The sequence below is a fragment of the Bacillus sp. UNC41MFS5 genome, from assembly GCF_000686805.1.
In genome coordinates this window covers 231,320-288,990 of sequence record NZ_JMLP01000005.1, presented here as the reverse complement: position 1 = coordinate 288,990, position 57,671 = coordinate 231,320, and the positions used below count along the sequence as shown (strand labels likewise).

Below are 57,671 nucleotides of genomic sequence, written 5' to 3'. Positions count from 1 at the left end.
TTTCAATGTCTTGATCTTTAATTTGCGTTTCTACACCTACTACTTCATTATCCCTTTCTAGTAAAAAGGATATATCCATATCAATTGACTCCTGCTCATGATTAGGATCATCTACAATTTCCGACAAGTCTTGAGAAGAAATTACCTCAGTTACTGTATCTTTTTCTAATTTAAGATGGGACGAATCAGTTAATGGTAATTCATCGTCAATTTCCACCAAATTAATATCTTTTAAATTTTCAATTTCGTAATCAGAATTGTGGCATTCAAATTCAACATCCATTGGTTCTTCTAATACAGGATTTTTTTGCAATAGTACTGTTCCCAACCGGTTATTCATAAAATAAGCTGCAAAAAAACTGAGCGCCAAAAGCATTAATGCAGTCTCCCACAACGGAATGATTGAAACGGCTGCAAGTCCTCCAAGAGATAAAATAAAACTAATTAATACTAAAAGGAGTTTCCCTTTTAAGGTGTAACCTAATGGCAGCAAGGATATTATTAACGTGAGTATAACCACCGAACTAAAGGCCCATATAATTGATTGCATTCTTTCACTCTCCTTTTAATTAGTCATTTTATACTATTAAACTACATTTTCCTTCAAAGGATTTAATTTTTTTGTAGATTTCTTCAAATATTAGACAAAATTCGCCTAGTAAATATTGTATAATACTTTTAAGTTGTTTAAAAGAAGATGGAAAATATTTTATGGGTAGAAAATCCTAAATATTTTTCAATCTATTTGTACTAATTTTGCTATCATTAAGGAATGATTAGAATGAAATTAATTCGCAATGAAAGAGGAGTCACTTTAATCGAGGTTCTTGTATCCATTGTGCTTCTTTCAATTATCTTTTTATCTGTTATGAGATTTTTCCCACAAATGGGACTTATGAATAATCAAAATCAAGAAAAAGCTAAAGCTATAAACCTTGCTAAAGAAGTTCTTATTAATTGGCAAGAATCAAGTGATGTGAAATGGTTTTTAGTTAAGACTGACCAAGCTACTGGCTTTGCACCAACTGATTCAAAAGTAACATATAATAGGTTCTACTCTGATCCAACCTATTATTATTTCGAAACGACTAAAGATCAATATGACGTGAATATTAAAATTAAGAGATTTCCCGAAACAAGTTCAAGATTATCAAGTATCAATTCGATTGTTGTTCAATTGATAGATAAAAAGAATAGACATGTCATTACTGAAACATTCGGATATGTTAAAAGATAGGAAATGAGATAAATGAAGAGAACTGAAAATGGTTTCACGCTAATTGAAGTACTTGTTACTCTATCCATTCTTTCCTTTGTAGGGATTATTGCCTGGAGTGTTTTTTTTCAAGGCTATAATTTTTCACAAAAGGCAATTTCTAAAAACGCGATGATACAAGAAACCAATCTATTAATTACAAGTTTAAAAAAAGTACATCAAACACTGATCGAATACGAAATTAAAAGTGAAAACTGTGAAATTAAAGTTACGAACCTAAAAACTAATCCCAAGCAAACGCAAATATTTAATCACCCTACGATTTGTTTTAAAATTCTTGAAATAAATGCTGTGCCAGGCTCTGGGCCAAAAGCAGTAAAACCCAATAATAAATTAAATGATGGTTCTTTAAATGACGTTTCTTTAAAAATTAATGCAAGTGATAAGAATAATCCACAAAACAGTATAACTCAAGATACATTTCTTTATCGAATGAAGGGTGCGGATTATCAATGAAGAATTTAATGAAGAATGAACAAGGATATGCCCTTGTAACCTTATTATTGATCATTACAGTTTTTATGGTTGTATTCCTCTCCTTCATGGGGCAGGCATTTAGCAGTGTGAAACAAAATCAGGTGGTTGAGAAAAAATCTCGTTCGGTTGCAGCAGCTGAAGCGGGGATTTCGAATTACCAGGTGGAAATTCAAAAAACATTTGAATCTCAACAACAAACTGTAAGTGATTATATAAGGGATAGACCTTTGCTTCAGGATGAATCTAAATTTAAAAAGGAAGCTGCTAAAAAAATGGCAGAAGTGCTTCAAGGTAAAATCATTACAACTCCTGCTAATGCTCCATATCGTATGAGTAATTATATTGTTACTACAGACCCTGACCCGAGCTCGAGTAAGGTAATTATTAGTTTTAATGTTATCGGAAATGATAACAGCAAAGAAACCACTCTTTTTACAAAAATGACAATAGACTTTGCTTCAATCATTGATCAAAGAACAATTGATACCAGTAACACATACGCACTGCCAAAATTTGATACGGTTAAACCAACATCAACATCAGAATGTACAACTTTAGTTTGTGACAATGTTTATATAAACGGGAATGGTAATTTTACTGGTAATAATAACATTAGAGATAACCAAACAATTTTCACTACAGGTGCACTAACTTTTGATGGAAATGGCAACGAAAATAATATAACAAATGTAAAAATCCACTCTGATGGTGCATTTACAAATAACAAAAACATGAATAGCGCTTCAAATGTAATTATAGAAACAAAAGACGGCGCTAAATTCATGCAGAATGTAAAGATAAGTGGAACATCGAAAATTCTAGTGAATAAAACATTGTATGTTAATCAACATTTAGAACTTGCGGATCATTCTTTTGTTTATGTTGGAGGTGCAGATGCTCCACCAACTGATGTTAACTATAAGAGCGCAACTATTGATAATAATTTAAACATTTTGTCTTCCTCAAAGATGTGTGTAAATGGAAATTTAGCAGCTAAAAAGGTTGATGTCGACTCAACTAGTAAATTATATGTGTTAGGTAAAGTGTGGGAAAATGGTTCAATAAAAACTGAATATACCGTTGATCTTGATACTTTTACTAGGGAATGTGGAAGTCTTATACCGCCTGAATTTAATATTAAATGGGGAGACAATGTAAATACCATCATTAATAGCGTTGATTATAATTAACACTATAAAAAGGTGTGACCGTAGTTGTAAAGACAACTACGGTCGCACCTTTTTTAACATGAAGAATACTCCGCCACCCGATTCCGCCCAGCCCTCTTCGCGCCAACATAAAGTGCCCGATCCGCATGCCGTATCAAAGCCAACGCATCTTCCGCATTCTCAGGTGCTGTCGCTACCCCAATTGATGCGGTAATCATGACTTTTTGCTGTGTTTTTTCAAAATCAAAAGATTGTTTGATGGTAAATGGCCAATTGGAAATCATTTGCCTAATTTGTTCAGCCATTTCGTATGCCTCTTCTTTGGGTGTATCAGGCAGAAGTACAACGAATTCTTCTCCGCCATATCGAGCAACGATTCCTCGCGAGTTCTCTGTGAGCTTTGTTAGTCGGCTGGCAAGCTCAAACAGAATTTCATTGCCGCTTTGGTGACCATACGTATCATTGACTTGTTTAAAATGATCGATATCAAGAATAATTAATGATAGTGTTCGACGTTCAAATCTTGTTATTTTTTCAAATTCTTCAGTTAATAGATTTTCAAAATAACGATAATTATATAGTTTGGTTAATGAGCAGCGTTCACTTTGCATTTTTGTCATTTCATAATGCTTGGCATTTTCAATGGCAACAGCAAAGTGGGAGCAGAGAATATCGATAATCATCAATTGGAATTTTTCAAACGCACGCTTTCGCTTTGAAGCAAGTACTAAAACCCCAAGAACTTTTTTGCTTCGAACGATTGGTACACCTAGAATACTTTCGGCATCATCGGGTAGATGACCGTTCGAATAGTTCCGCCATTCTTTCCTTGCTGTGAATAAAAATGCTTTTCGCTCAGCCCACACCAACCCGCTAATTCCTTCGTTTTTCTTTACAGGAGGAAAATGATTAGACATGCCCTCTTCGATCCCGCGAACGACTTGAAGCTCATCATTCTTGGTAACTTCAAAGATATAGGCATAATCAACGGGCAGCATTTCACTAACCTTTTGAATCAACAAATCTACCACATCATCGACCTTTAAACGCTCGGCCAACTGATGGCCAATCTCTGCTGTCTTTTGTAAATATTCATTGATTTTTTCACTAGAATAATAGAGTTTAAAAATCATAGACAAGCTGACAAATGGAATCCCAACAAATAGTAAAGCTAAACTGCCGACCTGATTATAAAGGATATAGAGCACAAACCCAATAGGGAAGGTGATGAAAGTAGTAATCGTTTCAACAATAAAATCTTTTCCAAAATAAGATTCTTTGCTTTTATAAATAAAATAGAGATTGAACGAGACAATGATTTGATTCATGGCATAACTTACCACGGCATATAAGACCGCCAAGTATAAGTAATTAGTATTTTCAGTAAAATTGGGGCGTGTCTCTCCACCAAGCCAGTGGTAAACCAATCCGCTCATCAAGGAAACAAGAAAAAACATAATCAAATTAAGCGGTAGTCGGAATAACTCACCTTTGCGGAATATCCGTAACTTTAGGAGTAACACAAGGACGGCTATTTGGGCAAAGATGATTTCAACAAATAAACCAAATCTTAAAAAGGTAGCAAGCGCCACCCATTGAATTAAGAAGATAAACATATTATTTATGACAATGGGCATGGTTGCTACCACACAGGTTAACAGCAAAAAGGCAAAGATATCCAGCCAATTCCCGGAAATATGTGGAGGATAAGTCTTATAGGTCAACCATGTTCCGGCGGGTACGACTAAAAACCAGATAAGAAAAATGGGCGGCTTAATGGACGGTTTTACTTCCATGCTTATCCTCCTCTCTTCATTTTATTTAGATAAAATTATTTTACCATCGAAAAAATAAGTTGTCATAAAGAAATTTTCTTATTTTTCAAAAACTGGGATAAAAATGGTTTTACCTCTGAAATAAAATAAAGTGATCCTGTTATGACTAATATGTTATCGCTATCCAGTGTTTTTATTTCCTCTGAAAGATACGATTTCCAGTCATCAACCGCAAGTTTGTTGGCTGACTGGCTGATTTTCAGTAATTCCTCTGCTTTGGCAGCACGTGGAAAATCGAAGCTCACAAAAGTAATTTGTGAAGCAATTTTATCTAGTTTCCCAATCATCTCGTCCAGCTTTTTATCCGTTAACGCAGCAAAGACAATCTGGATATTGCGATTTGGATATCGAGTGGATAGTTCGTGTGTGAGAGCCGTAATCCCTTCCTCATTATGTGCTCCGTCAATGATGACCAATGGACTTTCCGACAGCATTTCAAATCTACCTGGCCAATATGCCTTCTTTAATCCTTCTCTAATCGCTTGTTCGGTTAAGATAAACTCGCCCTTTTGATGTAAAAATTGGGCGGCTATCACAGCAAGGGCGGCATTTTCCGTTTGATGCTGGCCCATCATACTAATTTCCAGCTGGTCGAAGGCTTGAAACTGTGTAACAACGTTAAAAACTTCTCCCTTAACTAAGGATTTATGGCCGGTAATCGAAAATTCCTGATCTAAGCGATAAACTGATGCCTCTTTCTTTTGAGCTTGCTCCTCGATTACCTTGAGCGCGCCAGGGTGTTTAACAGCTGTAAAAAGGGCTGTATTCTTTTTAATGATACCCGCTTTTTCAAAGGCAATTTCCTCGTATGTAGACCCAAGGATATTAGTATGATCTAAACCGATATTTGTAATGATGGAAGCTAGCGGTTGAATGATGTTGGTTGAATCAAAGCGACCGCCTAACCCTACTTCAAAAATAACAATGTCAACCTTGTTCAGGCTTGCAAAATAATGAAACGCCATGGCGGTAATCACTTCAAACTCTGTGGGTCCGCCTAAATCTGTCTCTTCTAATTCGTCTGCCAACGGGCGGATGATATTTGTTAGCTGAAGTAGTTCCTCATCCGAAATTGCTTTGCCATTGACACTAATTCGTTCGTTAAACTGCTCGATATAGGGCGAGGTAAATGTTCCGACCGTATACCCTCCTGCTTCAAGAATTGAACGAAGATAAGTAACTGTAGACCCTTTACCATTGGTACCGCCAATATGAACGGTCTTCATTTTTGTTTCCGGATGGCCGAGTCTTTCCATCATCCATTCCATCCGCTTTAAACCTGGCTTAATCCCTAGTCTTAACCGGGCATGGATCCATTCTAGGGCTTCTTTATATGTAGTAAACATCCGTAACACCCCATCTTCTTTACTTGTAATTTTAAAAGTCACTTTTAAAGAGAGATAATTTGATTCGCTGATAAAAGTGGTATTTCCGCTGATAAAATCAAATTTACGCTGATATACTAGTTACTTTCGCTGATATACGGCCGAAAACCGCTGATAAATTGTAAATTGTAGCAATATGGCAACGCTCAAACATGATTTTGTTTGTTTTTTTAACTCTTAGTAAAAAGGCGAGACGAATTCTCATAGAATTCGCCTCCCCTAACTAATTATTACCCTCTTAATTCTTTAATTCGAGCTTCTACAATCGCTCTCTTCTCACGATAATCACTTTCTTTTGCCCGCTCTTCAGCGACAACACTTTCAGGGGCTTTTTTCATGAAGCCTTCATTACCTAATTTCTTCTGAACTCGTTCCACTTCTTTATTTAAGCGGTCGAATTCTTTTTCTAGACGAGCAATTTCCTCGTCAATGTTAATCAAGCCTGCAAGTGGCAGGATGATTTCAACGCCAGTAATAACGGCTGTCATCGCTTTTTCAGGCGTTTCAAGCTCTACACCCATTTGCAATTCTTCTGGATTACAGAAACGTTCAATATAGCTGCGGTTATTCTCAAGTGATTTAAGAACTGTTTCATCCTTCGCTTTGACTAGCATTTTGATTTTCTTACTCATTGGCGTGTTTACTTCTGCACGAATATTTCGTACGGAACGAATCATTTCCACGAGCAATTTCATTTCTTGAGCTGCTTGGTCATCAGAAAGAGCTGGATTTACTTCAGGCCACTTCGCCGTTGTAATGGACTCTCCTTGGTGTGGAAGGTTCTGCCAAATTTCCTCGGTGATAAATGGCATGAATGGATGTAACAATCGCATCGTTTGATCCAATACATGAGCTAGAATCGAACGAGTGGTTTTCTTAGCTGTTTCATCTTCGCCATATAATGGCAATTTCGCCATTTCAATATACCAATCACAGAAATCATCCCAAATGAAGTTGTATAATGCACGGCCCACTTCCCCAAATTCATAGCGGTCAGAAAGTCGTGTCACATGTTCAATCGTTTCATTTAAGCGTGTTAAAATCCATTTGTCGGCAACTGATTTTTCGCCGCTGAAATCAATTTCATCATAGGTCATACCGTCCATGTTCATTAACGCAAAACGGGAAGCATTCCAAATTTTATTGGCAAAGTTCCAAGTGGACTCTACTTTTTCAAAACTAAAGCGTAAATCCTGACCTGGAGAGCTTCCTGTTGAAAGGAAATATCTTAGAGCATCAGCACCGTATTTTTCAATAACATCCATTGGGTCTACGCCGTTTCCGAGTGATTTACTCATTTTACGACCTTGCTCATCACGAACGAGACCATGGATGAGTACATCTTTAAATGGACGCTCGCCGGTAAACTCGATGCTTTGGAAAATCATTCGAGATACCCAGAAGAAGATAATATCATAGCCAGTCACTAACACATCGGTTGGGAAGTAACGCTTGAAATCGGCTGCTTCTTTATCAGGCCATCCCATCGTTGAGAACGGCCATAATGCCGAACTGAACCAAGTATCTAGAACGTCTTTATCCTGTTCCCAGTTCTCCGCATCTGCAGGTGCTTCTGTTCCTACATATACCTCACCTGTTTGCTTGTGGTACCAAGCCGGGATTCGGTGACCCCACCAAAGCTGTCTTGAAATACACCAGTCGCGGATATTTTCCATCCAGCGCAGATAGGTCTTTTCAAATCGGTCTGGAACAAAGTTTACTTTCGCTTCTTTATCTTGCAAGGCAATCGCTTCATCTGCGAGCGGCTGCATTTTAACAAACCATTGAGTGGAAAGATATGGTTCAACCACAGCACCGCTTCGTTCGGAGTGGCCTACGGAATGTGGATGCTCTTCAATTTTGAAAAGAACACCTTGTTCCTGCAAGTCTTTCACGATTTGCTTGCGGCATTCGAAACGGTCTAAACCTTTATATTTGCCGGCTTTATCGTTCATCGATCCATCTTCGTTCATAACAAGAATACGTTCTAAGTTATGACGATTACCAAGTTCAAAGTCGTTCGGATCATGGGCAGGTGTAATTTTAACCGCACCAGATCCAAATTCCATATCTACATAATCATCAGCAACAATTGGAATTTCGCGGCCAACGATTGGCAGGATGACGGTTTTGCCAATAAGGTGCTTATAACGGTCATCTTCAGGATGAACGGCAACTGCAGTATCACCTAGCATTGTTTCGGGACGGGTTGTCGCTACCTCGATATGTCCAGAACCATCAGCAAGTGGATAGCTCATATGATAAAACGCACCTTGAACATCTTTATAAATAACTTCGATATCTGATAATGCTGTTTTGGTGGACGGATCCCAGTTAATAATATATTCGCCGCGGTAAATGAGGCCTTTTTTATAAAGGGTAACAAACACCTCTTTAACAGCATCAGATAAGCCTTCATCTAGGGTGAAACGCTCACGGCTGTAATCTAAGCCTAAGCCTAGTTTTGACCACTGCTGACGGATATGAGAAGCATACTCTTCCTTCCACTTCCAAGTTTCCTCGACGAATTTTTCTCTGCCTAAATCGTAGCGGCTTTTGCCTTCACTGCGAAGTTTTTCTTCTACCTTCGCTTGGGTAGCAATCCCAGCATGGTCCATTCCTGGCAGCCAAAGAACGTCATACCCCTGCATCCGCTTCATCCGGGTCACGATGTCTTGAAGAGTCGTATCCCAAGCATGGCCTAAATGAAGTTTCCCGGTTACGTTTGGCGGCGGGATTACAACTGTATAAGGCTCCTTGCTCTCATCATCTTTTGCTTCAAAAAACTTACCCTTTAACCACCATTCATAACGACCTTTTTCAATCGTTTGTGGATCGTATTTTGTAGGCATTGTTAGTTCCTTTGTTTCCATTTTTGTTCCTCCTTTGATTCCTTTTCAACATAAAAAACTCCAATCGTCATAAAAGGACGAATGGAGTTTGCTTCGCGGTACCACCTTTTTTCCAATCAAAAAAACTGATTGGCACTTATGTAGATAACGGATTTAGTCCGTCTTCAACTAATAGGATTCTAACAATCCGTTCGCAGAAGAAGCTCGTGGGCGACCTTCCGACCGTCTGCTTAGGAAATCTTCCAGCTCATGATTTCCCTCTCTATAAAGCAGGTTTACATCGTACTCTTCCCTGTCGTTGCTTATTAATTAAATTATATTGTTATACTACCGAAAAAAAGGGTTTGACGTCAATAATGATAACCACTTTTTTTATTTTTTATACTATATGCTTCATTTTTGGAGAATTCTCCGCACTTGTGGAATATACATAAAGAAAATAAAAAAGGGGGGTTTTTGGTGAAGAGAAATTTTAATAAATTTAAATACCAACCCTGGTTTCGGACTTGTCGGAGGGTTGCAGCGCAATTAATTATTCCCTTTGTGGCTTTCCAATTCATTCGAACACTGATTATTCCTACATTCTTTGATATCGTGTTATTAACCTTATTTGTCGCTATTGCTGTGTCGATCTATTTTGAAATCTTTTAAGGAGCCCTTGTAGCACGTTTACTGCTGCTGGGCTCCTTCTTTTGCTGCTGCTTGCGCATCAATCTCGGTCATTCTCATGACAACATACTCGGAGTTTTTCAAATGCCAGTAGCGGTGCTGCAGCTGGCGTACATATTTTAATTCATTTTTGGGACCCTTCTTCCGATAGTAGCTTTCTGCCACTTGAATGATCGGAATCGGGAGCGCCAAATAGCTGTAGAATAATAATTTTTCGTCGGCTCTAAACGGAAAGTATTTAAAGTAATGATAGACCCAATCGATGGCTGTATCGCTTCGCTTTGGATTCGTATTTAAGGCTCTTGATAAATATGGCAGGAGATCATGGATTGGTGAGCCATAGCGAGCATTCTCAAAGTTTATAAAATAACCATACCCTTTATCATCATATAAAAAATGCTCGGGAGACAATTTTCCGTGCGTAATCACCATTCGTGCCTTTTCATTGTCTTTCGTTTTTTCATACCAATCTTCAAATTTGGTTTTCGAGAATTTTAGCGCTTGGCTGATTTCATTGTAATAGAGGCAATATAACAATTCGAACGGTGACATGTAGGTCTTTTTTTCACACTCGTCGATGAAGCCATCGAGGAATTCCTGATGTTTTTCATGCTGTTGAAGAGTCTTTTCATAGTGCTCGGTTCTTTCTTCTTTATCCATGGTAATTTCCTTGGCGGATAGAGTATGAAGTCGAGCTAGTTCACGAAAGAGCTGTTGATTGCTGTGCTCACGGTCTTCCTTTTGTTCATTTGACATCCATGGCATTAAGTAATAGAGGTTATTTTCATGTAAAATTGCATACCTGCCGTCCATGGTAGGATAAATCGGAACGATGCGGTTAAATCCTTTTTGGTAGAGAAGATGGACATGGCGAATGAAATCTGTCCCGGTCGTTGGGTCAATTTTTTTTAATGCAAAGGTTCCTTTATTGGAATAAACCTTAAGGACGCTGCCAAAATCCTCTACAAACTGAGGTTCAACCAGATAATGTTTTAAGATTGGTGCAAGTGTGGCTAGATGATTGGAGTTATTCATGAGAACTCAACTCTCTTTCCATAGGAAAAGCGGAATCGCCGCTTGGTGGACGATAGTACAATCATGAAAAGAAGGTGAGCAGGTCAAAAGAACCCGCTCATCTCTTTTAGTTATTTTTTTGCAAAGCTGCTAGGAATATATAATACTTGACCCTCGTATACATCTTGATTGATTTCAAGATTGTTAACGCGAAGGAGGTTTTGTACTGATACATCATATCGATCTGCTACGCTGCTGACGGTATCTCCCTTTTGGACGATGCAAATCTTAACTCTTGCTTGCTCCGCATCTTCATCCTTCCGAGCAAAGAACTCGGTTAACGTCATACTTTTCTTTTTGGCTGCTTTTTTCTTTTTGATATTCTTTGGTGGTTCTTCCTCTGGAGCGGAAGAGCTCTCTACCTGACTTACTTCCTCTTCAACCTGAGCTGTTGGGTGTGGCTCTGCTTCCAAACTGCCTCCCTGCTCTTGCACTGGCTGGGTGGCCTCACTTCTTGCTTCCTGGAAATACCAAGCTGGCTGGCTCTCTTCACTTTTTACCTCTTCTATATCCCAGGATGAATGGTACCCTTCATTTCTTACTTCTTGTAAATCTACTGCAGGCGGGTCTTCTTGATTTCTAGCCTCTTGTAACTCCCATGATGGTTGGTTCTCTTCATTTCTTGCTTCCGCCAACTCCCATGTAGGTTCGTTTTCCTCTTCTTCAAATTCTTCCTGCGGCTGGTAATTGAAGGTCGGAAATTTAGGTAAAACGTCTACACTCTCTTCTTCATCTTGCTGTTTTCTAGCCTCTGCTTCAAACAAGAAGTTATCTTGGTAGCTGCTCTGAACTGTTTCCAATTCAACTTCTACTTCTTCCACATCTTCATATTCAGGTTCAGCACGATGGACAACCTCAATTTCAGTGGCCTCTTCCTGCGGTTGTTGTTGTTGTTCGGTCGCATATAAGCCGCTAATCGTTAGTTCTGCTGCCAGCTTCAGGCAGCTGCGTTCAGGAATCGAATAGTCAAACGATTCAACGAGAACATCAATATCGTAAATACTCTGAATCCGATTATTTGGGATGGTGATATCGACAGGGAATCGGTGGCAAAATTCACAGGTTCCTTCCTCGCGGTTATCGACCCTTTCCACAAACTTTTGTGATGTTACACCTTCTTCTTCGTTTTCACTGTTAGTTTCGTAACTTTTATATTCGCCTGTGAGTTCGAGCGAACCTCTTATGGTTACGTACTGGTCGTTTTCCTGAATGGTAATGTCCGGGTCTAAAGAGATGGAAATAAGCTCTTCGACTTCCTGTCCTTTTCTAAACCACAAGGACTCCTCCAAGGAAAAGCGTAGGCACGATTGGTTCTCTTGGGACAAAGCGACTCCTCCTTTCGTTTCCTTCACGCAAAATCACTATGTCACTTACACTCTATGACCTAAGGGCTTTTTTTATGATAAAAAAACATACAAAAACACCCACCAATAAAGGTGGGTGCCGAAAACAATGTTATTTAAGCTTAGAAAATGCAATTTCCGCTGCACGGATGGTCTTTTCGATATCCTCATCGGAGTGCTCTGTTGATAAGAACAAGCCTTCAAATTGTGATGGAGGTAAGAAAATCCCTTGAAGTGCCATTTCACGATAATAGGCGGCGAAGAATTCTAAATTGGATGATTTCGCCACATCATAATTAATGACAGCTTCATTCGTAAAGAAGAAACCGATCATTGAACCTGCACGGTTAAATGTGATGGGAACATCATATTTTTCAGCAGCTGCCTTGAAGCCTTTTTCCAGTAGATCACCCTTACGGATAAATTCCGCATAATGCTCAGGAGTTAATTGGCTTAATGTTTCATAACCAGCTGTCATCGCAAGTGGGTTACCAGAAAGAGTACCCGCTTGATAGATTGGACCGCTTGGGGCAATCTGCTTCATGATTTCTGCTTTACCGCCGTACGCTCCAACCGGTAGTCCGCCGCCGATTACTTTACCAAGACAAGTGATATCAGGAGTGATATTGAAATAACCCTGAGCACAGTTATAACCTACACGGAAGCCTGTCATCACTTCATCAAAAATAAGCAATGCGCCGTTCGCTGACGTAATCTCACGGAGACCTTCTAAGAATCCAGGAAGCGGTGGAACCAGCCCCATGTTCCCAGCAACAGGCTCAACAATGATACAGGCAATATCATCACCGTATTGTTCAAACGCATATCTTACGCCCTCAAGGTCATTGTAAGCGACTGTGATGGTATTTGAGGCTACCCCTTCAGGTACACCCGGGCTGTCAGGTAAGCCTAGTGTAGCCACCCCAGAACCAGCCTTAATCAACAGGGAATCCCCGTGACCGTGGTAACAGCCTTCAAATTTCAAAATCTTATTACGGCCTGTATATCCTCTAGCTAAGCGAAGCGCACTCATTGTCGCTTCTGTTCCTGATGAAACCATCCGAATGACTTCGATGGATGGGACACGTTCAATCACAAGATTAGCTAGTTTGTTTTCCATTAATGTCGGTGCACCGAAACTTGTTCCAAGTTCAGCAACCTTTTTCAAACCTTCTACTACACGGTCATTCGTATGACCAAGGATGAGCGGTCCCCATGAAAGTACGTAGTCAATATATTCATTGCCATCAATATCATAAATTTTTGACCCCTTGCCTCGTTCCATAAAAATCGGGTCCATATTTACTGATTTAAACGCACGTACCGGACTATTTACTCCGCCAGGCATAATAGCTTGGGCTTCTTTAAATGCTTCTATCGACTTTGTATACGAACGCATGCCGTTCCCTCTTTTCAAATTATTGGTCTTCTCGTAACCAGCGAACCGCATCTTTTGCAGCATACGTGATGATTAGGTCTGCACCCGCGCGTTTCATACCCATTAACATTTCAAGCACGGTGTTTTTTTCATCAATCCAGCCGTTTTGTGCTGCTGCTTTAACCATGGCATATTCACCGCTTACATTATAAATAACAATCGGTAAATTAAAGGTATTTTTCATATCACGAACGATGTCAAGGTATGGCATACCTGGTTTCACGATAAGGAAGTCTGCCCCTTCAGCGACATCAGATTCTGCTTCTCTAAATGCCTCCATCCGGTTAGCAGGATCCATTTGATAGGTCTTACGATCACCAAATTGCGGTGCACCCTCTGCCGCTTCACGGAAAGGACCGTAGAACGCTGATGCATATTTCACGGCATATGACATAATCGGAATCTCCGTAAAGCCCGCTTCATCCAATCCCGCACGAATAGCGGCGACAAAACCATCCATCATGTTGGATGGAGCAATAATGTCTGCCCCTGCTTCTGCCTGAGCTATAGCCGTTTTTACAAGCAATTCAAGTGATTGATCGTTAAGAATCTTCTCCCCTTCAACCACTCCACAATGCCCGTGGCTTGTATATTCGCAAAGACATGTATCAGCTACGACAATAATTTCAGGGAATTTTTCTTTGATAAAGCGAGTGGCTACCTGCACGATTCCATGGTCGTGATAGGCTTGCTCTCCGCACGCGTCTTTCGTTTTTGGAATGCCGAATAGTAAAACCGACTTAATTCCGTGTGCGACGATATCTTCCATTTCTGCTTCTAGATGGTCCATCGATACTTGGTAAACACCCGGCATGGATGAAACTTCATTGCGGATATTTTCGCCTTCATAAATAAAAAGTGGATAAATGAAGTCCTCTGCTTTCAGATGATTTTCACGAACAAGTGAACGCATGCTTGCACTTGAGCGTAAGCGGCGATGACGTTTAAATTGAAGTTCCATTTATTATTCCTCCGTCTCTAAATAAGCAATCATGCTATTAATCATTTCTTTTACGGTATACTCTTTTGGTGACGCATGGACCGTTAATCCATAGTCATGTAATTTTTTCTCGGTAACTGGACCAATACAGCCAATAAGGCAGTTTCCTAGTTGCTTATCCAATCCGCACTCTTTAACGACAGTCATCAGATGGTCGACCGTTGAAGGGCTTGTAAAGGTAAGGATATCGAGTTTGTGATCCGCTAGCATCTGAGCCAGCTTATCGCGACTTTCATCGGGCAGGTATGTCTCGTAAATGACAACCTCATCCACCTGTGCACCCCGTTCTGTTAAGGACCTGGCGATATACTCCCGTGCAAGATTTCCTTTCGGAAGCAGCACCCGTGCATCCCTATCCAATAATGGGTTAAATTCTTCCACAAACGTTTCTGCCACATAGGCGGACGGAACAAACTCAGGTGAGAATCCCATTGCCTCCAAAACCTCTGCTGTCTTTTTTCCAATCACAGCGATTCTCGGAAACGATCGACCCGCCTCTTTGTTTTGAAAAAAAGAAAAGAAGGTTTCAACTGTGACATTGCTAGTAAAAATAATCCAGTCATATGTATCGAGTGCCATCAAAGCATCGTGAAGACGTTGATTTTTTTCAATCGGACGAAAGGCAATAAGAGGGATTTCGATTGGAATCCCTCCGTACCTTTCAACAAGCTGTGAAAAGGATTTTGCTTGATTTTCTCCTCTTGGAACAAGAACAGTCTTATCAAGCAAAGGTAACGTTTGGGTCATTGACCTTCGAGCTCCCGTTTTACCTTCTCAATCAGGTCTTTACCACCCTTTTGAATTAAAAGGTCAGCTGCCTGAACACCAAGCTCTTCTGGGTTATGTCCTCTCACTTCTTCTTTAATGATTTCATGTCCTTCTGGTGAAGCTACTAACACATTTAGGACGATTTCATCATTGTCCGCAACATAGGCGAAGCCGGCAATTGGTACCTGACACCCACCCTCCATTTTTTGAAGGAAGGCACGCTCGGCACGAACGGCTCTTTCTGTTTTCTTACAAGTGAATTTTTCAAAAAGTTCTAGAAGTTCTTTATCGTCTTCACGGCATTCAATCGATAATGCGCCTTGACCCACAGCTGGAATACAAAGGTCAGCATCCAAAAATTCAGTAACTACGTCTGAAGTCCAGCCAAGGCGTGAAAGGCCTGCAGCTGCTAGAATAATCGCATCGTATTCTTCCGTTTCTAATTTTGCTAATCTTGTATCTACGTTACCACGGATCCATTTAATCTCTAAATCAGGACGCGCCACTAATAACTGAGCACTGCGGCGCAGGCTGCTTGTCCCGATAATCGCACCGGGTTTTAAATCTTTTAACTTTACATGTCCTCTGGAGATGAGCGCATCACGGTGATCCTCACGGAATGGTATACAGCCAATTGTCAGACCTTCTGGTAAAACAGCTGGCATGTCTTTCATACTATGAACGGCCATATCAATCTCTTTATCAAGCATAGCCTGCTCGATTTCTTTTACAAATAATCCTTTACCGCCAACTTTTGATAGGGTAACGTTAAGAATTTGATCCCCTTTTGTGACGATTTCTTTCACTTCAAATTCGAAACGAGAGTCCAACTTTTTCAACTGGTCCATCACCCAATTTGTTTGTGTTAAAGCCAGTTTGCTTCGTCTAGAACCTACAATGATTTTTCTCATGAATGTGCCTCCTGAGGTGGTTATGCACTACGCATACCATAAATGAAAAGATGATAATCGACCAAATAAGAAAAAGTTAATTAAGACAATTAAAAATGCCGCTGTATTCCAAATGGCTAATTTCCGGCCAGATAGATTTTTCATAATATGCAAATATAAAAGGATACTATAGGCTATTAATAACAGAAATGATCCAACGATTTTCATATCGTACCAAGGCATCCCCGGAACCTTAAGAAAGGCCCACTGCAGTCCTAAAATCAAACTCAGCAGCAGCATTGGCACACCGATCACTGCCAATATGTAGGATGATTTTTCGAGTTTATCTAAGTCAGCAATCCGTATGAGCCTAGTGCCCCATTTTTTCCTTTTTAATAAATCATATTGAAGCAAATATAAGGATGAAAAAACAAAGGATAGGGAAAATGCACCATATGAAAGAATAGCCATCGTAATATGAATCAACAGTAGTTCAGAAACCAGCTGCTTCGCCATGATATGCGAACTATATTGCACCGGGGCAAATGTATGAATGGCCATTACCGTAAAGCCAAGGATATTCGTGAAAAAAACGATAAAATCAACGCGTAATAAATGATTGATTACAATGGATAATGTCACTAAAATCCAAGCATAAAAATAGAGTCCCTCAAAAATCGTTAGTACCGGGAATCTGCCTGTTTTATACATATAGATTCCGAGAAAGACGGTTTGCAAAATCCATACAAACGCAAGTAACCAGAAAGCAATACGGTTTGCCTTCCGGTTATGGTGTAGAAAATCGAAAAAATATAACAACACACTAAAGGCGTAGAGAACAACGGTTAATTCGTGAAGCCTTGTCATAAAGACATTAAACATAGAATGTACCCCTTATGACTGAAAGGAAGCCCGCGGTGTTGTAACCGGTATTTGATTGGTTTCGGCTGCTTTCGAATGTTGTTCTTGGACAAGCTCTTCAATATTAAAAATTTTCATGAATAATTCCATTGCCTGATTTGCGTCAGGTCGCGCAGCCAATTCTTTTGCTTGTAAGATAGGATCCTTTAAGAGCTGGTTGATGATACTTTTTGTATGCTTATTTAAAACTTTTAAGTCACGTTCTGATAAATTTGGCAATTTCCTTTCCAAACTTACCATCGTCTCCGATTGAATCACATGGGCTTTTTCTCTTAGTGCTGAGATGACTGGCACCACTCCAAGTGTTCCAAGCCATTGCTTGAAATCCACGATTTCTTTTTCAATCATGAGCATGATTCTTTCTGCTGCTTTCTTGCGCTCTTGCAAGTTGGCCTCAACAATTCCTTCTAAATCGTCGATATCGTATAAAAAGACATTTTCAAGTTCACCAATTCTTGGATCTAAGTCGCGTGGTACAGCAATGTCCACCATAAATAACGGCTTCCCTTTGCGTTTTTTCTCAACGCCGACCATCATTTCTTTTGAAATAACAAAGTCCTTCGCACCAGTCGAACTGATTAGGATATCAGCTTCCACCATTGCTTTCTCTAATTCAGCCAATGTTCTCGCTTTACCGCTGAATCGATTCGCTAAATCAATCGCCTTTTCATAGGTTCGGTTAATTACCGTAACTTTTTTCACGCCATTACCGTGAAGGTTTTGAGCAGCTAATTCTCCCATTTTTCCTGCTCCGAAAATTAACACATGTTTATTAGCAAGTGAACCAAAAATTTTCTTGGCTAATTCGACTGCTGCATAGCTGACAGAAACGGCATTGGCACCAATATCAGTTTCTGAATGAGCACGTTTGGCAAGGGTAATGGCTTGTTTAAACAAGTGGTTAAATACAGTACCAGTTGTTGCTTCTTGCTGCGCCAACATAAAACTCGTACGAACCTGTCCAAGGATTTGTGTTTCTCCTAAAACCATGGAATTAAGTCCGCAAGTCACGTTAAATAAATGATCAATCGCCCCATCATCTTCATACACAAATAAGAACGGAGAAAATTCTTTTTGTTCTATTCCGAACCATTCAGACAGAAATTCTTTAATATAATAGCGGCCTGTATGTAATTGATCTACCACCGCATAAATTTCCGTACGATTACATGTAGATAAGATGATATTTTCTAGGATGCTTTTTTTTGTGTTTAGCTTTTTTATGGCCTCCGCAAGGTCGGCTTCATTAAATGACAACCGCTCGCGAATTTCAACAGGGGCAGTTTTATAGTTTATACCGATCACTAATGTATGCATTTGTAAGGACACCCCCAATAGATATTACAACTTAGCTAGTATGATTATATCATGAGCAATTTCGACTTTTGCTCGTAAAATGTGAACAGAAAACGAAACTATATGGTAATATATTAAAGTAAAGTCGCTGATAACCAATCCACTTGGAACAGTTTAGCAGCCTTTCCTTTAGATTTTCTTAATCATGATAAATGTTTTTTTAAAATACTTCCTTATGTACAGTACCAAAAAAATGGACAAGATTCAAGAGAACCTTACTGGAAGTGTGGTGTTTTTAATGAAGAATCAACGAATTTTTCCTGGGATCATTCTCATCGGCTTTGGTGCTTACTTTCTGTTGCAGCAAACCGGCATAACTATTTTTCAACAATTTTTCACATGGCCGACCCTACTGATTATTGTCGGAATTGCTTTTTTAGGTCAGGGGTATTCTGCAAATGACTATGAGGCAATTCTTCCAGGGGTCATTATGGCTGGCTTTGGACTCCATTTTCATCTGGTCGGCAAGATGTCCTTTTGGCCAAGTAACACGATTGGAATGCTAATATTAATTATTTCTGTAGGGTTTTTCCTGCGCTTTCAAAAGACGAATTCTGGTTTATTCCAAGCATTCCTTTTTCTTATTTTAGCTGTTCTTCTCTTATTTTATGATAAAATTACAGCATATTTTGATTTACTCCAAAACGGAATGAGTTTAGTGTGGAAGTTTTGGCCTGCCCTGCTTATTGTTGTGGGTATTTATTTCTTACTTAAGAAGAAAAAATGACGCCTGGCGCAAATGCCAGGCGTTTCTTTTTTACATATAGCTCTTAAGTGCCGACCATGCTTCATCTTTTCCAAGTCCAGTTTCAGAGGAGAAAAGAATCATTTGGTCATTTTTATCAAGGTCTAATGTCTCTCGGACAACCTTTAAATGCTTTTGCCATTTTCCCTTTGGAATTTTATCCGCCTTTGTTGCGATGATAATACAAGGGATTTCATAATGCTTTAAAAAATCATACATCATCACATCATCCTTCGATGGTGGATGTCTGAGGTCAACAATTTGCACTGCTGCTCTTAGTTGCTCACGTGATGTAAAATAGGTTTCGATCATTTTCCCCCAGGCTGCCCGCTCTGATTTTGACACCTTCGCGTATCCATAACCTGGAACATCCACAAAATGGAGCATTTCATTTATTAAATAGAAATTAAGCGTTTGTGTTTTTCCTGGCTTGGAGGAAATTCTTGCCAAACCTTTTCGATTGAGCATTTTATTGATAAAAGAAGATTTACCAACATTGGAACGACCGGCAAGCGCAAATTCAGGTAACTCTGTTTCTGGATATTGTTCTGGCTTTACGGCACTGATGACTATTTCTGAACTGACTACTTTCATTGTACTTCACCTTTCAAAAGGGCATGCCTCAAGACTTCATCCACATGGGAAACAAGGACAAAATCTAGTTCATTCCTAACACTTTCTGGGATATCATCAATATCCTTTTCATTATCTTTTGGAAGAATAATCTTCGTTAAGCCAGCACGATGGGCGCTAAGCGTCTTTTCTTTCAAACCGCCAATCGGAAGGACTCTTCCTCTTAACGTAATCTCTCCTGTCATCCCAACTTCGCGGCGGATTGGTCTGCCGGACAATGCGGATACCAGTGCTGTTGCCATGGTAATTCCTGCCGATGGTCCATCTTTTGGAACGGCACCTTCAGGAACATGAATATGGATATCATATTTTTCATGGAAGTCTTCTTCAATTCCTAGTTCTTCCGCTTTAGAACGAATATAACTAAACGCAGCTTGCGCGGATTCCTTCATGACGTCGCCAAGCTTCCCGGTTAATACAAGTTTCCCTTTACCAGGGGCTAAAGATACTTCAATCTGGAGTGTGTCTCCACCCACAGTTGTATAGGCTAACCCAGTTGCTACTCCTACCTGATCTTCGCTTTCTGCCATTCCATAATGGAATCTTGTTTTTCCTAAAAACTCTTCGATATTTTTTTCGGTAATGATGACGCGCTTCTTTTCACCGGAAACAATAATTTTTGCGGTTTTACGGCAAAGAGTAGCCATTTGACGTTCTAAACTTCGAACACCAGCTTCCCGTGTGTAATAACGAACGACTTTTAGAATCGCATCATCGCGGACTTGAAGAACTCCTTTGGAAAGACCATTTTCTTTCATTTGTTTTGGAAGCAAATGATCTCTACAAATATGAACCTTTTCAAGCTCAGTGTAGCCGGCAATTGTGATAATTTCCATTCTGTCTAATAACGGTCCAGGAATGGTTGATAGGTTGTTGGCCGTTGCGATAAACATGACCTTAGAGAGATCATAGGTTTCTTCTATATAATGGTCACTAAAATTACTATTTTGTTCTGGGTCTAGAACTTCCAGCATGGCACTTGAAGGATCCCCGCGGAAATCACTGGACATTTTATCAATTTCATCGAGTAAAAAGACAGGGTTAATTGTTCCTGCTTTTTTCATTCCTTGGATGATTCGCCCTGGCATCGCACCCACATAGGTCCTGCGATGTCCGCGAATTTCGGATTCATCACGCACACCGCCAAGTGATACACGAACAAAATGACGGTTGAGTGACGTCGCAATGGAGCGAGCTAGACTTGTTTTACCAACCCCTGGAGGCCCTGCTAGACAAAGGATTGGTCCTTTTAACGAATTGGTCAGCTTTTGAACTGCCAAATATTCGAGGACACGTTCCTTTACCTTTTCAAGACCATAATGGTCCTGATTTAAGATTTTTTCAGAACGGCTAATGTCAATGTCATCCTCCGTTTTATTCGACCAAGGAAGAGAAATAAGCCAATCGATGTAGTTTCGAATCACAGCACTTTCTGCTGAACTAGACGGAACCTTCTCATATCGATCTAGTTCCTTTTGTGCAGCTTTTAGCACATGTTCAGGCATGCCTGCTTGCTCAATTTTTTTGGTAAGCTCGGAAATTTCACCGGTTTTGCCCTCTTTATCGCCTAGTTCCTTTTGTATCGCTTTCATTTGCTCACGTAAATAATACTCTTTTTGTGTCCGTTCCATTGAACGCTTGACACGCTGACCAATCTTTTTCTCTAAATTCAAAACTTCTTTTTCGTTATGAATGATATCAATTACTTTGTTCACTCTTTCTTTGATATCCGTTGTTTCCAGGATTTCCTGCTTTTCCTTCAACTTAATTGGTAAGTGAGAGGAAATGATATCTGCCATTCTGCCAGGCTCTTCAATATCTGCAACAGATGCATAGGTCTCTGCAGAAATCTTCTTCGATAATTTTATGTATTGTTCGAAATAGTCAAGCATGGTTCTCATTAGGGCTTGATCTTCGACATCCTTTGTTTCTGGGTCATCGTAGGTAATGATTGTAACCGCATAGTAGTCTTCTTCATCATGAAATGAAGTGATTTCCCCACGATTTAATCCTTCTACCAATACTCTTATCGTGCCGTTTGGCAGTTTAAGCATTTGTTTTACTTTTGTTAATGTTCCTATCGTGTATAAATCCTCTTCAGAAGGGTCATCAATTGAAACCTCCTTTTGAGTGGTTAAGAAAATTAAATGGTCATCTACCATTGCTTTTTCAAGTGCTTGTACAGATCTTTCACGTCCAACATCTAAATGCAGGACCATGGTCGGATAGACGAGCAATCCTCGAAGCGGCAGGAGGGGGACGATCAATTCGTTCTTTTTCGTCAAATTACTGCACCTCCACATGCAAACAATTTTTCACTACAAAATCAGAATGGTCTTTGTACAATTCTATCCTATTTATTTTTAAGTGTCTATTTTTAGAGAATGCAGGTGATTTCTCTATTCAGCATACGTTTATTTTCCCCAATCATTCCGAATTCTTTCTATAAACATGGTAGAAAACTTTTGATAAAATAGGCAAAAAAACTTCGGTTTGTCTTTGGAGCCACAAACCGAAGTTTTTCATTAGATACTCTCTTTTTTAGATAGCTCAATCGATGCAGGAATAGCATCCATTTTTTGATAATCATTTACTAGCGCAATCTCGAATACTTCATGTAGGTGGGAAACTGGAACAATTTTTATCCCATCAATCTCATTTAAAATAGTTTGCATGTTTTCCTCTGGAATGATCACTGTTTTGGCGCCTGCTTTTTTCGCAGCTTTTACCTTTGGATACACCCCGCCAATCGGTTTGACATTTCCATGGATACTAATTTCTCCCGTCATGGCAACCGTGTTGTCAATTGGAATTTTATAAATAGCTGAATAAATCCCCGTGGCCATAGCAATTCCTGCCGATGGGCCGTCGATTGGCACACCGCCTGGGAAATTCACATGGATATCAAAGTCATTGGCTGGGACACCCATTGATCGTAACACGGTAATAACATTTTCAATGGAACCTCGCGCCATACTTTTCCGGCGAATCGATTTGCCTTGTCCGCCGATACTTTCTTCATCAACAATACCTGTGATATTAATTGTCCCTTTATCTTTAGCAGGGATAACGGTTACTTCAATTTCTAACAGCGCACCTGAGTTCGGCCCATAAACCGCCAAGCCATTAACAAGACCCACATGGGATAAATCATTAATCTTACGTTCCATTCTTGGTGACATCTGGCTCGCATGGATGACCCACTCAATATCTTCATCCTTGATATAATTACGTTCTTCCGTTATCGCAAGTCCTGCCGCAATTTGAATCAAATTCACTGTTTCGCGCCCATTCCTTGCATAGTTCGATAGTGTATTTACGCCTGTTTCGTTGATTTCTAGGTTCACTTTTTGGGCAGCCTTATTCGCAATTTCAACGATTTCTTCTTGGGTTAAATCCCGAAAGAATACCTCCATACAGCGCGACCGAATCGCAGGGGGAATTTCACTTGGTGTCCTTGTCGTAGCCCCAATTAAACGAAAGTCAGCTGGTAGGCCATTTTTAAAAATATCATGGATATGGGTTGGGATTTGGTTATTTTCCTCATGGTAATACGCACTTTCAAGGAAAACCTTCCGATCCTCTAATACCTTTAAGAGCTTATTCATTTGAATCGGATGCAATTCTCCGATTTCATCAATAAAAAGAACCCCGCCATGAGCATTGGTCACCGCCCCTTGCTTTGGCTGCGGAATTCCTGCTTGTCCCATGGCACCTGCTCCTTGATAGATGGGGTCATGTACAGAACCGATTAACGGATCGGCAATTCCTCTTTCATCAAATCGTGCGGTCGTTGCATCTAGTTCGATAAAAACAGATTCAGGTTTAAAAGGTGACTTACGATTTTTTTTCGCTTCTTCTAAAACAAGGCGTGCAGCTGCTGTTTTTCCAATTCCAGGCGGTCCATAAATGATTACATGCTGGGGATTTGGTCCACATAGTGCCGCTTTTAATGATTTGATTCCATCTTCTTGGCCGACAATATCTTGAAAGCTTGAAGGCCGTACTTTTTCAGCTAATGGTTCTGAAAGTGAAATAGATCTCATTTTGCGAAGTTGTTCCATTTCCTTTCGGGATTCCCGATCAATGGATACTTTTTGTGTACGCTGATTCCTAAGCAAATTCCAAAAATACAGTCCAATTATGATTCCGAAGAATAGCTGTATAAATAAGGCAATCCCCGTCCAACTCATACATTTCCCTCCTGCACTTCAACTTTTTACTAAATATATATTAATAAGTATTTCCTGCAGTGGGGTGGAATAAACCACATATTCGTAAGAAACTGTTTCGAGAGATAGGGGGGAAATTGGATTCGCTGATTGAATGGGGAAAATCGCTGATTGAATGCCAAAATTCGCTGATTGGACCGTGAAATTCGCTGATTGATTACGAAAATTCGCTGATTGGCACGATTTTCCCAGGAAAAATCCTCAAGTTTATCCTCAAAAATCAATGATAACTCGAAAAAACACCTGATAATAACTAGAAATTACCCGATATTACTAAAAAGACCCGGCTATAAGCCGAGTCTTAAATAATCTTATGCAGATTTTTCTTCAGCAACGACGGTTCCATCTTCTAATAAGAGTTTTGGAACACCATTGTTAATGACTGTTTCTTTAGTAATGACGCACTTAGTAATGTCATCACGGGAAGGAAGGTCAAACATGACATCAAGCATAATTCCTTCAATGATGGAACGTAAACCACGCGCTCCTGTTTTGCGTTCAATTGCCTTTTTGGCAATTTCAGTCAAAGCACCCTCTTCGAATTGAAGCTCCACGTCGTCGATTTCAAGCATTTTTTGATATTGTTTAACAAGCGCATTTTTTGGCTTTGTTAAAATTTCAATCAATGCTGCTTCATCTAACTGCTCAAGGCTCGCAATCACTGGAAGACGGCCAATAAATTCTGGAATTAATCCAAAGCGAAGTAAGTCTTCTGGTAATACTTTTGATAAAAGTTCCTTCTGTGAAACTTCCTGCTGCTTAATATCTGATCCAAAGCCAATTACTTTTTGACCTAAACGGCGCTTAATAATTGGTTCAATTCCATCAAATGCTCCACCGCAAATAAAGAGGATATTTGTTGTATCGATTTGGATAAATTCTTGATGTGGGTGTTTTCTTCCACCTTGTGGCGGAACACTTGCAACCGTACCTTCAAGAATTTTTAATAAAGCTTGTTGAACGCCTTCACCAGAAACATCTCTTGTAATCGACGGATTTTCTGATTTACGGGCAATTTTATCAATCTCATCAATATAAATAATCCCTTTTTCAGCCTTTTCTACATCGTAATCAGCAGATTGGATTAATTTTAATAAAATATTCTCAACATCTTCCCCAACATATCCAGCTTCGGTAAGTGAAGTCGCATCAGCAATTGCAAATGGTACATTCAAAATACGAGCCAATGTTTGGGCTAGTAATGTTTTACCACTTCCTGTTGGTCCAATCATACAGATGTTACTCTTTGCAAGTTCAACATCATCAATTTTGCTATTGGAATTGATGCGCTTGTAGTGATTGTATACTGCCACTGAAAGTGATTTTTTTGCTTGATCTTGACCGATAACATATTCATCAAGAATTTCACAAATTTCCTTCGGCTTCGGCACATCTTTAAATTCTACTTCTTCTTCTGTTCCAAGTTCTTCCTCAACGATTTCGGTGCAAAGTTCAATACATTCGTCACATATGTAAACTCCAGGCCCGGCAACCAATTTACGAACTTGGTCCTGTGTTTTACCACAGAAGGAACACTTTAATTGACCTTTTTCATCATTAAATTTAAACAAATCCTTTCACCCCTTAAAAACATGTTAGTACCCTATACGAAGCAGCGAATAACACAAACAAAAGTCATGTCTCTCTCTAATTATTGAATAGTATGTATGTTGCATTGTAACACAGAATGCCAATGGACTGGAAATAAAAAGCTTAAGGTAAATAGTTTTCCCTTTGTTTGTGTAATTCATTTTAAATCGCTTATGTATTCTTTAATCTTAACCATTATGGTAAAAATAAATCTTAATGCTGACTGGAAATTATTTTATATTTAATTCGACTTGGTTAAGATGATTTCCTGCCCATTGTTAAAAATCTTCCCACTTCTTATTATAATATGTATTTGTAAAAATGTATAAAACAAGGCACGATTTATATCGTGCCTTGCATGAAACAAGTTAATTACTTCTTGTTTTCAACAAGAAAGTCTACTGCTTTTTTAAGTTTAAGGTCTGATTGGATGCCTTCAAGTCCGCCTAGAGCTTGTTTAATGCTATCAACAGTCATGTTGTACATGCCAGCCATGTTTTCAAGTTCCGCATTAACATCTTCGTCAGTTACTTCAAGGTTTTCAGCCTTAGCAATCGCTTCTAGTGTTAAGTTCACACGTACGCGGTTTACAGCTTCTTCTTTCATTTGCTCACGTAATGCATTTTCATCTTGACCTGAGAATTGGAAGTAAAGTTCAAGATTCATTCCTTGCATTTGTAGGCGTTGTTCGAATTCTTGAAGCATACGGTTAACTTCGGTGGTAACCATAACTTCTGGAATTTCAACTTCTGTATTTGCAGCAGCTTTTTCAACAACAGTATCACGTAAATGATGTTCTGCTTCGTGCTTTTTGCTGTTTTCTAAACGAGTTTTGATTTTCTCTTTAAGAGCATCTAATGTTTCAACTTCATCATCCACATCTTTTGCAAACTCGTCATCTAATACAGGAAGTTCTTTTCCTTTAATTTCGTGAATTGTTACTTTGAATACTGCAGGCTTACCAGCAAGTTCAGCAGCATGGTATTCTTCAGGGAATGTTACTTCCACGTCTTTAGATTCACCAGCAGCTAATCCTACTAATTGCTCTTCAAAACCTGGGATGAATGATCCTGAACCGATTTCAAGTGAATGGTTTTCAGCTTTTCCACCTTCAAAAGCAACGCCATCAACGAATCCTTCGAAATCTAGAACAGCTGTATCGCCGTTTTCTACTGTACCTTCTTCTTTAACAACAAGCTCAGCTTGACGCTCTTGAAGAGTTTTTAATTCGTTAGCAACATCTTCGTCAGTCACGTTTGTTTCAAGTGCTTCTACTTCTAAGCCTTTGTATTCACCTAATGTAACTTCAGGCTTTACTTGAACAGTAGCTTTGAAGATAAGCTCTTTGCCTTTTTCCATTTGCTCGATGTCGATATCTGGACGATCGATTGGCTCGATGCCAGTTTCGTCAATTGCGCTTCCATATGCTTCTGGAAGAAGGATATCTAATGCATCTTGATAAAGAGATTCTACACCAAAACGTTTTTCGAACATTTGACGTGGCATTTTTCCTTTACGGAATCCTGGAACGTTAACTTGCTTAACTACTTTTTGGAATGCCGCGTTTAAACCTTCGTTTACTTTGTCCGCACTTACTTCAACAGTAAGAACGCCACGGTTTCCTTCTAACTTTTCCCATTTTGCTGACATACATTTTCCCTCCAACAATCTATTCTCATATCATTCGTAACGAATTTGAGTAGTTTGGAAATCACTTTCTATTAAGCCAATTTCCTTTTTTTTAAATGTAAAATATAGTTTTTTACACAATGCAACCACTACATTATAACATAGGATTGATTTCTTTCAACAGCGAGCCTATATATTAGGATAAGAAATTTTCTCAATTACCTCAATTTTTGTGATTGCTTCTTCTATTTCCCGCACAGAAACACCGTATTCGCTGGAAAGAAAATCTACTCTCGTATTCATCCCCATATACTCTTGTGACAAGTGATGGAAGGCTGCGGCCCAAGCATGAGTACTCTCAGGCTCTAATTCAAACGGGTAGGTTATAAAAAAATTACGTTCAACCATTCCGCTCGTGTTTTCAAAAAGACCAGGGTTTTCGCTTTCCAGATGAGATTCTACAAGCGCTTTTATCTCTCGCATTCTTGGTTCTTCTCTAACCTCGGGAAGTTGTGTTGGAATAACTTTCTTTTTCATGCCAAATTTCCTGATAAAAAGTTCTCTATCAATTTCCTGCTCTTTTAAAAGTGTTAAGAGAATGGTTTTTAAAAATGGATGACCTGCTTCCGCTTCTAAATAATCAGCAATTTCATGGAGGTACGGGCGAATATTTTTCTTTGCCAGGCTTGAAATGAGGAGCATTTGTTCGTTTAGATTACCATTCGCAAATAGGTTTAACTCTTGGGCCGTTGTTTCCTCTGGTTCGATTTCCTCAAAATCTAGTTGACGATTCTCTGCCATCCTTCGACTGAATTGAAGGATTGTTAGGAAATGATCATGTTTTTCTGGCGGAATCTCTTTTTCTTCTAAAAGTGCTTCGACGGTTGACACGATTTCTTGATATTCATGGAGTTGAATCAGTACGGTCAAATAGAGGTCGACCATCTGGAGGTAGTCACCAATCCCCTTATGGAGCATTTCCTTGGCGAGTGCTTTCGCTTTTTGAAATGAAGAAGCTTCAAAATACGCAAGAACCAGCCCAATCAAAATTTCGTCATTGTCAGGGTCATATTCTCTTGCTTCTTCCAATAAATTTATCGCTTCTTTAAATTTTTTCTTCTCAAGGTTTTCGAGACCTTTATCTGTTAATCTTTTTTCAATTCCGGGAAAAAAGACTATATTATCTATTCGTTTCACAGGTTCCCTTTTTTTCATAAAAAAACCGTCCTTAGGATTGTCATGGGAATTAGTTTAGCATAAATAAATGACAAAAAAAACTCACCGTCAAAAGGTGAGTTTAAATTCAATATGTAGTATTAATGGTAAAATTAGATGGCGTCCCAGGAGAGATTCGAACTCCCGACCCACGCCTTAGAAGGGCGTTGCTCTATCCAGCTGAGCTACTGGGACATATAAGTTGTTTAAGACAAGATTTATTATATTATCATAAGATCAAAAAGTCAACACACTTTCTAATATTTTTTTAAAAGAAAAAAGGGAGAGGAATTCTCCCTCTTTATTATGACAGTACAAACTCACGGGCAAGTTCGGTAACCTCCTGGCCACTTACTTCAAACACCGACATTTTAATTTTTTCATTCTCCAAATCCAGAATGATATAAGTCTTTTCAAAACGTTCCCTTGGCAGACGGATGCTGCCAGGATTTAAAAATAAGATCCCATCAATCACTTCCGCACCAAGGACATGTGAGTGTCCGAAACAGGCGATATTCGCGCTTACTTCCTGTGCTTTGTACTTTAAATTCATCAAGGAGGACTTAACGGAATAACGGTGGCCGTGAGTAATAAAGAACTTTCGCCCCGCCACTTCAGAAATTGTCTCTAGTGGATATCCGCCACCAAAATCACAATTTCCCATTACCGTTAGATAGCCGGAAATCGCTTCGTCATCTGGAGATAATTCTGAATCACCGCAGTGAATCATTAAATCGACCTCACCTAGATGCCTTTCTCTTATTACACGGAGTTCCTTTGTTAATCCATGGCTATCACTAACAATTAGAACCTTACTCATTTCTGCTCCGCACTTTCTAAAATAGCATCCAAGACCACATCTAGCTTTTTCAAGGCATTCGCACGATGGCTGATTTTATTTTTTTCATCAGACGATAGCTCGGCCATTGCTAAGCCCTTCTCAGGCACATAAAAAACCGGATCATAGCCAAACCCATTGGAACCTCTTCTTTCTTTAAGAATAAGTCCTTCACAGGTGCCTGACACCGTTTTTGTTTCTTGACCCGGAACCGCGACTGCTAAGGCACAGTAGAACCTTGCCGTCCGCTTCTCCCCGGGAATATTTGCTAATTCAGACAGTACTTTATCAGTATTGTTCTGGTCATTTTTTTGTTCGCCCGCATAACGTGCTGAATAAATCCCTGGTCTCCCTTCAAGTGCGTCCACGATCAAGCCTGAATCGTCGCCAATGACCATTTTCCCAAGTGCTTCGGAGACAGCCTCCGCTTTCAAAGTCGCATTTTCTTCAAAAGTTGTGCCAGTTTCCTCGACCTCAGGAATATCAGGATAATCCAGCAAGGTGCGAACCTTAATCCCTCTTGACGAAAAAATATGTTCAAATTCCATAGCCTTTCCAGGATTTTTCGTTGCAATAATAACTTCTTTCATATTCGATCGCCTCTTATTTTTGTCTTCGTGACTCTATTTTTCGTGTGATTTCTTCACCCAGTACTGATTTTTGATGTTCATATAGTTCCATTAGTCCTTCTTGAGCAGCACTTAGCAGGCCTTGAAGCTGTTCGTAGGAGAAAGTCGATTCCTCTCCTGTCCCTTGCAGTTCAACAAATTCTCCATTGCCCGTCATGACTACATTCATATCCACCTGGGCCTTAGAATCCTCAGCATAGTTTAAATCAAGGACTGTTTGATTATTTTGCAGAATACCAACACTTGTAGCTGCTAAATAATCAGTAATCGGGAATCTTGCAAAGGACTTTTTCTCGGAATATGCATTTAAAGCGAGGGCCATCGCGACAAAAGCCCCTGTGATTGAGGCTGTTCGGGTTCCACCATCGGCCTGGATGACATCACAATCAATCCAAACTGTTTTCTCACCTAGAGCACTTAAATCGACAATTGCTCTAAGCGCGCGACCGATTAGCCGCTGAATTTCCATCGTTCGGCCGGATACTTTCCCTTTGGAAGATTCGCGAATGTTCCTTGTTTCTGTTGCTCGTGGCAGCATAGAATACTCGGCCGTTATCCAGCCTTTGCCTTCCCCTCTCATAAAGTGAGGCACTCTGTCTTCGATGCTCGCTGCACAAATCACTTTCGTATTCCCTACAGAGATTAAGACAGATCCTTCCGGGTGCATTAAATAATTTGGTTCAATATGTATGGGTCTTAGTTGTAACGGCTCTCTACCATCAACACGCACCATTACTACCTCCTTTTATTTTTGAATTGGTACATTCATTTTCATTAAATACCAAATAAAGAAGAGGCGGCCTCCAAGCCAACCTCTTTCATTGTCACTATATAGTATAACAAATATTTTTTTTTAAAAACTACCTGTATTGACTTTTTCTGGTCGAGTTACAGGCTCAGTTAATTTCTTCCCGCTATCATTTTTAAGGTCTGCCTTCCCCTTAACTTGAATAGCTACTTTATCTACGCCCTCTTGCTCAGTAAGGGAAAGTACTAGTGCATCTAATAAATGCTGTGAAATTTCTTTTTCTTTAAAGCTTCCAAATATATTCTCATTAAAGTTCAAGGTGACTTTTCCATCTTCATATTTTGGCGCCTCAAGGAGCTCAACATCTGACATAAATTCAGAAACTAGAGGTGATTTTTCACTTGGTCCTTTGATCAATTCATTTACAACTGCTACATAGTTATCTTTTTCGCTATTGCTGACCCGGCGTGTGACTGGTACATAATAATAAGAGCCTTCTTCACCGCCAATATAGTAAACCGTAACAGGTTTGGTATTAGTAATATCCGTCACATTCGATGTATCAAGGTTGATACCCGTTGCTCTGGAGAGATTTTCGCTAATTGGTGTTCCGTTGACAGGCATTTCCGTTAAATCATGACCATTCATTTTAAGCTTCACAGTTTTCACATTATCAAACTGTGTCAGTGTCCAAGTGACAGATTGGAGAATTTTCATCTCATCTTCAGCTTGGTAATTTTTAAACTCTTTTGAAAAATTAACCGTTGCAACGCCCTCTTTATCAATATTTACAGAAAGCTCCGTATCCTCTGGGAGAACCGCCCGGAAATCATTTGGGAGTTTATCAGTCACTGGACCATTCGTCACTAAATATTCAAGCGCCTGTTTAGCAACCGAACTTGTTTTCGGCAGATCCAATGTCTGCGGAACGACATAGCCGTCTTTATCTACTAGGTATAGTTCTGTTTTGACGGTGTTTGCCTGTGCCTCCTTACTCGTTTCTTTAGTTGTCGTTTTCTTACTTGTTGTATCATCCTTGATCGTCACACTCTTTGGCGGATCGATTTTCTTTTCAGTTTCTGTCCCGAATAAACCACAACCTGACAGTAGAACTGATGATGTAAGCACAGTCGACACAAGTATCTTTGCTTTATTTTTAGACATAACTATTTCCCCCCTAAGACAGTTTGTACTAACATATATACGAGCCTTATGATAAATTAGACCGACTTATGAAAAAAAATAGAACAAAATAAAAAGGTGTCAGGCACCGCTCGTGGACAAATGTCCACGAGTGGTGCCTGACACCTTCGTTTTATTTATAGTTTTATTTTTTTGACGTCGATAATTGGATATCCCAGCCACTGTGAGGCGATTTTTGAGAATATTCTTCTTGAACCAGTGGTGTAAAATTCATGAACTGGATCTTCCTCGCATGTATCTAATAACCCATTGTACTGAAGGATTGCACTTATTTCATGTGCTGTCTCGTCACCTGAACTAATAACGCTGACAGACTCACCCATGACATGTTTTATCACAGGCTCCAACAGCGGATAATGAGTGCAGCCTAAAATCAGCGTATCCAACTTTTCATTGAGCATCGGCTTGAGGGCTTCGTCGACAATTCTTTCCGCAATCGGACCTCCAAACTCGTTACTCTCAACAAGCGGAACAAATTTAGGACAGGCATGCGCTTTAACAAAAAGCCGACTATTTAACGATTTTAATGCTCTTTCGTATGCCCCACTTTTTACAGTACCCTCAGTGCCAATAATCCCGACACGATAATTTTTTGTCTTCTTAATAGCCGCACGTGCTCCTGGATTAATGACCCCTAAAACCGGGATCGGCAATTCCTTGCGAATCTCGTCTAATGCCGCAGCTGTAGCCGTATTACAGGCAATGACGAGCATTTTAATTTTCTTCTCTAATAAAAAAGAGGTCATTTCCCATGTGAACCTCTTAACTTCCTTTGTTGTTCTCGGACCATATGGACAGCGTGCTGTATCTCCCAAATAAATGATTTTCTCATTTGGGAGCTGACGCATCACCTCTTTGGCAACGGTTAATCCGCCAACGCCGGAATCCATTACACCAATTGCTTGTTTCAAAACGTATCGCCTCTTTTAACGCATTTCCTGATGCAATTTCGTTAAGCTTTTTTGAAGAACATGAATTTCTTCCGGAGTGAAATCCACTAACACTTCTTCTAAGTAAACTTGACGCTTTTTAATTACTTCATCAATAATTCTTTTGCCCTCTTCAAGCAAATGTATTCTCACCACACGACGGTCGTTTGGATTTTTCACCCGTTCTACGAGAAGATTTTTTTCCATCCGGTCAACAAGATCTGTCGTGGTACTGCATGCCAAGTACATTTTAGTAGAAAGTTCTCCGATTGTCATGTCACCTTCTTCAAAGAGCCATTGCAAGGCGATAAATTGTGGAGGTGTAATCGTATAAGTACTTAACATTTCTCGTCCTTTTTGCTTAATGATGCCAGAAATGTAACGTAAATCCTTCTCAATATTTGCAACAATGTCCCCATTTGCTGTTTGTGAATTCTCGAGTTTCATCTCATACACTCCTATAAAAGCTTCTCTACTCCAAAACATTCATCTATTTAAATAGTAATGTTCTCGTTGTCGGACTTTATGTTTCTTCTTATTTTCTACCTTTTTCGCTAAAAATTCAAGTTGAAACTACTAGAAAAATATTAGTTTGCCACTCTTTGGAGTATAATAAAGTAGGAATTTGAATAATAAGTTAAAGGTGAGAAAAGAATGGAAATTGTAATTAGCACGTCAGCACTAAACTGGTTTAAAGAAGAGGTCGAATTAAAAAAAGGGGATAAAGTAAAGTTTTATCCGAAAGTTTATGGCAACAGCCCCGTCCAAGAAGGGTTTTCGCTTGGTTTCACTGTGGACAATGACCCTATCGATATCATCGTGAAATTTGAAGCAGAAGGTTTGTTATTTTATATTGAAGAAAGGGATTTGTGGTTTTTCAATCAACATGATTTACATGTCGACTACAATGAAAAAAGGGAAGAAATAGAATATAGTTACACGAAGTCGAAGTCGTAAAATTAGGGAAAAGTTCACGGAAAAATACAGTTCACCGAATAAAATTAGTTTCCAGATTAACAATAATCCTAGTGTTACTTATTAACACTAAAATTTCAATGTGGAGGGGTTACTTTGAATATATTTTACGGCTTATTCTCAACCTTACTCATACTGGGTTTTAGAGCGGCATTCTTATTAAGTAATCTATCCGCTTGGTTTCAAAGGATGGTAAGAATACCTGCTTTTAATTAAGCAGAGAAGTATTTTCAAGTTTCATTAATCCGCATTGTAAACAAAAAAGGTAAGCATTTCGATTCGAGGATGCTTACCTTTTTTATGTTTAATCTATTCAAAATTAAACCGGCCTCCCAAGAAGGATGCCGGTCAATGTTAAAGTTCTAGCTCTCCCATTCGAAGGAGCTCTACAACTGCTTGTGAACGCCCCTTGACACCAAGCTTTTGCATGGCATTTGAAATGTGATTCCGAACCGTTTTTTCGCTTATAAATAATTCACCAGCGATTTCTTTCGTTGTTTTGTCTTGTACTAATAACTCGAATACTTCTCTTTCACGTTTGGTGAGTAACGGCTTATGATTATAAACATTCTCCTTCAAGTACTGTAACCCTCCTTGCCTTCGCCAGTTATGAACACGGGGTGGGTATATATTTAGTCAACATATCTTATGTGAACAATACAAATGTAGTGACTATATTTACTGACAGGAGATTGATTTTTACAAAAAAAGCTCCTAATCTCTAGGAACTTTTGTGTGCTTCGTAAAAAACGACAAAAAAACCTTCTTTTCCACATGAGAAAAGAAGGTTTCGCTCTATTACGCGTGGTCACTTCCAAAGAAGCTTCTAAACGCTTGAATGGTTGTATCACGGTTCAATGCAGCAATAGAGGTTGTCAATGGAATACCTTTTGGACAAGATTGAACACAGTTTTGTGAATTACCACAGTTAGCAAGTCCGCCATCGCCCATAATCGCTTCAAGTCGCTCTGCCTTATTCATAGCACCCGTTGGATGTGCGTTGAAAAGACGAACCTGTGAAAGCGGCTGTGCCCCAATGAAGTTTGATTTACTGTTTACATTCGGACATGCCTCAAGGCACACACCACATGTCATACATTTAGAAAGTTCATACGCCCATTGACGCTTTGTCTCAGGCATACGAGGGCCTGGGCCCAAATCATAGGTACCATCGATAGGGATCCATGCTTTTACTTTCTTTAAGGCGTCAAACATTCTGCTTCTGTCAACCTGAAGATCTCGCACTACTGGGAATGTCTTCATCGGCGCTAATCGAATTGGCTGCTCCAATTGATCGATCAGAGCTGAACAAGATTGACGCGGTTTGCCGTTAATGACCATTGAACAAGCCCCGCAGACTTCTTCTAAACAGTTCATATCCCAAGTAATTGGGGTAGATGCCTGTCCTTTTGCATTGACAGGGTTTTTACGGATTTCCATTAACGCCGAAATGACATTCATATTCGGACGATAAGGAACCTCAAATTCCTCCTCATAAGGAGCAGTATTTTCGCTATCTTGACGTGAAATAATAAATTTCACCATTTTAGTATCAGACATTTTTCCTACTCCCCTTTAACTTTTTGCGTAATTACGTTCGCGTGGCTTGATTAATGAGACATCAACCTCTTCATAATGGAAGGCCGGTGCGGATGAACTGTCAACAAATTTCGCCATTGTTGTTTTTAAGAATTCCTCATCATTACGTGTAGGGAAGTCAGGCTTATAATGAGCACCGCGGCTCTCATTACGGTTGTATGCACCGATCGTAATAACACGAGCCAATTGCAGCATGTTTTGTAATTGACGAGTAAAGGCTGCCCCTTGGTTGCTCCATTTAGATGTATCATTAATGTTAATGTTTTGGTAACGTTCTAATAGTTCTTGAATTTTCTCGTCAGTTTTTAATAGTCTGTCATTGTGGCGAACAACGGTAACATTATCCGTCATCCATTCGCCAAGCTCTTTATGGAGAATATAAGCATTTTCATTCCCATTTAAAGACATAACGGCATTCCATTTTTCTTCTTGTTCTTTAACATGACGGTCAAATACAGTAGAAGATACGGCATCAGAACTCTTTTCAAGACCTTTGATATATTTCACTGCATTTGGACCAACGACCATTCCACCGTAAATGGCTGATAGCAAGGAATTGGCACCTAAACGGTTTGCACCATGTTGTGAATAATCACATTCACCTGCTGCAAACAGACCAGGAATGTTTGTCATTTGATCATAATCAACCCAAAGACCACCCATTGAATAGTGAACGGCTGGGAAGATTTTCATCGGAACTTTACGAGGGTCATCACCCATAAACTTTTCATAAATCTCGATAATACCGCCGAGTTTAACATCTAATTCATGTGGATCTTTATGAGAAAGATCCAGGTAAACCATGTTCTCGCCATTGATTCCGAGTTTTTGATTTACACAAACATCGAAGATTTCACGTGTTGCAATATCACGTGGTACAAGGTTTCCATAAGCAGGATATTTTTCTTCTAGGAAGTACCAAGGCTTCCCATCTTTATACGTCCAAACTCGTCCACCTTCACCACGAGCTGATTCACTCATTAAGCGAAGTTTATCATCGCCAGGAATGGCTGTTGGGTGGATTTGGATCATTTCTCCATTGGCGTAATAAGCGCCCTGCTGGTAAATGATCGATGCAGCAGAACCTGTATTAATAACAGAGTTAGTTGATTTTCCAAAAATAATACCAGGGCCTCCTGTAGCCATGATGACGGCATCGCCTGAGAAGGATTTAATTTCCATTGTTTTTAAGTTTTGAGCAACAATCCCACGGCACACACCATCGTCATCAACAACTGAACCTAGGAATTCCCAGCCTTCATATTTCGTTACAAGACCTGCTACTTCTTCGCGACGAACTTGTTCATCTAATGCATAAAGCAGCTGTTGACCAGTGGTTGCTCCAGCAAATGCAGTACGGTGATGCTGTGTTCCGCCAAAGCGGCGGAAATCAAGTAATCCTTCAGGAGTACGGTTAAACATAACTCCCATACGGTCCATTAAGTGAATAATTCCTGGTGCCGCGTCACACATCGCCTTTACTGGCGGTTGGTTAGCCAAGAAATCTCCACCATAAACAGTGTCATCAAAGTGAATCCATGTGGAATCGCCTTCACCTTTTGTATTAACTGCTCCATTAATACCACCCTGGGCACAAACAGAGTGAGAGCGTTTAACAGGTACTAAAGAAAACAATTCTACTGGTGTTCCTGTTTCTGCAACCTTAATCGTTGCCATTAAGCCAGCTAAACCGCCGCCGACTACGATCACCTTACCTTTACTCATTTGTGACTCACTCCCTTAATCCAAAATCCAATATTTTTCCAATCAATCATGTGATTTATTATACAAAAGCTAGTAGTGTTGTTACACCAACATAAGATAGAGCCAAGAAAATAACGATTGTCACGTATGTAGAAATAACTTGAGATCGTGGGGATACAGTGATGCCCCAGCTTACCAAGAATGACCACAATCCATTTGCAAAGTGGAAAATCGCTGAAATAATACCAATAACATAAAACGCAAACATGAATGGAGATGAAAGAATATCTTGCATCATTTGGAAGTTAACTTCATGTCCAAATGCGGCAGCGATACGTGTTTCCCATACATGCCATGTGATAAAAATTAGAGTTATCACACCAGACACACGTTGAAGCATAAACATCCAGTTTCTGAAAAATCCATATTGACTTGCATTGTTTTTAGCTGTAAAAGCAATATACAGCCCGTAGATTGCATGGAATAAAATCGGTAAATAGATAATTACAGTTTCTAAAACATAGCGAAATGGGAGATTTCCCATAAAGTTCGCAGCTTTGTTGAAAGATTCTACCCCTTCTGTTGCATAGTGGTTCACAACCAGATGCTGCATCACGAAGATACCGATTGGAATAACCCCAAGCAACGAATGCAATCTCCGATAAACAAACTCTCGATTACCCGCCATAAATTTACCCCCCTATAATGTTTAAAAAAAATGATGTTCAGTTTCTATCAATTTAATTCTCCTATTGTCGAAACTTCGCACCACTGTGACAATAATGTGACAAGTCCATTTTACTCCCATCATGTAAGAGCGTCAAGAAAACGGATACACAATTTCTACATAAAAATAAAATTTTTTAAATATATTGAAATTATAATAGATTAGTCATTTCTACTGACGCAAATGGATATAATCTGAAAATCATTGTATTTTTATGGTAAATTACCAAGATATAACGGTTGTTATTTTTTTCACAATGGGAATGATAATTATCATGGAAAACAAGGTAAGATATTGCAAAATAACAAAAAATCAAGCTAAATTTGATTCATAATAACTAGAAAAACTGTACTGAAAATTAACCGAAAATGTATATAATAGAATGATAGAAAGAGGGGAAGCTTGTGAATAATAGTACAGTTATGAATGATATGATCGATATTGATGAACCAAGAACTATTTCCATCTTCGGCTATGAATTAATCAGAGAAGTTCTTTTGCCTGAGATTTTAGGGAAAGATACACCTGAAATTTTATATTGGGCCGGAAAACGACTTGCACGAAAATATCCATTAATGGATATAGAACAGATTATTGATTTCTTCGCCAAGGCCTCATGGGGCCAGTTGGAACTTGTGAAAGAAAATAAAACAGATTTCCAATTCGAATTAATAAGTCCGCTCATTATTTCGCGCGTTAAGTCCAAGGCTGAACACTTTTTCCAACTCGAAGCAGGATTCCTGGCCCAACAAATTGAACTGCAAAAAGAAGCCAACGCAGAAACCTTCGAGCATCCAGTAAAAAAATCAAATAAAGTTGTTTTCACAGTGAAATGGGAAAAAAACTAATTGAAAATGGTGTCAGGCACCGGAAGGTGCCTGACACCATTCTTTTTTATTGAACTGCAAGTCCGAATGCTTCGTGTAAAGCTTCTACTGCTTTTAACATATTTATTTCTTCTACAACGGCCGACACTTTAATTTCTGATGTGCTGACCATTTTGATTTGGATGTTGTTTGCAGCAAGTACTTCAAACATCTTTGCTGCAACACCAGGGTTGGAGATCATCCCTGAACCGACAATCGACACCTTCGCTAATTTGTTTTCAGCATCAATCTGCTCATAATTAAGCACTGATTTATTGTCTTCTAGGACCTTTAAAGTCTCTAATAGATCATCCGTATGAATAGAGAATGACAAATTCGCAGAACCACCCTCTGTTGTGCTCTGGATTATAATATCCACATTTAAATGATTTTCAGCAAGTGTAGTAAAGATGGTAGATAGACTGGTTAATGAATTGGCCAAGCCTAATACTGTTACTTTTGTTATTTCGTCTTCAAATGCGACTCCGCGGACTACTAAGTTTTGTTCCATTGCTGCTTCCCCCTCAATAACTGTTCCTTCTATTTTCTCCATGCTCGAACGAACTTCGAGCCGAACTTGATAATTTTTAGCAAATTCCACTGCTCGTGGATGAAGTACTCCTGCACCCAAATTAGCTAACTCCAGCATTTCATCGTACGATACCGATAATAGCTTGCGAGCACTCTTCACATATCTTGGATCCGTTGTGAAAACTCCCGTTACATCAGTATAAATGTCGCATTTATCCGCCTTTAGGGCAGCAGCCAGAGCAACGGCTGTGGTATCAGAACCGCCACGGCCAAGTGTGGTAATTTCACCTTCTTCGGTGATTCCTTGGAATCCCGCAACAATTACCACCTTGCCGGATTCAAGCTGTGATTCAATCGCTGCTGTTTTAATATTAGAAATCCGGGCATTTCCATGGACTGGTTCTGTCATAATACCCGCCTGCCAACCTGTAAAGGACACGGCATCAAGCCCTTGCTGGTTGAGAGCCATAGACAGTAACGAAATCGTTACTTGTTCCCCAGTCGATAACAGCATGTCCATTTCCCGTTTATTAGGCTGCGCTGAAATTTCCTTTGCTAAACCGACGAGTGTATCCGTAGATTTACCCATTGCAGAAACAACAACAACCACATTATTTCCGCGGTCAACCTCACCTTTTACACATGATGCGACATTTAAAATTCTTTCTACATTAGCAACGGAGGTGCCTCCGAATTTTTGTACAATAATCCCCATTTTTGTTTTCCCCTTCTCCAGAAGTAATTCATATTTTTCCCCAATAAAACGCAAAAAAGCAATGAGAAGGGCATCTCATTGCTTAAAACACGAAAAAAATTCTCGCACCTACAATGTAAGATAGCTCTCCAAGACATTAGTCTTGACAATCCAGCATTTATTCAATACGGGACCAGCAAAAAAAGTTATGAGACCTTCTTTACTTCGGCGAACATCCCCTTTCATGATTCTTCTCAGAAGCTCATCCTTCTCAGAACCACTACTCTTGAAGCTCGCACCTCTACCTTCACTTTAATACGTAAAAGTGATAGTAAATTAAATTTTCACTTATTATAGCATGTTCCTTTTTTTCTGACAATCACTAGGATTGAAGTTTTTTGATTAATTCTTCGGCTACATTCATGGGAATTCCGATATTTATGAATTCCTCTTTACTTGCTTCTTTCATTTTTTTCACCGAGCCGAACTGTTTTAACAATAATTTTTTCCGCTTCTCCCCAATTCCCGGAATATCATCAAGCAAGGATTGAAACGCAGTTTTTCCGCGCAGTTGGCGATGGAAGGTAATCGCAAAACGATGGACTTCATCTTGAATCCTTTGCAGTAAATAAAACTCTTGGCTGTTTCGCCCGAGCGGTACAATTCCTAAAGGATTGCCATACAGCAATTGTGATGTCCGGTGTTTTTCGTCTTTTACAAGCCCCGATAGCGGAATATCTAAACCTAATTCATTTTCCAAAACATCTCGTACGGCTTCTACATGCCCTTTTCCACCATCAATGATGATTAAATCAGGAAGAGGGAGTTCCTCTTTTAGCGCACGTGAGTACCTTCTTCTTGTTACTTCCCGCATCGATTCATAATCATCCGGCCCTTGAACAGTTTTGATTTTGTATTTACGGTATTCACGATGATTCGCCTTGCCATCAATGAACACTACCATTGCTGATACAGGGTCTGTCCCTTGGATGTTAGAATTATCAAAGGCTTCAATCCGATGCGGCGTATAGATTCCTAGTAATTCGCCCAGGTTCTCGACTGCCTTAATGGTTCGATATTCATCCTTTTCAATCAGTGAAAATTTTTCATTCAAAGCAATTTTTGCATTTTTAATCGCCAATTGCACAAGATCCTTTTTTTGTCCCCGTTGCGGCTGAAGCACTTTAACTTCTAACAGTTGTTCAGCTAAACTCAACTCGACATCATCTTGGATGAGAATTTCTTTAGGCTTAAAGTGATTGGCTTTCGAATAAAATTGACCGAGGAACGTTAAGATTTCTTCCTCTGGCTCATTATAAACGGGGAACATAGAAACGTCCCGCTCAATTAGTTTGCCTTGGCGGACAAAAAAGACTTGCACACACATCCAGCCTTTATCAACTGCATAGCCAAAAACATCACGGTCGGTAAAATCGGTCATCGTAATTTTTTGTTTTTCCATAATCGTTTCAATATGGATGATTTTGTCACGATATTCTTTTGCTCGTTCAAAATCTAATTCTTCGGAGGCAGCAGCCATTTTTTCCTTCAGCTCTTTTTTTATTTCATTATACCCGCCATTTAAAAAGCGGGTGATTTCATCCGTCATCTGTTTATACTGTTCTTCATGAACTTCATTCACACATGGTGCCAGGCACTGTCCTAAATGATAGTATAAACAGACTCTGTCCGGCAGAGTTGAGCATTTGCGGAGCGGGTAGATTCGGTCAAGAAGCTTTTTGGTTTCATTAGCAGCTGTCACATTGGGGTACGGACCAAAGTATTTTCCTTTATCCTTTTTTACTTTTCTTGTGATAATAAGCTTGGGATGCTTTTCCGCTGTTAACTTTATAAACGGATAGGTTTTGTCATCCTTCAGCATGATATTGTATTTTGGATCGTACTTTTTAATAAGATTCAGTTCCAGCAAAAGTGCTTCAATATTAGAAGAGGTTACGATATATTCAAAGTCCTCAATTTCATTGACAAGTCTAAGTGTCTTCCCATCGTGAGACCCTGTGAAATAGGAACGGACACGATTCTTTAGGACCTTTGCTTTTCCCACATAAATAATCGTTCCCTGACGGTCTTTCATTAAGTAGCAGCCAGGCTGATCCGGCAGCAGCGTCAGTTTTTGCTTAATTGTTTCATTCATTCCGGCCACTCCCCTCCCGTCTTATATTTATTCATCTGTTAAAATATTAAAGGAAATTGCGCATAATTGAAAGTAGTAGTCTCTTGGAAAAATAAAAAAACCTTAGCCGGGATATTTCCTAGCTAAGGCTTTTATCGTTCTATTTACACGTGTTTTTCTAAAACACCTGCTAGTGCATCTTTTGGTTGGAAGCCGACAACTTTATCAACGACTTCGCCGTTTTTCATCACTAATAAAGTTGGGATACTCATAACACCAAAATTCGCTGCAGTTTGCGGGTTATCATCCACATCAAGTTTAGTAATTTTTACCTTATCGCCCATTTCTAAATCAAGTTCTTCAAGAACAGGAGCGATCATTTTACAAGGTCCGCACCATGGTGCCCAAAAATCTACAAGAACAAGGCCTGAACCAGTTTCAGCCGAAAAGTTTTGATCAGTTACATGTGAAATTGCCATTTATATTGCCCTCCTAATGATTACTGAGTTACTATCGAAAGTATAACATCGTTTGAAAAATCAAGCTAATAAATTGCTTAGCCACATCGTTAATTCTTCCCAATTATGAACCTAAGTATCCGATAAATAAAGCGAGCGGAGACCTTCCGCTCGCTTTTCTATTGTCTAGCTACAGCACCTAAGCGCTTCCGCTCTTCTTATTATGAGTGTACCTTCAATTTTTTAAACTCTTCAGTTAATAAAGGTACTACTTCAAACAAGTCGCCGACGATTCCATAATCTGCTACTTTGAAAATGTTTGCTTCTGGGTCCTTGTTAATAGCAACGATTACCTTTGAGTTGGACATTCCTGCTAAGTGCTGAATAGCTCCGGAAATACCGCAAGCAATATAAAGGTCTGGTGTAACAACCTTGCCCGTTTGACCGATTTGCAGCGAATAATCACAATAATCAGCATCACAAGCACCACGAGAAGCGCCTACCGCTCCGCCAAGGACTGCTGCTAGCTCTTTAAGCGGTTGGAATCCATCCGTACTTTTTACACCGCGGCCTCCTGAAATAACTACTTTGGCTTCGCTTAAATCAACACCCTCACTCGCCTTTCTGACGACCTCTTTAATAATTGCACGAAGGTCTTTGATTTCTACAGAAAGGGTTGATACATCACCGCTTCTGCTCTCATCTTTCTCTAGTGGAGTGATATTATTTGGTCGTACCGTTGCGAAAATTAAGCCCCCTGTAACAATTTTCTTTTCAAATGCTTTACCGGAATAAATCGGTCTTGTGAACACGACATTTCCACCAGCTACTTCAATAGCTGTGGCGTCAGAGATTAAACCTGATGCTAATTTTCCGGCAATTCTCGGGGAAAGGTCTTTACCTAATGAGGTATGACCAAAAACCAATCCTTCTGGTTTTTCTTGATCAAGCACCGCTAAAAGTGCTTGAGCGTAACCATCAGATGTATAAAGTTTTAATTTCTCATCTTCAACCACAATCACACGGTCCGCACCAAATTGGATTAACTCAGTCGATAGAGCGCTTACAGAATCGCCCACTAAAACACCAACTACTTCTCCGCCCTCAGCAACTGTTTTTGCTGCTGCAATCGCTTCGAATGAAACATTACGTAATGAACCGTCACGAACTTCTCCTAAAACTACTACTTTTCTTGACATTCCATATACCTCCTGAGAACAAAATTTGTATTTAACCCGTTAGATTACTTTTGCTTCGGTATGAAGAAGATGAACAAGTTCTTTTACTTGATCATTCAAATCGCCAGCCAAAACGCGGCCTGCTTCTTTCTTAGGCGGCAAATAAATTTCAATCGTTTTTGTTTTTGCTTCCACATCGTCTTCTTCAAGGTCTAGGTCGTCTAACTCTAATTCTTCAAGCGGCTTCTTCTTTGCTTTCATGATTCCAGGTAAGGATGGGTAGCGCGGTTCGTTTAGACCTTGTTGGGCTGTAACTAATAGAGGAAGGCTAGTTTCAATGACTTCAGAATCACCTTCAACGTCTCTGGTAACGGTTACATTTGTTCCGTCAATTTCTAACTTAGTAATAGTCGTTACATAAGGGATGTTTAACAATTCCGCAACACGTGGTCCTACTTGGCCTGTTCCACCGTCAATCGCTACATTCCCGCCAATGATTAAATCAGCATCTTTATCTTTAAGATATTCAGCAAGGATTTTTGCAGTTGTAAATTGATCTCCGCCTTCAACATCATCCTCCGTATTGATGAGGACTGCTTTATCTGCACCCATTGCCAGCGCAGTTCGTAATTGCTTTTCTGCTTCTTCTGTTCCAACAGAAATAACGGTTACTTCTCCACCCTTAGCATCGCGAACCTGAATCGCTTCTTCAATTGCATATTCATCATACGGATTGATGATAAATTCCGCACCATCCTCATTAATTTTTCCAGCAGAAATCGAAATTTTTTCCTCGGTATCAAAGGTTCTTTTCATTAATACATAAATATTCATGATTTCCCTCCTAATAAATTTCGAGCATTCGCTCAGTTTGAAAGATTAAGAAAATTTCTTATAAAAAAAGAGCTTCCTCTACAATTATACCTGCAAAGATAAGTTTATTCACCCTTAAAATTTGGTTCTCTTTTTTCAATAAAGGCTTGAATGCCTTCTTTCCCATCGTTAGAAACAAACACTTCACCAAATAACTCAGATTCTCTTTTGGAACCTTCATAGAACTCTTCTGTTTTTGCATAATTTAACAATTCAATTGCTGCCTTAATGGACCCGGGGCTTTTTTTCGCAATTTTCCCTGCTAGTTTAAGCGCCTGCTCGACTACTTCTGTTTCGGGAAAGGCTCGATTTGCTAAACCAAATTGGACCGCTTCAATACCTGTGATTGGCTCAGAAGTGAACAGCATTTCCGTAGCTCTTGCCACACCCACATATTTAGGCAGACGTTGCGAACCAGCAAATCCTGGAATTAAGCCAAGTTGCAATTCAGGCAGGCCTAGTTTTGCCTTTTCACTAACATAGCGAATATGGCATGCCATTGCTAGTTCAAGCCCCCCGCCCAGTGCTGCGCCATGGATAGCGGCGATAATCGGTTTCGGGAATTTTTCCATTCGGTCAAATAAGTTTTGTCCATACTTTCCAAGATTTGAAAATCCCTCAGAAGAAGTAACCGTAGTAAATTCTTTAATATCTGCGCCAGCAGAGAAAAAGCCCCCTTCCCCATGAATGACAATCGCTCTGATCTCGCGATTAGGTTCAATTTCATCAAGCACAGTTGACAATTCCCTTAGTAGTCCTGAGGAAAGGGCGTTCGCCGGTGGACGATCAATAGTGATTGTGGCAATATTGTCCTGAAAAGACCATTTTAAGTATTCCATTGGAATTCCCCCTATTTTCATATTTACCGGCTTCCACAGCCATTAATCAAGAGGCGATGGACTGGAGCTGCTAGTGCAACTAGATCGTACTTTTCCTCGTTCATCACCCACGATGTCACAGTTTCATCGATTGTACCGAAAATCATTTGCCGGGCCAATCGAATATCGAGGTCGCTGGAAAACTCTCCGGTTTCTTTACCTTCAATAACAATCTTATCAATTACCTGTAGGTAACCTTTTAGAACATTATTAATTCGGAGCCGCAAATCCTTATTCGATTGCCGTAACTCCAACTGTGTCACGATTGCCATGTGATGGTCTTCAGAAAGCATACTAAAATGAGCTTCTACCATCATTAATAACTTCTCTGCCGCTGTCCCTTTTCCTGCTATCATTGTATCTATTTTTTCAATGAAACTTCCCATTTTTTCTTCAAAGAGAGAGATAAGGATGTCTTCCTTGTTTTTAAAATATAGATAAATGGTGCCATCAGCCACTCCAGCCTGCTTAGCAATTTTTGAAACTTGGGCTTGATGGTAGCCATTTTCCGCGATAACAATCACCGCAGCATCAATAATTTGCATGTATTTTGGCTTACTTTTTTTCAACTCTATCCCTCCTTTGAAAGAAAAGTTCCGTTTCAGTTAATACCGTGAAGATTACTAAAAAAAGAAAATATGAATGAATAATCATTCATATTTTAATAATAGTTATTAACTCGGAATCTGTCAAGATATCTCATTACCTTTTTCATATTCGAGGCATTAGGACAGGCTTAATCTGTCAAAAAAAAGAGGAGCACTTATGCGTGCTTTTGGTTTTCTTCTTCTATTTTTTGTTTCTCTTCTTCAACTAGCATCCTTCTTAAAATTTTCCCTACAGCTGTTTTGGGCAATTCTTGTCTAAATTCATAGTATCTTGGTGCCTTGTATGCTGCAAGATATTTTCGTGAAAATTGGTTCATTTCTTCTGCCGTAACCGATGAACCTTCTTTTAAAACAATATATGCCTTAACCGTTTCTCCACGGTATTTATCAGGTATTCCTGCTACGACCGCTTCAACCACATCCGGATGTTCATATAATACTTCCTCTATCTCTCTTGGATAGATATTATACCCACCGGCGATAATCATATCCTTTTTGCGATCAACTACATAAAAATAGCCTTCTTCATCCATATAGCCAAGATCACCTGTATATAACCATCCATCATGCAAGACTTCCTTGGTATCCTCTGGGCGATTCCAGTACCCTTTCATGATTTGCGGGCCTTTTATCACGATTTCTCCAATTTCCTTTATCGGCACCGGTTCACCTGTGTCTGTTGATACAACTTTTACTTCTGTATCTGGCCACGGCACCCCAATACTGCCTTTTACTCGAGGGGCATCCCATAAAAAGTTCGCATGTGTGACTGGAGATGCTTCCGTTAACCCATAGCCTTCTACAAGTTTTCCTCCAGAAACGTCCTCAAACTTCTCTTGTACTTCAACTGGAAGTGCAGCTGAGCCACTGATACAAGAATGAATCGATGATAGATCATATTTTTTCAAATCAGGATAATTTAAGATGCCAATATAAATGGTTGGTGCACCTGGGAACACTGTCGGGCGCTGTTGTTGAATGGTCTTTAATGTTGTCTCGACATCAAATTTAGGTAATAAAATCATTTTGTTTGCCTGCATTACTGATAAAATGAGCACGGTGGTCATGCCATACACGTGGAAGAACGGGACGATTGCGAGAACTGATTCTTCTCCTGGCTTGAATTTGTATAGCCAGGCCTGGCACATCTTTGTATTAGCAATTAAATTCTTATGTGTGAGCATGACGCCTTTGGGAAATCCTGTCGTTCCTCCTGTATATTGAAGGAGAGCAACATCTTCCTCAGGATTGAATTCAACATGCTTCACTTTTTGAGTCTTCATTTTTACTATTTCCGAAAGCAGATGTGTGCTTCCTCCGTGTTTTACATTCACGACAATTCCATATTGTTTTTTCTGGATGAAGGGATAAATTAGATTTTTAGGGAATGGTAGGTAGTTCTTGATAGCGGTTACAATTATATGTTGTAAATTTGTTTGTGGCATCACTTTTGATACGCGTGGGTAGAGGATGTCGAGTGTAATGATTGCCTTCGCTCCTGAATCCTTCATCTGATATTCTAGTTCACGTTCCGTATATAACGGGTTCGTTTGAACAACAATTCCGCCTGCCATTAGTATACCAAAATAACTAATCACGGCCTGTGGTGTGTTAGGCAGCATAATCGCGACCCGATCACCTTTTGAAATGCCCAGGTTTTCTTGCAAATAACCAGCAAATTTCATGGCATCCTCATAAAGTTGTTTATAGGTGATGTCTTTTCCCATAAAATGAATCGCTATTTTTTCAGGGTATTGTTCTGCAGAACTCACTAAGTATTGCTGAACAGGCTCTCTGGAGTACTCGAGTGTGGCAGGTATTTCTTTCGGATACAGTGCTAGCCAAGGCTTTTCTTCATACATAATATCCCCCTTTTCTATGTGGATAATTATAAAAATTCAAACTTCTCTTCTATTATATTACAGTACATCACATTAAACAATTGACGATGAGGTTAAAAAAATCACCGCTGAATGATCCTCAGCGGTGACTTTGACTTACGCAAAAAATAACATATAGATCAAACCGATTAGCAAAAACAAGCCGCATAATCCGAGAAGTATCTTAGCTAATGTCTCCACTTATTATTCTCCCCTTACGTAATACCTGCACCAATGACAATCGATAAGCCAATCGAGATCACCATCGAAATCAACCCAACTGCACGATTATCATTTAGAATTTCTTCGTCAATTTTAAATTTTGGCGTTAAAAATTCAAAAATAAAATAACCCACAACTAATAACAAAAATCCATAAATCCCCCAGCCAATCATGGAAAGCAGCGAATTGTTCTGCTCGATTGTACAGCGGAAGATATTGGCCACTCCCAATATTTTTCCTCCAGTCGCCATCGCCACAGCCACATTTCCTTTTTTGATTTCTTCCCAATTTTTATATTTGGTCACCATTTCAAAAATAGCTAAAAAGACGACCAAACATAAAATGACGACACTATAATTAGCAGCTATTTGAATATATTCGTTCTCCCAAAACTGGTCCATTGCCAAAACTCCCCGGACATTATTTAAACTCTACGATGGTTACGCCTGATCCGCCTTCCCCAGCTTCTCCAAAGCGAATTTTTTGGACAGATCGATGGTTTCTTAAGTATTCCTGAACACCCTGTCGCAGCGCACCCGTTCCTTTACCGTGGATGATTGATACACGTGGATAACTGGAAAGCAGCGCATCATCAATATATTTTTCCACCTTAAGAAGAGCATCTTCATACCTCTCCCCGCGAAGGTCTAATTCCAGTTTAACATATGAATCCCGACCCTTTACAATCGCCATCGGCTTAGTTTCAACCTGTTTCGGGGTACTCATATATTCCATATCTTTTTCTTTTACTTTCATTTTGAGAATTCCGATTTGTACCTGCCATTCATTCGAAGAAACTCTTTCAACCAGTGTGCCCTTTTGGCCAAAGGTAAGTACCTTTACCTCATCGCCAGGCATATACGTAGGTTTCTTCGTTTTTTTATTCGTGAGTTTAACAGCGGATTTTGGTATTTCTGGTGCGGCGTCTTCTAAGCGCCGTTTTGCTTCAATTAATTCATGCTCCTTAATATCGGCATGTTTTTCTGTGCGCATTTTGCGAAGATCTCGGATGACCCGTTCGGCTTCACTCTTTGCCTCGTCAACGATTTCTCCAGCCTTTTCTGCTGCCTTCTCAAGCATAGAGTCTTTTTTCTCGTAAAATTCCATCAGTTGTTTTTGCAAGTCTTGATGGAGTTTCTCAGCAGATTTTAAATAATCACGAGCCTCCTCTTGCTCTTTTTCTGCTAGTCGTTTACTGTCTTCCAGTGATGAAATCATCTTATCAATTTGGTTCGAATCTTCACTTACATGTGAGCGTGCCGCCTGAATGACGCGTTCATTTAAGCCAAGACGTTTAGAGATTTCAAAAGCGTTACTCCGCCCTGGAACTCCTAATAACAATTTATAGGTAGGGCTTAATGTTTCCACATCAAACTCGACACTCGCATTCAATACACCCTCACGGTTATATCCATATGCTTTTAACTCAGGATAATGTGTCGTTGCAATGACTCTTGCGCCCCGCTTGTGGACCTCATCCAAAATGGAAATCGCCAAGGCCGCACCTTCCTGCGGATCGGTGCCCGCCCCGAGTTCATCAAATAGTACAAGACTATTAAAATCGACTCGATTTAAGATATCCACGATATTAACCATATGGGATGAAAAGGTACTTAAGCTTTGTTCAATTGATTGTTCATCGCCTATATCAGCAAAAACAGCATCAAAAACAGCCAGCTCTGAACCGTCATACGCTGGAACCTGCAAACCCGCCTGGGCCATTAATGTACACAACCCGAGTGTTTTTAAGGTGACCGTTTTTCCGCCTGTATTCGGACCCGTGATAACAATCGTTGTAAACTCTTTTCCAAGCAAGATGTCGTTGGCTACGACTTCATCGCTTGGAATAAGTGGATGTCTTGCCTTATATAAAGCAATTCTTCCTTCATTATTCATGACCGGCATGGATGCTTTAATTCGTTTTCCATATCTAGCTTTTGCAAAAATAAAGTCTAAATTGGCAAGGACCTCGACGATGACTTTAAGTTCACTCTCGTGTTCAGCCACTGCCGCCGATAACTCTGTTAGAATCCTATCGATTTCGAGTTGTTCCTTCACACGAATATCCTGCAGTTGATTGTTTAATTGGACAATCACTTGCGGTTCTATAAAAAGGGTTTGTCCTGATGCGCTTTGATCGTGAATAATCCCGCCGTAATGGCCGCGATACTCCTGTTTAACAGGAATGACAAATCTGTCGTTCCGAATCGTGACAATAGCGTCCGAAAGCATTTTGCTGGCATTCGATGAACGAATCATGCTTTCCAGTTTTTCTCGAACCCTCGATTCATTGGATCTCAGTTGGTGCCTTAATGACCGCAAAAGATCGCTTGCGCTGTCTAATACCTCACCATTGTCATCGATGGCGTGTTTAATCGAATGCTCAAGGTTTGTGAGCGGAATAATTCTTTCCGCTTGTTCAGACAAAATCGGAATTTCTGTTCGTTCATCGGCAAATTCCTCAATAAATCGTTTCATTTGTCTGCTTGCATGGATGGTACTAGCTATTTGAATGAGCTCATGCGGGCTTAACACACCGCCAATGACAGAACGTTTGATGTGAGCAGTTATATCATGAACTCCTGAAAGTGGAACATTCCCTTTTACCCGGAACACCGTCGCTGCCTCGTCTGTTTCTGCTTGAAGTTTAACCACCTCATCAAAATCAGTAGATGGCACCAAGTCCTGTATTTTTCTTCTCCCAAGGGAAGAAGCCGCATGTTCTAACAGTTGTTCTTTTACTTTAGTAAATTCTAGTACTTTTAATGCCTTTTCTTGCATGGAGATAACCTCCTATTCTCGATTATGTAAAAATTCTAGCAGGTCATTTTTATCCAGGGCATTTAACACGGATGATTTTTTAATCCAGCCTTTTTTGGCTGCGGAAACACCGATTTCCATATGCTTTAATGTATCCATTTTATGTGCATCTGTGTTGATAAGGATTTTTACTCCCGCATCTTGAGCCTTTCGTAAATATTCGGCTGCTAGATCTAGCCTGTTGGGATTTGCATTTAGTTCTAGTGCTGTATTGGTTTCTTTGGCAAGTTGAATCAGTAGATCGATGTCGACATCATATCCCTCGCGGCGCCCGATTTTCCTGCCCGTTGGATGAGCAATTAAATCCACATGGGCATTCGTTAACGCTGTCTTTAGACGCTCCATGATTTTTTCCCGTGGTTGAGAAAAGGCAGAATGAATGGAGGCAATCACGAAATCCATGTCAGCTAGCAACTCATCATCATAATCCAAGCTGCCATCTGGAAGAATATCCATCTCGACACCTGCTAGAATAAGAAAATCATCATACTTTTGATTTAGTCTGTTAATTTCTTCTCTTTGCATTAGTAGTCTTTCGCGTGTAAGACCATTAGCCACTTTTAAATACTGTGAATGGTCCGTGATGGCCATATATTGATAACCTCTTGCCCGGCATGCTTCAGCCATTTGTTCAATGGAATGGGCACCGTCGCTCCAAGTGGAATGCATGTGCAGATCACCTTTGATATCTGCTAACTCAATTAATTCCTCAGTTACGCTGAATGTCTCGACTTCCTTCCCGTCCTCTCTTATTTCTGGAGGAATAAAGGGAAGGTCAAAATGCTTGAAAAATTCTTCTTCAGATGAGAAAGTGAGAATTTCCCCGGTCTCGATAATTTCCACACCGTACTCGCTAATCTTTTCACCGCGCTCTTTCGCAAGTTGTCTCATCCGGACATTATGATCTTTTGATCCAGTGAAATGATGCAGGGTTGTGGTAAATTCTTCTGGTTTCACGAGGCGAAAATCGACAGAAATATCATAATCATAGGCAAAAACGAGGGAGACCTTCGTTTCTCCCGCTCCAATCACTTCTTTAATGTTTGCTAATTGTAATAGCTGCTCGCGCACATGTTCAGGCTGATTGGTTGCGATGATAAAATCAAGATCTTTGATTGTCTCTCTCATTCTGCGCAGGCTTCCTGCACGTGAGAATCGCTCAATATCCTTGAAATCCGCAAGTGTGGCTTCAATTTGCTCTGCAATGGGCAGCATGTAAGCTAATGGAAGCCGGTCAGGTCTGGTCCCAACATTGGCAATGGCACTGAGAATTTTTTCCTCTGTTTTTTTACCAAAACCAGCGAGTGCTTGAACTTTTCCAGCTTCACATGCTTCTTTTAAACTGGATACGTCAACGACCTTTAACTCTTTGTATAGTTTGGCAATCTTCTTACCGCCAAGGCCTGGGAGCTGAAGCAACGGGATTAGTCCTCTTGGAACTTCCGCCTTTAACTCCGTTAAAACGGAGGAAGTACCCTCTTTTATGTATTCATCTATGACAGCGGCCGTCCCTTTACCGATCCCAGAAATCGTTGTAAAGTCAGCAATTTCTGCTAAGTCGCGTTCATCGGTTTCCAAGGCATTGCCAGCTTTTCGAAAAGCAGAAACCTTAAAAGGGTTTTCTCCCTTTAACTCCATATAAATTGCTATCATTTCTAATAAGCGTAATAAATCTTTTTTAGTTACTTCCATTTATAAGTCACCTACCTACTGATTAGCATTTTCATTTTATCCTACTTTAAGGCATGAATAGAAAAACTTCTCTGCTACAGAGAAGTTAAAGCAGCTGTATATTCAATCCACAAGCTTTTTATTTGCTGTGAAAGGATCGGCGTGTTATTCACAATTGCTTTTGACAAAATCGATTGATCCAAAGCATTTTGCATAAATTCAATTGGTACAAGGGCTGAAATATATAATAAAATAAAGATAACCAAATACACTTCAACGAAACCTAAGATTCCTCCTGCCCAAACATTCAATTGCCGTAAGACAGGCAGATGAGCAACGAAGTCAAGCATGGAACCAATAATTTGCAATAACACTTTTACCGCAAAAAAGATGATGACAAAGGCAATCGCACGATAGAAGGCGGCTTCCATATTACTGCTGTCACCTAGGATTTTTAGTGTAGACATGTTACCAAAGTTCGGATAAGGAATCCATAATGTCAACTTCGGTGCTAACTGTTCGTAGTATGAATTTGCTGCTACATATGCAATAATAAAACCTATTAAATGAAAAAGCTGCAGAATAAAGCCTCTTTTCAGGCCTACAAAGAATCCAATAATTAAAAAAATGATAATAGCTAAATCCAACATGATTTTTTAGTCCTTTTCCTTTAGTTGTTCTGTTTGCAGCCGACTTAATTCGTCTTTCATTTGAAGAAAATCATTGACTGCATTTACAGCTGTTAAAACGGCGAGTTTGCTTGCATCTAAAGTGGGATTCTTATAACTGATTTCGCGCATTTTATTGTCAACTAATGAGGCCACATGCCGGATGTGACTTGGACTTTCGGAACCCATAATAACATATTGTTGTCCGTATATATCTACGGTTGTTCTATTTTTTTGATTATTCGACAACGTCATGCCTCCATTCAGAGAATCCTACTCTCTATCATAACATGAACCGTTATCTGTGGAAAAGTTAAAGCGTATTTTATCTTTATTTAGAAATGTGGTGTGTATAGTATGGGTAATGTTGTATTGAATCTAGAAATGAATAAGATCATGGAAATGAGAAACTATTACGGAAAAAGTTTACTAGATAAAAACATTCCCGGAAGTGTGTTTGCCGCAAAAACGTCTGCTTGTATGATTACAGCTTATAAATCTGGCAAAGTATTATTCCAAGGAAACGATAGTGAAAAAGAGGCCAGTAAATGGGGCAGTGCCACCTCAAACAAGCCTTCCGCTCCTTCTAAATCGAAATCACCAGCGAAAGGCGACCTGCCTGTTGGGATTAGTCAAATGTCAGTAATTGGATCAGATGAAGTAGGGACGGGAGACTTTTTCGGTCCAATTACAGTCGTTGCAGCTTATGTGAAAAAAGAAAATATTCCATTGTTGAAAGAATTAGGCGTGCGGGATTCGAAGGATTTAAACGATGAAAAAATTATTGCAATTGCGAAGGTCATTAAAGATATTATTCCCTTTAGTTTAATGACGTTAAAAAACGAAAAATATAATCAGGTCCAAAAAGCAGGAATGTCGCAGGGAAAAATGAAGGCAATCTTACATAATCAAGCGATTTTATATGTATTAGACAAAATCTCTCCTGAAAAACCCGAAGCCATTCTTATCGACCAATTTGTACAGGGCAGTACCTATTTTCAGCATATTAAAGGCCAAAAAGCAGTTGCCAAAGAGAATGTTTATTTTAGTACAAAAGCAGAAGGCATTCATTTAGCGGTTGCAGCAGCAAGTATTCTCGCGCGATATGCCTTCATCCAATATATTGATAAACTCAGCGAGTCTGCCGGCTTTAAGATTCCAAAAGGGGCAGGGGCACAGGTGGATATAGCTGCAGCGAAACTGATTATGATCAAAGGACGTGACATCCTTCCGAATTATGTGAAGCTCCACTTTGCCAATACCGATAAAGCGATCGCACTTGTTAATAAGAAACGAAATTGAAATGATTTTTGGGGCTGTTTTTCGAATAGATATATAAAAACATTGTTTGGAGGAGTTCAGGGTGGCAAATCGACTAAGTGAAGCGGAGATTACTGCGGCTGTTGCGGGCTTATCAGGCTGGAAATTGGACGGAAAATTCATTGTGAAAAAGTATCGCTTTCGTGAATTTTTACAGGGTGTGGCGTTCGTGAATGTCATTGCACAGCTTTCAGAAGAAAAAAATCATCACCCCTTCATTGCGATTGACTATAAATTAGTAACACTGCGATTAACCTCATGGAATGCCGGCGGATTAACTGATTTGGATATCACTTTGGCAAATAACTATGACTCGATTTATGAAGAAATATAATTTATTGCGAATTTGAAAGAGGTTGCCTTTATCTGCAACCTCTTTTTTGTTTAATAAGGATATCGACTCTTTCTTACAGTGGAGTTTCGCATTAGAATGGGAATTCTTTGCCCATCGTAATATCACTTTTTTATTTTATCAGCGCAGAATAGAGTTTTATCAGCGATAACGAACCATTTATCAGCGGAAAATAAAATATATCAGCGATAATTGATTTTTATCAGCGAAACAAAGTTTACCAAGGTATGCTCTTCGGAAAGTAAAAGCGTCCCTTTTTTGTTCCTGAAAAATTCAGATTTACAGAAAGTAGTAATCTTTTTGCTGTATCAACTGATTTTATGTGAGCAAATTCCCGAAACTGCTGATTTGTAATTTTCGAATCAAATAATAGAAAGTAATCCTTAAGGGCACTTATATGAGCATCTTTGGAAAATTTGTTGCAAGAAGGGCAATACCATTGCTTTTTCTTACGAATAAGTGGGCCATGGGTACAATTGGGGAAGAAAACACCAGTTAAAAGATCAGTCTTGTTAATTCCATACTTTTTCAAAACATAGCTAGTCGGTACCTTATTCATTTTTACGAGAAGTCGACTCAGTTTTCGGAGGTCTTTCGTATGAAGGAATGAAGTAACATATTGCTTTTCAAAAAACTGAATTTTATTAAGAAATACATCTGACTTACATACTCGTGGTTTTACTTTATGAGTGTTTTTTCCGGTTATGACATATGAAGAATAGTTATTGCTTAGAACTACTATGTAATCAACCGGAACTGGGGGAAATTTACATTCTGCCATTATTTTCACTAAAAACCTTTTATGCCTATCTGATTGAGCAATTGGATCGGGGTAGCCTTTATCCTTGTCATTATTTATTTGAATAAACTGTTCATTTTCTGTATCAAATATTAATTTGCCAGCCATATTTTTCACTTCAACAATTAGGGCGAATTCGGATGTTAGGAGAAGGGTATCAATTTGGCAGTTGTAGTCACCATCAGGAAGGTTTAAATCGTGGAGTATTAGGTATTTATCAATTGGCAGGAGACGTAAATAATAATCAAGACTCACCTCACCTTTATAACCAGCCTGTCTCCTCCCCAGCTCCTCTAAAATTTGCTGATACTTTGGGTAATTCAATGGGAGACGCCGGCATAATGACTCTAATATAAGAAGTACTAATGGAATTGTCCTTTCTTTTATAACCAAACTTTTCACTCCTTTCATTTTACTAATATAATTCTGAAAAGAGCAGGAAATCCCTGCCGAATTTTAGCGAAATTTGTTAATAAAGTTTGTCTATTTATTTTTATCAGCGGTAATTAGAAGTTTATCAGCGATAAATTCAATATATCAGCGAATCTGAAGCATTTATCAGCGAAAAATAAAATATATCAGCGAACCGTAAATTTTACCTTAAAAAAAGGAAAAAGCTAGCTCGAATTCAATCTTCGAACTAGCTTATAATAATTAACCTCTTAAAACCGCGCCTGCTTTTTCTTCTAAAGCTTCAAGAACTCGGTTATGAATCTTTGTTACTTCTTCATCCGTTAACGTACGCTCCGGATCAACATACTTAAGAGAGAACGCAATCGACTTTTTGCCTGCCTCCATCTTATCTCCCTCATATAAATCAAACACTTCAGCTTCCTTCAGAAGCGGTGCTCCTGCTGTTACGATAATTTCTTTTAGGGTGCCTGACACCGTTTCTCTGTTTACCACAAGGGCAATGTCTCTTGTGATGGACGGGAAGCGTGGGATAGCCTGGTATTGTAATGCCGGTGTTTCTGCTTCAAGTACTGCCTTTAATGAAAGCTCGTATACGTAGGTATCTTTCAAATCTAGCTCTTTTTGAACTGTTGGGTGAACTTGACCGATAAAGCCGATTTTCTCCCCATTTAAGAGTACCTCAGCCGTACGTCCAGGGTGCATGCCGTCTACTTGCGCTTGAACAAATTGAACCTGTTCTAGTAAACCAAGCTTAGCAAACATTCCTTCTAGGATTCCTTTGATCACGAAGAAGTCGACTGCCTTCTTCTCTCCTTGCCAAGAATGACTAGACCATAGCCCGGTAATGGCTGCTGCTAAGTGTTCTTTTTCTGATGGAAGAGTATCTGTGCCATTTGCTAAGAATACAGCCCCAGTTTCATACACACCTAAGCTATCGTTTTGACGAGCGCTGTTGTATTTTAACACTTCCAAAAGCTGCGGCATGATGCTTAAACGGAGGATGCTGCGCTCTTCACTCATCGGCATAGAAAGACGGATAGTATCTCGCTTTTCAAGCGCGAATTGCGTTGCTTTTTCCTCGCTAGTAAGGGAATATGTCACTGCTTGGTATAAGCCTGCTCCTTCAAGGTATTGACGAACCTCGCGACGCTTCTGCTGGTACTCGGACAATCCACCAGGGGTAGTTGAACCAATTGGCAATGTTTTTGGGATATTGTCGTAGCCGTAAAGACGAGCGACCTCTTCTAGTAAATCTTCTTCAATTTTAATATCACCGCGGCGTGTTGGTGCTGTAACAGTGATGGTATCCTCTTCGATGCTGACACCAAATTGTAGGCGATCGAAGATTTCTTTTACGTCATTCATCACAAGGTCTGTTCCCAAAACACGATTGATTTTTTCTAAAGTGATTGAAACAACCGCTGGTTCAACGGTCAGTGTATCCGCCTCTGCGGCA

At 39.6% G+C, this 57,671-nt stretch carries 53 protein-coding genes, 1 tRNA gene, 1 riboswitch and 1 other annotated feature (2 of these 56 running past the window's edge); of the genes, 9 read left to right on the top strand and 45 right to left on the bottom strand.

The features are described 5' to 3' along the window. A protein-coding gene (locus BR30_RS0101475) for a hypothetical protein (RefSeq protein WP_026563420.1) crosses the window boundary here: on the bottom strand, window positions 1-550 show its 5' portion. It extends 257 nt beyond the left edge of the window; 550 of the gene's 807 nt are visible here — the first part of the coding sequence; the start codon lies at window positions 548-550; the stop codon falls past the left edge of the window. 231 nt (window positions 551-781) lie between these two features. Between BR30_RS0101475 and BR30_RS32515 the strand changes: the two genes are divergently transcribed. From BR30_RS32515 to BR30_RS0101460, 3 genes are read left to right on the top strand one after another with little or no spacing between them, the layout of a single operon-like run. After that, window positions 782-1,237: a type IV pilus modification PilV family protein gene (locus BR30_RS32515; RefSeq protein ID WP_035444934.1), complete on the top strand. Its 456-nt coding sequence runs from the start codon at window positions 782-784 to the stop codon at window positions 1,235-1,237. Between the two features lie 12 nt (window positions 1,238-1,249). Beyond that, the gene (locus BR30_RS0101465) at window positions 1,250-1,732 is read left to right on the top strand and encodes a PulJ/GspJ family protein (RefSeq protein WP_026563419.1); all 483 of its coding nucleotides are present in this window, start codon (window positions 1,250-1,252) and stop codon (window positions 1,730-1,732) included. An 8-nt stretch (window positions 1,733-1,740) separates the two neighbouring features. Beyond that, window positions 1,741-2,943, top strand: a complete 1,203-nt coding sequence (locus BR30_RS0101460; RefSeq protein ID WP_155928405.1) for a hypothetical protein — start codon at window positions 1,741-1,743, stop codon at window positions 2,941-2,943. 53 nt (window positions 2,944-2,996) lie between these two features. Here BR30_RS0101460 and BR30_RS0101455 read toward each other — a convergent pair whose 3' ends face one another. From BR30_RS0101455 to BR30_RS0101440, 4 genes are all read right to left on the bottom strand, one after another. After that, window positions 2,997-4,718 carry a sensor domain-containing diguanylate cyclase gene (locus tag BR30_RS0101455; RefSeq protein ID WP_026563417.1) on the bottom strand — a complete coding sequence of 574 codons (1,722 nt, stop codon included), beginning with the start codon at window positions 4,716-4,718 and terminating at the stop codon, window positions 2,997-2,999. A 62-nt stretch (window positions 4,719-4,780) separates the two neighbouring features. After that, window positions 4,781-6,103 (bottom strand): bifunctional folylpolyglutamate synthase/dihydrofolate synthase, encoded by a 1,323-nt coding sequence (locus BR30_RS0101450; protein ID WP_026563416.1) that lies wholly within the window; start codon window positions 6,101-6,103, stop codon window positions 4,781-4,783. A 103-nt stretch (window positions 6,104-6,206) separates the two neighbouring features. Further along, window positions 6,207-6,347, bottom strand: coding sequence for a hypothetical protein (locus BR30_RS36440; protein WP_155928403.1), 141 nt, complete (start codon window positions 6,345-6,347; stop codon window positions 6,207-6,209). A gap of 25 nt (window positions 6,348-6,372) precedes the next feature. After that, window positions 6,373-9,015: a valine--tRNA ligase gene (locus BR30_RS0101440; protein ID WP_026563415.1), complete on the bottom strand. Its 2,643-nt coding sequence runs from the start codon at window positions 9,013-9,015 to the stop codon at window positions 6,373-6,375. 49 nt (window positions 9,016-9,064) lie between these two features. After that, window positions 9,065-9,302, bottom strand: a binding site (T-box leader). Window positions 9,303-9,453: 151 nt separating this feature from the next. Between BR30_RS0101440 and BR30_RS0101435 the strand changes: the two genes are divergently transcribed. Beyond that, on the top strand, window positions 9,454-9,645 hold the full coding sequence (locus BR30_RS0101435; RefSeq protein WP_026563414.1) for a hypothetical protein: 192 nt from the start codon (window positions 9,454-9,456) through the stop codon (window positions 9,643-9,645). Between the two features lie 18 nt (window positions 9,646-9,663). Here BR30_RS0101435 and ysxE read toward each other — a convergent pair whose 3' ends face one another. The 8 genes from ysxE to hemA form a co-directional block, all read right to left on the bottom strand. Then, the gene (ysxE, locus tag BR30_RS0101430) at window positions 9,664-10,698 is read right to left on the bottom strand and encodes a spore coat protein YsxE (protein WP_026563413.1); all 1,035 of its coding nucleotides are present in this window, start codon (window positions 10,696-10,698) and stop codon (window positions 9,664-9,666) included. Window positions 10,699-10,808: 110 nt separating this feature from the next. Beyond that, window positions 10,809-12,062, bottom strand: coding sequence for a stage VI sporulation protein D (spoVID, locus tag BR30_RS0101425; RefSeq protein ID WP_026563412.1), 1,254 nt, complete (start codon window positions 12,060-12,062; stop codon window positions 10,809-10,811). Window positions 12,063-12,192: 130 nt separating this feature from the next. Then, window positions 12,193-13,479, bottom strand: a complete 1,287-nt coding sequence (gene hemL / locus BR30_RS0101420; RefSeq protein ID WP_026563411.1) for a glutamate-1-semialdehyde 2,1-aminomutase — start codon at window positions 13,477-13,479, stop codon at window positions 12,193-12,195. Window positions 13,480-13,498: 19 nt separating this feature from the next. Next, window positions 13,499-14,479 (bottom strand): porphobilinogen synthase, encoded by a 981-nt coding sequence (gene hemB / locus BR30_RS0101415; protein WP_026563410.1) that lies wholly within the window; start codon window positions 14,477-14,479, stop codon window positions 13,499-13,501. Between the two features lie 3 nt (window positions 14,480-14,482). Continuing rightward, window positions 14,483-15,265, bottom strand: a complete 783-nt coding sequence (locus tag BR30_RS0101410) for a uroporphyrinogen-III synthase (protein ID WP_026563409.1) — start codon at window positions 15,263-15,265, stop codon at window positions 14,483-14,485. Next, window positions 15,262-16,197, bottom strand: a complete 936-nt coding sequence (gene hemC / locus BR30_RS0101405; RefSeq protein WP_026563408.1) for a hydroxymethylbilane synthase — start codon at window positions 16,195-16,197, stop codon at window positions 15,262-15,264. Before hemC ends, BR30_RS0101410 begins: the two co-directional genes overlap by 4 nt. Before the next feature lie 27 nt (window positions 16,198-16,224). After that, the gene (locus tag BR30_RS0101400) at window positions 16,225-17,058 is read right to left on the bottom strand and encodes a cytochrome C assembly family protein (protein WP_026563407.1); all 834 of its coding nucleotides are present in this window, start codon (window positions 17,056-17,058) and stop codon (window positions 16,225-16,227) included. Window positions 17,059-17,070: 12 nt separating this feature from the next. After that, complete coding sequence (hemA, locus tag BR30_RS0101395) at window positions 17,071-18,414, bottom strand: glutamyl-tRNA reductase (RefSeq protein ID WP_026563406.1); 1,344 nt, start codon at window positions 18,412-18,414, stop codon at window positions 17,071-17,073. Window positions 18,415-18,691: 277 nt separating this feature from the next. Between hemA and BR30_RS0101390 the strand changes: the two genes are divergently transcribed. Continuing rightward, window positions 18,692-19,180 carry a LiaF transmembrane domain-containing protein gene (locus BR30_RS0101390; protein WP_026563405.1) on the top strand — a complete coding sequence of 163 codons (489 nt, stop codon included), beginning with the start codon at window positions 18,692-18,694 and terminating at the stop codon, window positions 19,178-19,180. Window positions 19,181-19,210: 30 nt separating this feature from the next. On the opposite strand, the gene yihA is transcribed toward BR30_RS0101390, so the two are convergent. The 13 genes from yihA to BR30_RS0101325 all read right to left on the bottom strand — a co-directional run bounded on the left by yihA (window position 19,211) and on the right by BR30_RS0101325 (window position 33,291). Next, window positions 19,211-19,792 carry a ribosome biogenesis GTP-binding protein YihA/YsxC gene (yihA, locus tag BR30_RS0101385; RefSeq protein ID WP_026563404.1) on the bottom strand — a complete coding sequence of 194 codons (582 nt, stop codon included), beginning with the start codon at window positions 19,790-19,792 and terminating at the stop codon, window positions 19,211-19,213. After that, the gene (gene lon / locus BR30_RS0101380; protein WP_442852952.1) at window positions 19,789-22,134 is read right to left on the bottom strand and encodes an endopeptidase La; all 2,346 of its coding nucleotides are present in this window, start codon (window positions 22,132-22,134) and stop codon (window positions 19,789-19,791) included. Before lon ends, yihA begins: the two co-directional genes overlap by 4 nt. Before the next feature lie 222 nt (window positions 22,135-22,356). Continuing rightward, window positions 22,357-24,024: an ATP-dependent protease LonB gene (lonB, locus tag BR30_RS0101375; protein WP_026563402.1), complete on the bottom strand. Its 1,668-nt coding sequence runs from the start codon at window positions 24,022-24,024 to the stop codon at window positions 22,357-22,359. A gap of 350 nt (window positions 24,025-24,374) precedes the next feature. Further along, complete coding sequence (clpX, locus tag BR30_RS0101370) at window positions 24,375-25,634, bottom strand: ATP-dependent protease ATP-binding subunit ClpX (protein WP_026563401.1); 1,260 nt, start codon at window positions 25,632-25,634, stop codon at window positions 24,375-24,377. Between the two features lie 391 nt (window positions 25,635-26,025). Next, a complete protein-coding gene (tig, locus tag BR30_RS0101365) occupies window positions 26,026-27,303 on the bottom strand; it encodes a trigger factor (RefSeq protein WP_026563400.1) in 1,278 nt (425 codons plus the stop codon). Window positions 27,304-27,471: 168 nt separating this feature from the next. After that, window positions 27,472-28,497: a tetratricopeptide repeat protein gene (locus tag BR30_RS0101360; protein ID WP_026563399.1), complete on the bottom strand. Its 1,026-nt coding sequence runs from the start codon at window positions 28,495-28,497 to the stop codon at window positions 27,472-27,474. A 118-nt stretch (window positions 28,498-28,615) separates the two neighbouring features. Next, a tRNA-Arg gene (locus tag BR30_RS0101355) sits at window positions 28,616-28,692 on the bottom strand. Window positions 28,693-28,801: 109 nt separating this feature from the next. Beyond that, window positions 28,802-29,317: a metallophosphoesterase family protein gene (locus tag BR30_RS0101350; protein WP_026563398.1), complete on the bottom strand. Its 516-nt coding sequence runs from the start codon at window positions 29,315-29,317 to the stop codon at window positions 28,802-28,804. After that, window positions 29,314-29,925, bottom strand: a complete 612-nt coding sequence (locus tag BR30_RS0101345) for an XTP/dITP diphosphatase (RefSeq protein WP_026563397.1) — start codon at window positions 29,923-29,925, stop codon at window positions 29,314-29,316. Before BR30_RS0101345 ends, BR30_RS0101350 begins: the two co-directional genes overlap by 4 nt. A gap of 13 nt (window positions 29,926-29,938) precedes the next feature. Beyond that, entirely contained in the window at window positions 29,939-30,694 is a 756-nt protein-coding gene (rph, locus tag BR30_RS0101340) for a ribonuclease PH (RefSeq protein ID WP_026563396.1), read from the bottom strand. Between the two features lie 123 nt (window positions 30,695-30,817). Continuing rightward, window positions 30,818-31,876 (bottom strand): GerMN domain-containing protein, encoded by a 1,059-nt coding sequence (locus tag BR30_RS0101335; RefSeq protein WP_026563395.1) that lies wholly within the window; start codon window positions 31,874-31,876, stop codon window positions 30,818-30,820. 155 nt (window positions 31,877-32,031) lie between these two features. Next, on the bottom strand, window positions 32,032-32,826 hold the full coding sequence (racE, locus tag BR30_RS0101330; protein ID WP_026563394.1) for a glutamate racemase: 795 nt from the start codon (window positions 32,824-32,826) through the stop codon (window positions 32,032-32,034). 15 nt (window positions 32,827-32,841) lie between these two features. Beyond that, a complete protein-coding gene (locus BR30_RS0101325) occupies window positions 32,842-33,291 on the bottom strand; it encodes a MarR family winged helix-turn-helix transcriptional regulator (protein WP_026563393.1) in 450 nt (149 codons plus the stop codon). Between the two features lie 207 nt (window positions 33,292-33,498). On the opposite strand from BR30_RS0101325, the gene BR30_RS0101320 reads away from it, so the two are divergent. Next, entirely contained in the window at window positions 33,499-33,801 is a 303-nt protein-coding gene (locus BR30_RS0101320; protein ID WP_026563392.1) for a HesB/YadR/YfhF family protein, read from the top strand. 372 nt (window positions 33,802-34,173) lie between these two features. On the opposite strand, the gene gerE is transcribed toward BR30_RS0101320, so the two are convergent. The 4 genes from gerE to BR30_RS0101300 form a co-directional block, all read right to left on the bottom strand. Further along, complete coding sequence (gene gerE, locus BR30_RS0101315) at window positions 34,174-34,398, bottom strand: spore germination transcription factor GerE (protein ID WP_026563391.1); 225 nt, start codon at window positions 34,396-34,398, stop codon at window positions 34,174-34,176. Window positions 34,399-34,617: 219 nt separating this feature from the next. After that, window positions 34,618-35,379: a succinate dehydrogenase iron-sulfur subunit gene (gene sdhB / locus BR30_RS0101310; protein ID WP_026563390.1), complete on the bottom strand. Its 762-nt coding sequence runs from the start codon at window positions 35,377-35,379 to the stop codon at window positions 34,618-34,620. 15 nt (window positions 35,380-35,394) lie between these two features. After that, window positions 35,395-37,143 (bottom strand): succinate dehydrogenase flavoprotein subunit, encoded by a 1,749-nt coding sequence (gene sdhA, locus BR30_RS0101305; protein WP_026563389.1) that lies wholly within the window; start codon window positions 37,141-37,143, stop codon window positions 35,395-35,397. Between the two features lie 58 nt (window positions 37,144-37,201). Then, window positions 37,202-37,810: a succinate dehydrogenase cytochrome b558 subunit gene (locus BR30_RS0101300; RefSeq protein WP_026563388.1), complete on the bottom strand. Its 609-nt coding sequence runs from the start codon at window positions 37,808-37,810 to the stop codon at window positions 37,202-37,204. 443 nt (window positions 37,811-38,253) lie between these two features. On the opposite strand from BR30_RS0101300, the gene BR30_RS0101295 reads away from it, so the two are divergent. Then, the gene (locus tag BR30_RS0101295) at window positions 38,254-38,697 is read left to right on the top strand and encodes a YslB family protein (RefSeq protein WP_442852951.1); all 444 of its coding nucleotides are present in this window, start codon (window positions 38,254-38,256) and stop codon (window positions 38,695-38,697) included. A gap of 46 nt (window positions 38,698-38,743) precedes the next feature. On the opposite strand, the gene BR30_RS0101290 is transcribed toward BR30_RS0101295, so the two are convergent. The 13 genes from BR30_RS0101290 to zapA all read right to left on the bottom strand — a co-directional run bounded on the left by BR30_RS0101290 (window position 38,744) and on the right by zapA (window position 53,579). Continuing rightward, window positions 38,744-39,961 carry an aspartate kinase gene (locus BR30_RS0101290; RefSeq protein WP_026563386.1) on the bottom strand — a complete coding sequence of 406 codons (1,218 nt, stop codon included), beginning with the start codon at window positions 39,959-39,961 and terminating at the stop codon, window positions 38,744-38,746. 113 nt (window positions 39,962-40,074) lie between these two features. Further along, a riboswitch (Lysine riboswitch) is annotated at window positions 40,075-40,252 on the bottom strand. Window positions 40,253-40,322: 70 nt separating this feature from the next. Beyond that, window positions 40,323-42,095 carry an excinuclease ABC subunit UvrC gene (uvrC, locus tag BR30_RS0101285; protein WP_026563385.1) on the bottom strand — a complete coding sequence of 591 codons (1,773 nt, stop codon included), beginning with the start codon at window positions 42,093-42,095 and terminating at the stop codon, window positions 40,323-40,325. A gap of 143 nt (window positions 42,096-42,238) precedes the next feature. Then, entirely contained in the window at window positions 42,239-42,553 is a 315-nt protein-coding gene (gene trxA, locus BR30_RS0101280) for a thioredoxin (RefSeq protein WP_026563384.1), read from the bottom strand. Window positions 42,554-42,753: 200 nt separating this feature from the next. Further along, complete coding sequence (locus BR30_RS0101275) at window positions 42,754-43,731, bottom strand: electron transfer flavoprotein subunit alpha/FixB family protein (protein WP_026563383.1); 978 nt, start codon at window positions 43,729-43,731, stop codon at window positions 42,754-42,756. A gap of 39 nt (window positions 43,732-43,770) precedes the next feature. Then, on the bottom strand, window positions 43,771-44,544 hold the full coding sequence (locus BR30_RS0101270; RefSeq protein WP_026563382.1) for an electron transfer flavoprotein subunit beta/FixA family protein: 774 nt from the start codon (window positions 44,542-44,544) through the stop codon (window positions 43,771-43,773). Window positions 44,545-44,648: 104 nt separating this feature from the next. Beyond that, window positions 44,649-45,422 (bottom strand): enoyl-CoA hydratase, encoded by a 774-nt coding sequence (locus BR30_RS0101265; protein WP_026563381.1) that lies wholly within the window; start codon window positions 45,420-45,422, stop codon window positions 44,649-44,651. A 23-nt stretch (window positions 45,423-45,445) separates the two neighbouring features. Continuing rightward, on the bottom strand, window positions 45,446-46,030 hold the full coding sequence (locus BR30_RS0101260; RefSeq protein ID WP_026563380.1) for a TetR/AcrR family transcriptional regulator: 585 nt from the start codon (window positions 46,028-46,030) through the stop codon (window positions 45,446-45,448). 194 nt (window positions 46,031-46,224) lie between these two features. Then, the gene (locus tag BR30_RS0101255) at window positions 46,225-47,931 is read right to left on the bottom strand and encodes a long-chain-fatty-acid--CoA ligase (protein ID WP_026563379.1); all 1,707 of its coding nucleotides are present in this window, start codon (window positions 47,929-47,931) and stop codon (window positions 46,225-46,227) included. A 233-nt stretch (window positions 47,932-48,164) separates the two neighbouring features. Next, window positions 48,165-48,572 carry a DUF350 domain-containing protein gene (locus tag BR30_RS0101250; RefSeq protein WP_026563378.1) on the bottom strand — a complete coding sequence of 136 codons (408 nt, stop codon included), beginning with the start codon at window positions 48,570-48,572 and terminating at the stop codon, window positions 48,165-48,167. Window positions 48,573-48,591: 19 nt separating this feature from the next. Continuing rightward, on the bottom strand, window positions 48,592-50,952 hold the full coding sequence (locus BR30_RS0101245) for an endonuclease MutS2 (protein WP_026563377.1): 2,361 nt from the start codon (window positions 50,950-50,952) through the stop codon (window positions 48,592-48,594). 12 nt (window positions 50,953-50,964) lie between these two features. Then, window positions 50,965-52,683 (bottom strand): DNA polymerase/3'-5' exonuclease PolX, encoded by a 1,719-nt coding sequence (gene polX, locus BR30_RS0101240; RefSeq protein ID WP_026563376.1) that lies wholly within the window; start codon window positions 52,681-52,683, stop codon window positions 50,965-50,967. Between the two features lie 74 nt (window positions 52,684-52,757). Then, a complete protein-coding gene (locus tag BR30_RS0101235; RefSeq protein WP_026563375.1) occupies window positions 52,758-53,312 on the bottom strand; it encodes a CvpA family protein in 555 nt (184 codons plus the stop codon). Between the two features lie 6 nt (window positions 53,313-53,318). Continuing rightward, a complete protein-coding gene (zapA, locus tag BR30_RS0101230) occupies window positions 53,319-53,579 on the bottom strand; it encodes a cell division protein ZapA (protein WP_026563374.1) in 261 nt (86 codons plus the stop codon). A gap of 108 nt (window positions 53,580-53,687) precedes the next feature. On the opposite strand from zapA, the gene rnhC reads away from it, so the two are divergent. Both rnhC and BR30_RS0101220 read left to right on the top strand, forming a co-directional pair. After that, window positions 53,688-54,632: a ribonuclease HIII gene (gene rnhC / locus BR30_RS0101225; RefSeq protein WP_026563373.1), complete on the top strand. Its 945-nt coding sequence runs from the start codon at window positions 53,688-53,690 to the stop codon at window positions 54,630-54,632. Between the two features lie 61 nt (window positions 54,633-54,693). Continuing rightward, a complete protein-coding gene (locus tag BR30_RS0101220; RefSeq protein ID WP_026563372.1) occupies window positions 54,694-54,984 on the top strand; it encodes a 4a-hydroxytetrahydrobiopterin dehydratase in 291 nt (96 codons plus the stop codon). A gap of 235 nt (window positions 54,985-55,219) precedes the next feature. Here the strand turns inward: BR30_RS0101220 and BR30_RS0101215 are convergent, their stop codons facing one another. Both BR30_RS0101215 and pheT read right to left on the bottom strand, forming a co-directional pair. Next, entirely contained in the window at window positions 55,220-56,194 is a 975-nt protein-coding gene (locus BR30_RS0101215) for a nuclease-related domain-containing protein (protein ID WP_026563371.1), read from the bottom strand. Window positions 56,195-56,455: 261 nt separating this feature from the next. Continuing rightward, window positions 56,456-57,671, bottom strand: the 3' portion of a protein-coding gene (gene pheT / locus BR30_RS0101210) for a phenylalanine--tRNA ligase subunit beta (protein WP_026563370.1). Its footprint extends 1,199 nt past the window's final position; only the last 1,216 of its 2,415 coding nucleotides appear in the window; the start codon falls outside the window, past its right edge; its stop codon occupies window positions 56,456-56,458.

Excerpts from the sequence above, each read along its gene's own strand:
- BR30_RS0101390 (WP_026563405.1), top strand. The coding sequence starts at position 18,692 with ATGAAGAATCAACGAATTTTTCCTGGGATCATTCTCATCGGCTTTGGT.
- hemL (WP_026563411.1), bottom strand. The coding sequence starts at position 13,479 with ATGCGTTCGTATACAAAGTCGATAGAAGCATTTAAAGAAGCCCAAGCT.
- tig (WP_026563400.1), bottom strand. The coding sequence starts at position 27,303 with ATGTCAGCAAAATGGGAAAAGTTAGAAGGAAACCGTGGCGTTCTTACT.
- BR30_RS32515 (WP_035444934.1), top strand. The coding sequence starts at position 782 with ATGAAATTAATTCGCAATGAAAGAGGAGTCACTTTAATCGAGGTTCTT.
- trxA (WP_026563384.1), bottom strand. The coding sequence starts at position 42,553 with ATGGCAATTTCACATGTAACTGATCAAAACTTTTCGGCTGAAACTGGT.
- BR30_RS0101265 (WP_026563381.1), bottom strand. The coding sequence starts at position 45,422 with ATGGAATACTTAAAATGGTCTTTTCAGGACAATATTGCCACAATCACT.
- BR30_RS0101360 (WP_026563399.1), bottom strand. The coding sequence starts at position 28,497 with ATGAAAAAAAGGGAACCTGTGAAACGAATAGATAATATAGTCTTTTTT.
- hemC (WP_026563408.1), bottom strand. The coding sequence starts at position 16,197 with ATGAGAAAAATCATTGTAGGTTCTAGACGAAGCAAACTGGCTTTAACA.
- BR30_RS0101275 (WP_026563383.1), bottom strand. The coding sequence starts at position 43,731 with ATGTCAAGAAAAGTAGTAGTTTTAGGAGAAGTTCGTGACGGTTCATTA.
- sdhA (WP_026563389.1), bottom strand. The coding sequence starts at position 37,143 with ATGAGTAAAGGTAAGGTGATCGTAGTCGGCGGCGGTTTAGCTGGCTTA.
- BR30_RS0101345 (WP_026563397.1), bottom strand. The coding sequence starts at position 29,925 with ATGAAAGAAGTTATTATTGCAACGAAAAATCCTGGAAAGGCTATGGAA.
- BR30_RS0101245 (WP_026563377.1), bottom strand. The coding sequence starts at position 50,952 with ATGCAAGAAAAGGCATTAAAAGTACTAGAATTTACTAAAGTAAAAGAA.
- BR30_RS0101300 (WP_026563388.1), bottom strand. The coding sequence starts at position 37,810 with ATGGCGGGTAATCGAGAGTTTGTTTATCGGAGATTGCATTCGTTGCTT.
- BR30_RS0101440 (WP_026563415.1), bottom strand. The coding sequence starts at position 9,015 with ATGGAAACAAAGGAACTAACAATGCCTACAAAATACGATCCACAAACG.
- ysxE (WP_026563413.1), bottom strand. The coding sequence starts at position 10,698 with ATGAATAACTCCAATCATCTAGCCACACTTGCACCAATCTTAAAACAT.
- BR30_RS0101255 (WP_026563379.1), bottom strand. The coding sequence starts at position 47,931 with ATGTATGAAGAAAAGCCTTGGCTAGCACTGTATCCGAAAGAAATACCT.
- BR30_RS0101290 (WP_026563386.1), bottom strand. The coding sequence starts at position 39,961 with ATGGGGATTATTGTACAAAAATTCGGAGGCACCTCCGTTGCTAATGTA.
- hemB (WP_026563410.1), bottom strand. The coding sequence starts at position 14,479 with ATGGAACTTCAATTTAAACGTCATCGCCGCTTACGCTCAAGTGCAAGC.
- BR30_RS0101325 (WP_026563393.1), bottom strand. The coding sequence starts at position 33,291 with ATGAAACTCGAGAATTCACAAACAGCAAATGGGGACATTGTTGCAAAT.
- BR30_RS0101350 (WP_026563398.1), bottom strand. The coding sequence starts at position 29,317 with ATGAGTAAGGTTCTAATTGTTAGTGATAGCCATGGATTAACAAAGGAA.
- BR30_RS36440 (WP_155928403.1), bottom strand. The coding sequence starts at position 6,347 with ATGAGAATTCGTCTCGCCTTTTTACTAAGAGTTAAAAAAACAAACAAA.
- sdhB (WP_026563390.1), bottom strand. The coding sequence starts at position 35,379 with ATGTCTGATACTAAAATGGTGAAATTTATTATTTCACGTCAAGATAGC.
- BR30_RS0101335 (WP_026563395.1), bottom strand. The coding sequence starts at position 31,876 with ATGTCTAAAAATAAAGCAAAGATACTTGTGTCGACTGTGCTTACATCA.
- rnhC (WP_026563373.1), top strand. The coding sequence starts at position 53,688 with ATGGGTAATGTTGTATTGAATCTAGAAATGAATAAGATCATGGAAATG.
- uvrC (WP_026563385.1), bottom strand. The coding sequence starts at position 42,095 with ATGAATGAAACAATTAAGCAAAAACTGACGCTGCTGCCGGATCAGCCT.
- polX (WP_026563376.1), bottom strand. The coding sequence starts at position 52,683 with ATGGAAGTAACTAAAAAAGATTTATTACGCTTATTAGAAATGATAGCA.
- BR30_RS0101465 (WP_026563419.1), top strand. The coding sequence starts at position 1,250 with ATGAAGAGAACTGAAAATGGTTTCACGCTAATTGAAGTACTTGTTACT.
- BR30_RS0101320 (WP_026563392.1), top strand. The coding sequence starts at position 33,499 with ATGGAAATTGTAATTAGCACGTCAGCACTAAACTGGTTTAAAGAAGAG.
- hemA (WP_026563406.1), bottom strand. The coding sequence starts at position 18,414 with ATGCATACATTAGTGATCGGTATAAACTATAAAACTGCCCCTGTTGAA.
- BR30_RS0101410 (WP_026563409.1), bottom strand. The coding sequence starts at position 15,265 with ATGACCCAAACGTTACCTTTGCTTGATAAGACTGTTCTTGTTCCAAGA.
- BR30_RS0101455 (WP_026563417.1), bottom strand. The coding sequence starts at position 4,718 with ATGGAAGTAAAACCGTCCATTAAGCCGCCCATTTTTCTTATCTGGTTT.
- BR30_RS0101250 (WP_026563378.1), bottom strand. The coding sequence starts at position 48,572 with ATGGACCAGTTTTGGGAGAACGAATATATTCAAATAGCTGCTAATTAT.
- BR30_RS0101235 (WP_026563375.1), bottom strand. The coding sequence starts at position 53,312 with ATGTTGGATTTAGCTATTATCATTTTTTTAATTATTGGATTCTTTGTA.
- lonB (WP_026563402.1), bottom strand. The coding sequence starts at position 24,024 with ATGAGTTGGACGGGGATTGCCTTATTTATACAGCTATTCTTCGGAATC.
- yihA (WP_026563404.1), bottom strand. The coding sequence starts at position 19,792 with ATGAAAGTAGTCAGTTCAGAAATAGTCATCAGTGCCGTAAAGCCAGAA.
- BR30_RS0101270 (WP_026563382.1), bottom strand. The coding sequence starts at position 44,544 with ATGAATATTTATGTATTAATGAAAAGAACCTTTGATACCGAGGAAAAA.
- BR30_RS0101450 (WP_026563416.1), bottom strand. The coding sequence starts at position 6,103 with ATGTTTACTACATATAAAGAAGCCCTAGAATGGATCCATGCCCGGTTA.
- BR30_RS0101400 (WP_026563407.1), bottom strand. The coding sequence starts at position 17,058 with ATGTTTAATGTCTTTATGACAAGGCTTCACGAATTAACCGTTGTTCTC.
- lon (WP_442852952.1), bottom strand. The coding sequence starts at position 22,134 with ATGTGGAGGTGCAGTAATTTGACGAAAAAGAACGAATTGATCGTCCCC.
- BR30_RS0101460 (WP_155928405.1), top strand. The coding sequence starts at position 1,741 with ATGAAGAATGAACAAGGATATGCCCTTGTAACCTTATTATTGATCATT.